The following is a 56874-nucleotide window of genomic DNA, read 5'->3' on the forward strand; positions in this document are numbered from 1 at the left end:
CTTGAGGGGGTGGGGGAGGCGGTAGAGGCGGGGGCTGCCATGTATGTGACAGTAGCTTCAGCCAGGGCCTGGAACTCGGCTGCCTCGGCTTCACCCTTGAGGATGACGGTGGTTCCGTCCACCTCACCGATATAGAAGGTGGTGACCTTGCTCTTGTCGTCAGCGTCCACGAGAGAGCGCACCTCCCAGTCCACCCCCCAAGCCTGCACTGTGGCCTCGGGCACGGCCTGCCCTACGGTCTGGGCAACCCAGGTGGGGTTGGTGTTGGTGGCCTGAATGAGCTCGATGAAGTCGTTGGAGGGGGTGACCTGGCCGGTGGACCAGTAGTTGATGCCGTCTGCCTGGCCGGTGTTCCAGCGGGCGTAGTTGTAGTGCCAACCTTCCTGCTCGGCGGCTGCAACCGGGTAGCCTGCCTGGGCGCTGGCCTCGTAGGCAATCACTGGGAGGTCAACGGTGGGTCGGTAGGGGTTTTTGTTGGGCTGCGGCATCAGCCAGATGACCGGCAGCAGCAAGAGCACCATGACGATCATCGAAATCACCATATTGTGGGCGGGCGCATTGATGCGGCGGGCCTGCTTTTCGGTAATTTGCGGGACTACCTGCTCGGTGGCGTCCGGGGCCTGGGTTTCAGGGGCGGACGCCTGGGGTAGGGGCTGGTTGCTGGGGTTAGTCGATGAAGTCACGCCTTCTATTCTGGTCTAAAGGGGGCGCCCTGTGCCACTTGCGAGCGAGAATTGCCGGCGTCATCTGTGTCAAGTAGGGGCGCACCGGCCCGTAACACGGCGGGGAAGCGAGTAGTCTAGAGGGTGGAGGCTGAGCGCCCCGCGCAGGGAGCCAGCTGGCACTGTTAGAAGCTACTCGAAGGTGAGTCATGTCAAACGTAAGTAACGAAGATCGTAACCTGGCGCTGGAACTGGTGCGCGCAACTGAGGCTGCTGCTATTGCCTCGGGCCCGCTGGTGGGTGCAGGCGATAAGAACATGGCCGATGGTGCTGCTGTCGATGCCATGCGCGCCCGCCTCAAGACCGTTCACTTTAACGGCACCGTGGTGATTGGTGAGGGCGAGAAGGACGAGGCTCCCATGCTTTTCAACGGGGAGCAGGTGGGCGACGGCTCAGGAGCTAAGTTCGATGTTGCTGTTGACCCTATCGACGGTACCCGCCTGACCGCTCTGGGTATGGATAACGCCCTCTCTGTCATTGCGGTAGCTGAAGGCGGCACCATGTTTGACCCTTCCGCTGTTTTCTACATGGAGAAGCTGGTTACCGGCCCCGAGGCGGCTGACCTGGTCGATTTGCGCCTGCCGGTCAAGCAGAACCTGCACCTGGTTGCTAAGGCTAAGGGCACCAGCATTAACCAGCTCACTGTCTGCGTACTGGATCGCCCCCGCCACGCCAAGCTCGTTGAAGAGATTCGCGCAACCGGTGCTCGTACCCGAATGATTCTTGACGGCGATGTGGCTGGTGCTATTGCTGCCTGCCGTGAGGGCACCGGCGTGGATTTGATGATGGGCACCGGCGGTACTCCCGAGGGCATTGTGGCTGCCTGCGCTATCAAGGCCACCGGCGGCATTATCCAGGGTCGCCTTGCTCCTATCGATGATGCTGAACGCCAGAAGGCCCTGGACGCTGGCCATGACCTGGACGCCGTGCTGACCACCGACGAACTGGTCACCACCGATAATTGCTTCTTTGCCGCAACCGGCATCACCGACGGTAAGCTTCTGCGCGGTGTGCGTTACGGCCGCGACACCGTCACCACCCAGTCCCTGGTCATGCGCTCGAAGTCAGGCACCGTGCGCCTGATTGAGGCCGAGCACAAGCTCTCCCGCTACTCGGCAATGATTGCCGGGACTCTGAATCGTTAGAACTCTAGAGCAGATTTAGGTTCGGATACTAGAGATTGAGCAGGTCTTCTCGAAAGCCGACTGGCTGGGGCTGGCATGAATTGGGCGAGCGCCCAGCGCGAGCCCAAGAAGGTTAGTCGGCGAAGGGAAGACTTGCTCAATCTTATTTACCGATACGCGCGCGAACCTTGCCGACGGCGTCCTTGGCCTTTGGGAGCAGGGTGCCGGTGGCGAACTTCTTGCCCTGGGCTAGGGCTTCGCGGCCTGCGCGGATGCCCTGGTAGGCCTTGTAGCCAGCGGTTGAGACGGGTAAGTCCCAGGTGCCGGGGTAGGCTACCGAGGTGCCGCCGAAGGACTTCTTGAACTTGGTGAAGCCCGCCCACTCGTGGTTGGGGTCGTCGTTGGGGGCGATGCCGAAGAGGTCCATGTAGGTTAGGCCCTTTTCTTTGGCGTCCAGGATGATGGTGGAGAGCAGGGGGTTGCCGACCTTGAGTTTGCGGTGCCCATAGGAGGTGGCGGTGTGGGCGTAGACGCGGGTGTCGTCTGAATCGTAGATGAGGGAGGCGCCGATAGGCTCGCCGTCTACCTTGGCGATGAAGAGGGTGGCGGCATCGGCGGGCATGAGGACCTGGGCGACGCGGGTGAGGTAGTCGTCCTGCTGGCGGTTGAAGCCTGCGCGACCGGCGGTTTCGTCGAGGTACTTGAGCAGAATCTTGATATCTGCGGGGTCCTGGGATTTCTCGAAGGTTACGCCCTTTTTGTGGATGTTGCGGTGCAGGTTGCGGTTGCTTGAGCCGATGTTTTTGAGTAGCTCTTCTTCGGTCAGTGTCAGGTCGATGATTTGGGTGTGGCCGGGCTGTACCTGGCGGGGTGAGAGGGTGAAGCCGCGGGCTGCGAGGAAGGCTTCGCCGCTTTGGGCGCCCCAGATTGCATCATTGATGGGCTCAACGCGGATGAACCAGCACTTGTTGTCGGCTGCTACGCGCTTCATATCTGCGATGGCTGCGTCGAAGGCGGCGGCGTTGCCGGCCTCGGGCCCGTAGGGGGCGTAGAGGTAGCGGCCGGTGGAGCCGCCTTCGAGGGTGGCCATGTATTGCCAGCCTTCACCTTTGCCGCGGAAGACCTGGTGGCCGTTGGCTTCTTGGAGCTGGGCCCAAATATCTGACTGCAGAATTGTACTCATGGGCACCAGCTTACCGCTTTGCTGCTGGCCGTGGGGTTAGGGGACGGAGCAGGTGCCGTTCTCGCTGAGTTCTGAGGTGAGTTGTGCGCGGTAGGCGGCGGTTTCGATCACGTCGAGGCCGGAGGAGACAGATGCTGCTGGGCTGGTGCTTGCGGCGGCAGTGGCGGCAGTGGGTTGGATGCCTGAGGCTGAGTCTGCAATGACCTGCTGGACTGCGGTGTGGAGCTGGTCGAAGTCGGGGTAGGTGGGGAAGAGAGTGTCGAAGTAGGGTGGGCCCGCTGCGAACTGGATTAGGTCGTAGTTTTTGGATTTGAGGGCAACATCACCGAGGGCTGCGAGGCCGCTTTGGGGGATGTTGGTTTCGATGACCTGTTCGCCGGCGGCGGTGATGTCTGCGAATTTGGTGAGCACGTTGGCGGGGTCGAGCTGCTTGAGCATGGCTGCCTGTACGCAGCGCTGGCGGGCCTGACGGTCGTAGTCTGAGGCCCCTTCGCGGGAGCGGGCGTACCAGAGGGCGTGGAAGCCGTCGAGGTGCTGTACACCGGGTTCGATGTAGCCGTCGATGGGGTTGGGTAGGCCGGTGATTTCGTCGGTGCCGCCGCCGATGGGGACGTAGCCGCCTACGTCGATGGTGATGCCGCCCAGGGCGTCGATGAGCTGTTCGAAGCCCGACATGTCGATGAGGATGTAGTTCTCGACGGTGATGCCGAGGACGCCTGAGACGGCATCCATGGTTGCTTCTGCGCCGGGGTCGTCGGAGCCGGGGTAGAGGTCAGCGTAGTCGGCGGTGACGGTGGGGTAGAGGGCGTTGAGGATGCATTCGTCCCCGCAGTTGAAGCCTTCTGGGTAGACGTCCCAGAGGGGGGAGCCGTCTTCAAAGATGGCGTTTTGTAGGTTGCGGGGTACTGAGATGGTGATGGCCTGGCCGGTGGTGGCGTCGATGGATACCACGGTCATGGAGTCGGGGCGGCGACCCACGCGGTCGGCGCCGGCGTCCCCGCCCATGAGTAGGATGTTGTAGCGGCCGTCCTGTTCTTTGATGGGGGTGCCGCCGGCGAAGATGTTGCCGAGTGCACCGCGCCCCACCCAGGTGATGTAGGCGGCGTAGCCTAGCCCGCCGCCGGTGAGGGCGATGCAGGCGACCAGGGCCAGGGTAACCAGGGGCTTGGAGCGGCCTTCGAGCAGGCCCGGCCGAATGGCGCGCAGGGTTGCTAGGAAGAGGTAGACCCAGCCGATAGCTAGGCCGAGGAGGGCAAGAACCACAAGTAGCAGCACCCAGGTGTTGGTGACTAGGGAAAGTACCAGGGTGCGGCGAATCATCCAGAGCAGTAGGAGAGCCAGTACAAGGCCCCAGACGGTAAAGGTGACCTTCAGGGCTCGACGGCCCAGGGTTTTCTGCCCGGTTAGTAGCTGGGCAGAGCCCGGGAAGAAGAGGGTGAGCAGGAGCAGGAGCCAGGCCCGGCGGGTACGGACGGAGGCCGATGCCGCTTCGGGGTGCCGCAGCGGGTCGGTGTAGGTGGGGTCTACCAGGTGCTGGCCTCGCCCCCTGATACCCGTGATCGGGGCCGCGGAGCGTGGGCGCTTGCGCTCACCGGACATGTGTTTGCCTCCCTGGCGTGGTGGGGCCTGAAAAATAACCGAGTGTGGTTGAGTAGCTTGAAATCTACTCAACCACACTACTGAAAGAAGCTGGATGCTCCCGGGGTGGTCTTCCTGAACTTGCCGAAGGGGCAGGCCGGAGTGCCCGGTATCGGGTTAGGGAGCGTAGGGGGTCTTCTGCTGGCCGTCTTGCTCGTTGTTGTGGGCCGGGGCTGGTGCCGCCTGGGTGGGGCGGGGTGCGGCGTCCTCATCGAGTTCTGCCTTGTGCTCTTCGACCTTGGCGCGCAGGGCTGCGCCCTTGTCCATGGCGGTCTGGCGCAGGGAGGTGGCAAAGTCTACGAGGTCGGCCCGTACCTGGCGGGCAAAGTCGTCGCTGCCTGAACCCAGCATACGCAGGGCTAGCAGGCCGGCGTTGCGGGCGCCGTCGATGGAGACGGTTGCGACGGGCACACCGGCAGGCATCTGCACGATGGACAGGAGGGAGTCCATGCCGTCAAGGGACTTGAGCTTGACCGGCACACCGATGACGGGCAGGGGGGTAACAGAGGCCAGCATGCCGGGTAGGTGGGCTGCGCCGCCGGCACCGGCAATGATGACGCGGATGCCGCGGTCTGCTGCTTCACGCCCGTAGGCAATCATGTCTTCGGGCATGCGGTGGGCTGAGACCACGTCTGCCTCGTAGGGGATGCCGAATTCTTCGAGGACTTCAGCGGCTGCTTCCATGACCGGCCAGTCTGAGTCTGAGCCCATCACGATGCCGACAATGGGGTTATTGGAGTCGTAGGGGGAGGTCATCTTGCTCCTTGAAGGTAGGGGTGGTGCGGACGCCCGCCCCACCTGGGTAGGGCCGGGCTGGGCCTGCGGAGTTAGGGGGTAGAAGGGCCGTCGGTGAGCAGGGAGGCTGCCGCGGTGGCCTGCTGGCGGAGGGTGGCGAGCTCGTCTGCGGGGCCGGTCATATTGATGTGCCCAATCTTGCGGCCGGGCTTGACTGCCTTGCCGTAGTAGTGGACCTTGGCGGCCGGGTAGTCTTCCATGAGCTGCGGGTAGACACCGAAGATATCGTCGTTGGTGCCACCCAAGAAATTCTTCATCAAGGCAACCTCTCCCTTGATTCCGGTGCTACCCAGAGGGTAGTTAGCAACGGCCCGCAGGTGCTGCTCAAACTGGCTGGTGACCGAGCCGTCCTGGGTCCAGTGTCCGGAGTTGTGGGGGCGCATGGCGAATTCGTTAATGAGGAAACCCGCCTCAGAGCCGGGAACTTCAAAGAGTTCAGCGGCCATCACACCGGTGACGCCCAACTCGGTTGCAACCTTAAGGGCGGCTGCCTGGGCAGCTTCTGCTACCTCAGGGGAGATACCGGGGGCAGGGGCAATGACTTCGTCGCAGACCGAATTCACCTGAGTGGACTCAGCTATGGGCCAGGCCATAATCTGCCCAGAATCACGGCGGGCTGCCAGGGCAGAGAGCTCGCGGGTAAAGGGAACCTTTTCCTCTACCAAAAGCGCTGAAAAATCGGTGCGGGCAGGCAGCTGCTCAAACCAGGGCGCTGACTTCTCGCGGGCATCCTGCTCATCATCAAGCACCATCACGCCCTTGCCGTCATAGCCACCGCGCGGTGTTTTGAGGACGACCGGCCAGCCGCCCTCATTGCCAAAGGAGAGGAGCTCATCCAGGGTGCGTACTTCGGCCCAGCGGGGGTTGGGCAGGCCCAAGCGGTCAACGGCCTTGCGCATCTCAATCTTGTCCTGGGCATAGACTAGGGCAGCGGGGCGGGGCTGAACATTGACGCCCTCATCCATCAGCCGCTGTAGAAAATCAGTGGGAACATGCTCATGATCGAAAGTGAGCACATCAACCTCGCGGGCAAAAGCTGCCAGCGTATCGTAATCGTGGTAATCACCCACCGGAGCGAAAGGCACCGCCCGGCGGGCACAGACGTCTTCACTCTCAGCCAGAATACGAAGGTCAAAGCCAAGCTCGGTAGCGGCGGGCGCCATCATACGCGCCAGCTGACCGCCACCCACAACACCAATTTTTGGTCCAGTCATAGGGTAAGTCACATTCACTAGGCTACCTGGGTGGACGGTGCTTGTAAAAGCCCCAGCTATATGCTGAACAGGCACCGCCATACCGGGCTATCTCCCAGGTAATGCTCCGCTATCTGTGAGCAAAACACTACCCCGGTAAGCGGGGTGGCAGCAGGGCCGCGCCTGTACTATGTGAACAGAATAAGACCTGCTCCCCAGTTCAGTTCGGTGCGTTGAGACGTTCCTTGCCGAACTCATATCAGTTCCCGCCGGGAGGGGCCCGCACCATACGACGAGGGAGAGAAACTATGAGCGCACTCAAACAGCGTCTAGAGACCCTGTGGCACAGTCACGGCCGGGAGATAGCCCAGTTCCTGAGCGTCGGTGGCCTGGCCTTCATCATTAACTCGGCGGTGACCTGGTCGCTCATGCACTCTATCTTTTCCGACGGGCACGCCAAGGCCAAGGTCGTAGCCGGCATTGTTGCCACCATCTTCTCCTGGGTAGCAAACCGTCTGTGGGCCTTCCGCGAAAAACGCACCGGCAACAAGGTGCGCGAGGCTATCGAATTCGGCATCGTCAACGCCATCGGCATCGGTGTTGAGGCCTCCTGCGTGCTCTTTAGCGTCTATGTACTGGGTCTAACCAGCCCGCGGGCCTCCTTCATCTCGGGCACCATCATTGGCACCATCTTGGGCACCATCGTGCGCTACTTCCTCTACAAGTTCTGGGTCTTCTCGCAGAGCAAGAGCCACAGCGACGATAAGACCGCCGAAGAAAAGCGGGCCGAGCTGATCGAAGAGGCCACCAAGATTATGACCGGCTCCCTGCCTATCGTTGAGAAGGCAGAGACCGGGCCCGTTCGTCGCCCAAAACTCGACTAAGACGGCTCTGTTCCCAGGTCACTGCCGGGTCGAGAACCAGAGCTGCCCGGCCTGAAGCCATGACCGCCAGGGCCTGCTCTAGGTAAGCGGCATCGAAGTGCTCCCCCGGAACCTGGAGGGCGGCTACCTCAGGCTCGTGTTTAGCACCCAGGGCTCTAGCCTGCTCGGTGAGCTGCTCCATCAGCTGGCCATAGCTGGTGCCCTCCCATGCCTGGTCCTCTGCTGCTGGGGCAGTCCAGCCCGTATAGACGTCGGGGTGGTACCTCACCTCAGCAGCATAATCAAGCACCTCAGATGGTAGCTGCCCCATAAACCGGGGCGCCAGCGGCTCAGCGGCGACAGCCAGCAGATACTCTGCCCCGGCCCCCTCTAGCTCTGCCGTATCAAAGGCGGCGCGGACGTCCGCCCCCGCCTGCTGTCCCCAGGCCAGGGTTGCCCCGACCCGCAGGCTAGCTGCCGCCAAAACCAGCGACCGCCAGTGCAGGCGCTGGGGGAGCGCTAGTAGGGAGCCGGGCTCAACCTCGCACTCATCCACCAAAAAATTAGCGGTCTTTGCAACCCAGTTGTCAAAAACCCGGCCCGAAAGCTCAATCCGCTCACCGGGAGTCGAATACCAGAGCAGGGCAGGGGACTGGCGCTGAGCCAAAAGAGCCATGAACTGCGGAAAAGAAGAACCGACCTGGGAAAATGAAGCTGTCATGCTCCCTACTCTAAGGCACCGCCCGCCCCGCAGCCAGAGAGCCCCCGCTGCACCAAATGCATATACCACAGAGAAACGCAAATTTTTGTGAGAGAATCTCGTGTGAAGAAGATTTTTTTAATCCCAGCTTGACGAACGGGCCGTTACACGCGTGTAATTAGGTGCAGGGAAATTTTTTATTCTGTCCTCTGTTTGGGATATGAAAGGGAAGAATATGGGCCTCCACAGCCGCCTACCTCAGGGCGCTGCAGGGCGCACGCCTGATGTGGCCCAGTACCACACTATGCACTCTGCCCAGTACTTAGAAGACCAGGCTACCGCTTTGCTCGACGCCGCAGCCCCCAAAAGCCGCGGCCGCGCAAACTCACTCGCCAGCAGCTCAGCTACCGACATGTTCTCCACAGACTCCGACGCCCTCTCCCTCTGGCAGCAGGCCGCCGGCATCTACAGCACAGACGGTGACGACGGCGAACTCTCCTGGCAGGCAGATGCCCTCTGCGCCCAGACCGACCCCGAGGCCTTCTTCCCTGAAAAGGGCGGATCAACCCGCGACGCTAAGCGAGTATGCAGCGAATGCCCCGTTCGTGAAGCCTGCCTAGAATACGCCATGGAAAACGACGAGCGCTTCGGTATCTGGGGCGGCTTATCAGAGCGTGAACGCCGCCGCCTCCGCAAGCAAGCTATCTAAGAAAGAAGGGCTTGATTCATGGCAATCACCCGCCAGTGCTCACGCCAAACCTGCCAGCGTGAGGCTATTTTCACGCTCACCTACGCCTACGCCCAGTCAACCGCTGTGATTGGCCCCCTCTCCGTGCACCGGGAGCCCCACGCCTACGACCTATGCGAATTCCACGCCGACCGACTCACCGCCCCGCAGGGGTGGGACGTCGTGCGCCTGGACGCTCCCGCCACCAGCCCCGCGGCAGAAAAGCAGACGGACGCGTCCTACCCGCCCCTGCGCTCAGTCTAAAACCTGAGCCCGCGCAACCCGTTGGCCTTCCGCCAACGGGTTTTCTTGTAGCCGCTATATCAAAAACAACCCCCATCCGATAAACTTTGACGAGCACACAACACACTCGCGCCCACAGTACGTGATATAAGGAAGATAAGTTCGTGGTCAACCCCATCAACGCAGCCAACCGAGACGCCTTTACCCGCCGGTCCTTCGTAGCCGTCGGAGCCCTGGGCACCGTGACCCTGGCAGCCTGCTCCACCTCAGAGAGCACCACCGCCAGCAGCGCGAGTGCTACCGCAAGCGCCACCCCCAGCCCCACTGCCAAGTTCTCCGGCACTGTAGAGGTTTACCCCGCCCTCGACGAGGTAGAAATCAACCCCATCGAGACCGTCACCGTCACCACCACTGACTCGACCCTCACCAAGGTCACCGTCACCACCGCAAAGGGCGAAGAGCTCGCCGGCGAACTGGCAGCAGATGGCAAGAGCTGGGCCTCCACCGACCGCATGCTCTTCCACAGCGATTACACCGTAGAGTGGGAAGCCGAAGATGCTGCAGGCACCGCGGGTACCGGTGAAAGCACCTTCTCTACCGTCTCAGCCGCCTACGAAGTAGACACCCTCATGAACTTCGACGAGGGCGCTACCTACGGCATCGGTAAAATCATCCAGTTCAACTTCTCCGAGCCAATTCTGAACAAGGCTGAGGTAGAAAAGCGTATTACCATCAAGGGCGGCGGCGACCAGGCCGGTAAGTTCCGCTGGTACAGCGACTACATGGTGCGCTACCGCCCCGAAGACAAGTGGGCCACCAACTCCACCATCTCCGTTACCGTCGATATTTTCGGCCTTGACGTGGGCAACGGCATGATTGGCAACCACACCACCACCCGCACCTTCAAGACCTGGAACAAGCGCTACGCTTTTGCAGACAACAACACCAAGACCATCAAGATGTACGTTGATGATGTCATGGTGCGCGAAGCCTACATCACCCTGGGCAACTCTGACTGGCCCTCAGTTGTTGGCCAGCTGGTCATCATGGAAAAGGCCGAGAGCTACTATTTCAACCCCGGCTCCCTCGACCTAAAAGAAAACGATACCCACTACTACGAACCCTTCTGGGCCTCCTGGACCTCCCGCCTGACCTCCGGCGGCGTATTCGTGCACCAGGCCCTGCCCTCAGCCTGGTCTTCGGTAGGCCGTGTGAACGTCTCCCACGGCTGCATCGGTATGCTGCCCGATGACGCTAAGTTCTTCTACAACACCTTCGGCGTAGGCGATGTGGTGGAGACCGTTAACACCGGCTACCCCCAGGCTGACCCCGATGACGGCTACGGTGACTGGAACATCCCCTTCGCCAACTACCACGACTCAAGCTGGAAGGGTAACTGGTAAGACCAGAGCCTGACCGGCACAGACTGAGAAATCCCCGCCCCTAGCACCGCCCTGGTGCCCGGGCGGGAGTTTTTGGTTTCTAGCGCGTAGAATACACAGGCAGACGCATCCTAGACACCCGGGAGGAAACCCGCCGTGGCCCAGCAGCCCGACCAGAACCAGGAGTGGAAGAAACTCAGCCCCGCCGTCACCCCGCCTAAGGCCGATAGCCTACTGTCGGCCCGCAGGGCTGAGCGCGGTATTCAGACTCCGGCTCCTACCGCCCATGAGGTAGGCGGCACCAGCCCGTCGGCAGAGCAGACCGGTGCGGACGCTCCCTCCGAGGCCACTCCCTGGATCGCCCCCCTGGCCGCGGTGGCAGTCCCCGAAGGTAGCGAATCCGCCCCCGAAACTACCCCGGCTGCAGAACGCGCCGAAGCCCGCGAAGTCGCGGTAGACGACACGCCCCGCCTGCTGGGGCTGCGCCGGGCCCTCATCGCCCTGGCCGTTCCTGTGCTCACCATCATGCTAGCCGTCCGTGCGGTCGCCAGCCCCGCCTTCCTCTGGCTCGAATACCACCGCACCGGCTTCCCAACAGACAGCTATGGCTTCGATACTCAAGAAAGACTGCGTCTGGGCTCCTACGGGCTGGATTATATCTTGAACTTTGCCCCCCACACCTACCTGGCCGATATCACCACTGGCAGCAAAGCTGCCTTTCTCGCCAGCGAAGTTGAGCACATGACCGACGTCAAGCGGGTCATGCTAATCAGTATGACCTTTGCCATCCTCATGCTGGTGCTGGCCCTGCTCTCAGCCCGAACCCTGCGCCTGCGGACCCCGGGCGTCCTGCGCTCCTCGCTCTTCACAGGCGCCTGGCTCACCCTAGCCCTGCTCATCGGTCTGGGCGTTGCCGGCGCTATCGGCTGGGAAACCTTCTTCACCGCCTTCCACGAGGTCTTCTTCCCCCAGGGCAACTGGCAGTTCCGCATGAGCGATACCCTCATTCGTCTCTACCCGCCCCAGTTCTGGGTGGACGCTGCCGCCACCGCAAGTGCCCTTACCCTCCTCATCACGGTTGCCGTCCTCGCCATGACCTGGCCTACCCGCTACCGCAAGCAGCTAGCCCTCAAGCGCCGGGCAGAGCGTCAGGAGCTCAAAGACCTCCTGACCAAGTAAGCCCCTAAATCCAGGCGTCAAACCACATGCGCTCGCGCCACTCGGTGTAGGGGACGGTCTGGGCTGTCCAAATAGGCCAGTAGTAGATAGAGACTAACAGCGCGAAGACCACAAAGAGCCCTACCACCAGTAGCCCTGCCCGGCGGCGGCGTACGCTGTCGCCGGGGCGTCCTAGCGCCAGCCCCAAAATACCTGCCAGCATAAGAATCAGGTAGGGCTCGAAGGAGAGAGCGTAGAAGAAGAACATGGTGCGCTCGGGGTAGGCAAACCAGGGGAAATAGCCCACCGCGAAGACCGCGAAAAGGGCCGCAAAACGCCAGTCGCGGCGCAGCAGCACAATGAGCAGGGACAGGGCCGCAACGATGATGAAGGACCACCAGATGAGCGGGTTGCCGATATTCAGCACCGCCTCAGAGCAGGAGTCAACCGCACAGCCGTTAACCCCCAGGTCAGGGGATTCATAGTAGTAGCTGGTGGGGCGACCCAAAATCAGCCACTGCCAGGCCGGGGACTCGTAGGTGTGGGGGGAATCCAACCCCGAATGGAAGGCATAGGCAGAGCGGTGGTACTCCCACAGCGAGCGCAGAGATTCTGGCAACCAGAGAAGGCCCTCGCCGGGGTGCTCTGCTGCCCAGTTACGGTCGTAGGCGGAGTCTGAGAGGAACCAGCCGGTCCAGGTCGCCAGGTAGGTGAGCAAGCCGGTGCCGATGAGGGCGAAGAAGGCAAGGACGCCGTCGCGCAGGAAGCCCGCGACATACCAGCGGCGGATGCCAGCAATGCGGCGGGCGTTAGCGTCCCAGAAGACCGTGAGCAGGCCGAAGATAGCGATGAAGAAGAGGGCGTTCCATTTGACGCCGACCGCCAGCCCCGCGCAGATACCGGCGATGAACCGCCAGTAGCGGAAGCCTAGCCAGGGGCCGTAAAGCATAAAGTCGTCGGTGGGGGCACCCTTGTGCTCGCGGGCGTGGGCTGCGATTCGGGCAGCAAGCTGGCGCCTGCCCTGGTAACGGTCAAGCAGTAGGACCACGAAGGTGGCCAGCAGCCAGAACATGAGGAAGATATCGAGCAGGGCAAAACGGGACTGCACAAAGTGCAGGCCGTCGATAGAAATCAGCAGGCCGGCAAGGGTTGCTACCGTCACTGAGCGGAAGAGCAGCCAACCAGCCAGCATGACTAGACCTACCGACAGGGTGCCGGTGAGTGCTGCGGCAAAGCGCCAGCCGAAGGGGTTATCGTCACCAAAAATGGCCATGCCGAAGGCAATCATCCACTTACCAACCGGCGGGTGAACCACATATTCGGCGGTTTCAAGGATGCCTGATGGGGCTCCGGCAACGAAAGTCTCGTTGGCTGTATCAGACCAGTTGCGCTCATACCCAAAGTGCAGCAGGGAATAGGCGTCTTTAGCGTAGTAGGTTTCGTCAAAGACGATGGCGTTAGGGTTAGCCAGGTTTACAAAACGCATGAGCCCGGCCAGTATCAGCACAAGGAGGGGCGCCACCCAGCCGTAGCGGGGCAGCGGTACCGCTGTTACAGCTAGCCGCGCCCGGAGGGCTGATTCGGTGAAAGCGTCTTTGAGGGTCAGGACGGCAGAGGTTGGGTTAGATGTCACCCTAGCTATGCTACCCGGGGCAGCAGAATCGTGCGCGGATGCGGAGCACCGAACCCCACAGGGCGTAAAAGTAGTAGGGTTTAACCCTATGGAATCCTCCTCTCATACCACGCCCGCTGCGCCGGCCGAAGGCGGCGCCCTCATCCTTGGCGGAACCCCCATTGGCAACCTAGCCGATGCCTCCCCGCGCCTGCGCGAGGCGCTCGCGTCCGCCGACGTCCTCGCTGTTGAAGACAGCCGCACCCTGCGTAAACTAGCCGCCGGGCTAGGCGTCACCACCCGGGGGCGGGTGCTGGTCAACCACGACCACAACGAGGCTGACCGTGCCGGGCAGATTGTTGAGGCTGTGGCAGCCGGGCAGACTGTGCTGCTCATGTCGGACGCCGGTATGCCCGCTGTCTCCGACCCCGGCTATGTCGCAGCCGCTGCCGTAGCCAACGCTGGCCTGATTGTCACCGCCCTGCCGGGGCCCTCAGCCGTCGTCACCGCGATTGCTGTTTCCGGCCTGCCCTCGGGGCGTTTCACTTTTGAGGGCTTCCTCGCCCGTAAGGGCTCCGACCGTACCCGGCGCCTGGCCGCGCTCGCTAGCGAAGAGCGCACTATGGTCTTCCACGAGTCCCCCCACCGGCTGCCTGCGACCCTGCACGATTTTGCCGAAGCCTTCGGGGCAGAGCGTCGCGCCGCTGTCTGCCGGGAACTGACCAAGCTGCATGAAGAGGTTGCCCGCGGCAGCCTGCAAGAGCTCATTACCTGGGCCGAATCTAAGCAGATCAGGGGCGAAATCGCCATCGTGGTGGAGGGCGCCGCCGAACCCGAGGCTGAAGAGGCAGAGAACCTGACCGACCTCGTTCTGGAGCTTGTGGCCGGTGGCATCCGTCTGAAAGCCGCCTGCGCCCAGGTCGCCGAAGCTCACGGGGTGTCTAAGCGCGACCTCTACCAGGCAACCCTGGCCGTCAAAGATTCAGAAAGCTAAACCTATGTGTACCGACCACACCCTGACCAACGCCGAACTCCGAGAACTTGCCGAGCGCTTTGCCTCCTACCTGCCCAGTGAGGCCGAGCAGACCGCCACCATCTTTGAGACCCCAGAGCCGATTCTGGAGGGCGAAGTACCCCCGGCCTACCAGGCTGACCGCTATAGCACCGCGGGCGAGCCCAGCGGGGAGGGAACCCGCCGCCGCGGCGAGAAGGGGGAGGACGGACGCCGCCGCAACCTGGTCTTCCCGCCTGCTCCCGCGCCCCTGCCCTACGCCATCGTCGATAACCACACCCACATGGACCTGCTCGACGGTGAGGTCGCCGTCACCGCCCGCGACGCCCTCGATACCGGCGAAGCTCTGGGCATCGGTGCGATTGTGCAGGTGGGGTGTGATGTTCCCAGCTCTCTCTATGCTGTGCGCGCTGCCCAGGCTGATTCCCGCGTCCTGGCCGCTGTGGCTCTGCACCCTAACGAAGCTCCCAAGCTGGCAGAAGCTGGCCAGCTAGAGGCAGCCCTGGCCGCTATCGATGCGCTGGCAGCTGACCCGCGCGTCCGTGCCGTGGGCGAGACCGGCCTGGACTACTTCCGCACCGGTGAGGAGGGGAAGGAAGCCCAGGAGGAGTCCTTCCGCGCCCATATCCGTATGGCGAAGAAGCACGGTAAGGCCGTGCAGATTCACGACCGCGACGCGCACGAGGACGTCGTCCGCATTCTGCTCGATGAGGGCGCGCCCGAGACCGTGATTTTCCACTGCTACTCCGGCGGGCCTGACCTGGCTGAAATCTGTAACGAGCAGGGCTGGTACATGAGCTTTGCTGGCACCGTGACCTTCAAGAACTCGCACGGTATTCAGGAGTCCCTGAGGCTAGCCCGCCGGGAGTTGATTCTGGCTGAGACCGACGCGCCCTTCCTGACCCCCCACCCCTTCCGGGGGCGTCCTAATGCCAGCTACATGACCAACTACACCGTCCGCTTTATGGCCGGCCATCTGGGTGCCGACCTTGAAGAGCTTTGCCGGGATATCCGAGCTAACTCCCTGGCAGCTTACGGGAGCTGGGGGATTGAGGGCTTCTAGCCCCTAGAGCCAGGTAGGCGACCGCCCAGGCAACCGGCAGGGCATGTAAGAGAGCAAGGTGCTCGGGCCACTCGTTGCCGCCCCAGTCGTGCCCGCCAAACCAGACCGCAAAGGGCATGGCAAAGATGAGCACACCGGTGGCGGCCAGGTAGAGGTAGCCGGTGTGCGCGGTGCGCCAGCCGTAGAGGGCCGCGAAGACCAAGAAGGTGACGAACCAGACCCAATGGTGGGTCCAGGAGATGGGGGAGAGCAGCAGCCCCAGCGCCGCAACGCAGGAGGCTGCCCCCAGGTAGGCGCCGCGGACGTCCTGCCCGGCGAGCCTGCGCACGGCCAGGTAGGTGAGCACCGCCGACCCCAGGGCGGTGATGGCAAAAAGGACGCCGGTGAGCCAGGAGGGGAAGAGCATAGCCCAGGTGCCGAGCAGGTTATAGTTCAGCGCCCCGGTAATTGACCCCACGCGGGAGGATTCAAAGATTTTCTCGGTGAAGTATTCGCGGGCTACCTCGAAATCCACGGCGAAGCTCAGCAGGATAGATGCGAGGCCGGTGCCCACGAACCGGGCCAGGGACTTCCAATCGCGGGTGGCGATGAAGAGCAGCCCGAAGATAGCCGGGGTGAGCTTGATGCAGGCGGTGAGGGCAATCAGCACCCCGTGCCAGCGGGTGTTCTTGAGGTAGATGACGTCGGTGAGAATCAGCAGTACCAAAAAGAGGTTGATCTGCCCCAGTTCCATGTTGAAGCTGATAGGGAAGAACTTGAGTAGTAGGGGAGTGAGCCAGAGCCCGGCAGCTAGGGCGGGGCGCTTGCCTACCCCCATACCCCGGCAGGAGAGGTAGACCAGGGCCACCAGCGCGGCAATGTTGAGCAGCAGGAATATAGGCCCTGCGGTATCTGCACTGGTGAGCAGCACAAAGGGGGTGAAAACTAGGGCAGCAAAGGGCGGGTAGGTGAACCCGTAGATTTCTTCGGGCGGCAGAGCCCAATTGTAGAGCTGGCCGGTTTCTAGCCAGTGGGCAACCCCGCCGTAGTAGACCTGTAAGTCGAAGAATTCCCGAGCCACCATTTTTTCGTCCCAGAGGAAGGGGTAGGCGCTGATGAGGGTCAGCGCCAGGGCAGTGACTAGGGCGGGTGTGCTGGTGAGCGCTCGGGTAAGGGCGGCAATGGGCGGACGCTGGTGGGCGGCAGGTGCTACAGGCATGGGGTTCCCGGGGTTGGGTGGCTTGGTACGAGCAGTAATTCTACCGGGGGTGTTCTGGGAGTAAGGAAACCTATGTGCATATACAGACCCGGTAGACTAGAGACCGTGACTGAACAGCAATCTCCCGCGCCCGATGCCCTGTTGGGCCCCCAAGAAATTCGTGACCTGGCAGCTCAGCTCGGCATCCGTCCCACTAAGACCCTGGGGCAGAACTTCGTGATTGATCCCAATACGATTCGTCGTATTATCGCTGCCGCCGATATTAGCCCCGATGAGACGGTGGTTGAGGTCGGCCCGGGCCTGGGATCCCTTACCCTGGGTATTTTGGACGCTGCCCGCGACATGATTGCTGTTGAGATTGACCCGCCCCTGGCTGAGCAGTTGCCCGCTACTATCGCCAAGTTCCGCCCCGGCTCAGAAGACCGTATCGACGTGGTGCTCTCCGATGCTATGAAGGTCACTGAGCTGCCGCGCACCCCGTCCGCCCTGGTCGCCAATCTGCCCTACAACGTGGCGGTGCCGGTGCTCCTGCATATGTTCGCGACCTTCCCCTCGATTGAGCACGCTCTGGTCATGGTTCAGGACGAGGTCGCCGACCGCCTCTCGGCTAAGCCCGGTTCAAAGATTTACGGGGTACCCTCGGTCAAGGCCAACTGGTTTGCCGAAGTGTCTAAGGCCGGTGTTATCGGCACCAATGTTTTCTGGCCTGCCCCCAAAATCAAGTCGGGTCTAGTGGCTTTTAAACGTCGCCCCGAGCTACTGTCTGACCTGCCTCGTGAAGAGGTCTTTGCCATTGTCGATGCCGCCTTTGCCCAGCGCCGTAAGACCCTGCGGGCCGCCCTCGCCGGCTGGGCTGGTTCTGCTGCCCGCGCCGGTGAGATTCTTGAGGCTGCCGGTATTGACCCGCGGCTGCGCGGTGAGAAGCTCGATATTTTTGATTTCATCAAGATTGCCGAATCCGCCCGGCAGGTACCTGCCCCTGCCGACCAGAGCGGGGAGGGTGCGTCCGCATGACTCTGAGTGTTTCTGCTACCGCCCCCGGCAAGGTCAATCTGTATTTTGCGGTGGGGCCCCTGCGGGAGGACGGCTACCACGAGGTTGCCTCACTCTACGCCGCTACCGATGTGCTGGAGCTCGTGACGATTTCTTCGGCTCAAGAGCCGGGTATCGCTCAGTCTATGAGCGTTGCTGAGGGCTCTCCTGTGGCGGAGCAGGTTGTTGCCGGGGCTTTTGACCCGGCTGTGGTTCCGCTCGACGAATCTAACCTGGCCTATCGCGGCGCAGCAGCGGTGCTGGGGGAGTGCGGCCTGGAGCCCACGAACGTCGCTGTCCAGCTTCACATTGATAAGGCTGTGCCGGTTGCCGGTGGTATGGGCGGTGGTTCAGCCGACGCTGCTGCTGCCATGAAGGCGATGAATGACTACCTGGTACAGGCCGGTCTTGCTGCTGCGCCTCTTGGGCTTGAGCGCCTGTTGGGGTTGGCCGCTCCGCTGGGCGCAGATGTGCCTTTCGCCCTGTTGGGCGGCTTGGCTGTGGGTACCGGGGTGGGGGATAAGCTCACTCCGATTGAGGTACCTGAGGGTGTGGAGCCGCTGAGGTTCGGGTTTGTGCCCTCAACAGCTGGGTTATCGACCCCTGCGGTGTTTAGGGAGCTGGATGCCGGCCGGGCTGAGGGGCGCTACCCTGCTCCGGACGCCACCCTGCAGGTTTCGCAGGAGCTGTTAGACCTGCTGACCTCGGCCGAGCCGCTGCAGAGGCGCCTGTCGGCTATCGCCGGGCTTCTGCGCAACGACTTGGCTGCGCCTGCTGTTGCCTTGTTGCCTGAACTGGCAGAAACACTGAAACAGGCCGAAGCCCATCCCGAAACCGCCGCAAGTTTCGTATCGGGGTCGGGGCCTACCGTAGTGCGTATTTACAACACATAAGCGGTACAAAGACGGGGCAGATTATAGTTTCTATCTACCCCGTCTTTTTACGCAATTACTTCGCTGAGTTCTATCCAGCGCATTTCTAGTTCATCGATCTCATCCTGAATGCCCTGTTGCTCAGCAGAGAGAGCCGCCAAACCTTCATAGTCTGAAGGGTCGTGGCTGGCCATCTTCTCATCCAGCTTGGATTTTTGATCTGTCAGCTTAGCCAGCTTGCGGTCAATCTGGTTGATTTCCTTCTGGGCTGCCCGTACCTCAGATCCGCTAGCTTTAGCCGCCGAGCTGCTACCGGCGTCCTGCTTACCTAGAGGCGAAGAATCAACGGCCTTCGTCGACGGAGCGGCAGCTGCAGACGTCGAAAGCTGCAGATACTCGTCAACGCCACCCGGCAGATGCCTAAAAGTACCGTCAATCAATGCGTACTGCTGGTCGGTGACACGTTCCATTAGATAGCGGTCATGTGAAACCACCAGGAGCGTGCCGGGCCAGGTATCGAGAAGGTCCTCCATGGCCGCCAGCATGTCGGTGTCGAGATCGTTGGAAGGTTCGTCAAGAATAAGGACGTTGGGTTCATCCAACAGAATCAGCAGGAGCTGAAGACGGCGCTTCTGACCGCCTGACAGGTCTTTAACCGGGGTTGATAGCTGGGCTGACGTAAACCCTAGACGTTCTAGAAGCTGCCCCGGAGTCATCTCCTTACCGCCAGCTACATAAGAGGTGCGCTTGCGCCCAATGACATCTGATGCCCGGTCATTCTCGACCTCGCGTAGCTCATCGAGTTGCTGGGTCAGCGTAGCGACCTTTACAGTTTTCCCGTGCTTAACCCGCCCGCGGGTGGGCTGTACAGAGCCAGTCACAAGGCCTAGCAGTGTTGATTTACCTGCGCCGTTGACGCCCATGATGCCGGTACGCTCACCCGGGGCGATGCGCCAGGTAACCTTCTTCAGCACGTCCTTGGTCACGCCTGGCGTGCTGGCATCGGGGTAGCTGACATCGACGTCCTTAATATCCACGACGTCCTTACCCAGGCGAGACACAGCCATCTGCGACAGCTCCACCTTGTTGCGTACCGGCGGTACGTCGGCAATCAGAGCATTAGCAGCGTCAATGCGGAACTTGGGCTTGGACGTGCGTGCGGGGGCCCCGCGGCGCAGCCAGGCAAGTTCCTTACGCATGAGGTTCTGGCGTTTTGCCTCGGTGGCAGCAGCCTGGCGGTCGCGCTCAACGCGCTGCAGAATGTAGGCAGCGTATCCGCCTTCAAAGGGTTCTACGATGCCGTCGTGAACTTCCCAGGTGTCGGTACAAATTTCGTCGAGGAACCAGCGGTCGTGGGTGACGGTTAATAGGCCACCCGCGTTCTTGGACCAGCGGGTTTTGAGATGGTTAGCAAGCCAGGTAATAGCCTCAACATCGAGATGGTTGGTGGGCTCGTCGAGCATGAGGACGTCCCAGTCACCTGCCAGCAGAGTGGCAAGGGCAACGCGGCGGCGCTGGCCGCCAGAGAGAGAAGAGACGGACGCATTCCAGTCGAGGTCCGACACCAGCCCCGAAATGACGTCGCGAATCTTAGAATCTGAAGCCCACTCGTATTCAGGTGTGTCACCGACAATAGCCTGGCCTACAGTGAGCGAATCATCGAGCATATCAGCCTGGTCAAGGAAGCCAATCCGGGTGCCGGATCGCACCGTGACCTTGCCTGAATCGGGGGTAAGCCGCCCGCCGAGAAGAGAGAGAAGGGTCGACTTACCGTCACCGTTACGGCCCACGATGCCGATGCGATCGCCTTCGTTCAGGCCAACCGTGATGCCCTCAAAAATGGTACGGGTAGGGAATTCAATATACAGGTCTTCGCCGCCAAGTAGATGTGCCACCCTTCTAGGCTACAAGGTAGGGGAGTTCTCTGTCAGCTATAGTGAATCTACTTTGCTACAACAAATGTAAATGTCTGTTAGGTTTAGTAGTTAGACAATTATCAGACAAGTAGAATGGGGAATTTCTGCAGTTCGCCTGGCTGACTTTTCTCAACTTTGTCACGGAGGTAGATATGGCGCTTTTTAACGTCGGAGCACTGCTTAAAAACAGGAATCCTGCTGCGCCTACAGAATCCGAAAGTCAGAAGCCTGGAAAGAAAATCCTATTTGTCTGTACAGGTAACATCGCACGCAGCGCTTCCGCTCAGTATCTATCTGAACATCTTCTACCATCTAGTTCTGAATGGGTTTTTGATAGCGCTGGAACCGGGGCAGTGGTCGGTTCTGGGGTAGCGCCCTTCATTGACGAGGAACTAAAAAGGCGAGGTGTCGAGTTCCAGAGTCACCAGGCAAAACAAATTACAGAATCCTTGCTTGCTGAGTCTGCTCTTGTTCTCGTAATGGAAAAAGAACATCGTGACTGGATTGTGCGTGAATGGCCTCAGTACCACTCTAGAGTTCACCTATTGAAGCAGATGGCCAGAGTTAAAGAAACTGCTGGACGTAGAGCAGACCCCATTGCTTTTATGCTTCACCATGACGATCCTCCGCAGGCCCGTGACCGGATCGCAGACCCCTACCGCAAGGGGCCGGACGCGGCCCGGCAAGCAGTTGCTGAAATTGAAGATGCTCTCACCAAGATCATTCCTTGGCTTGGTGCTTAGCTGGTGAAGGTAGCGAAACACTCATAGGCCATCATTTCGTTCTAGGCATGAGACTTGGTAATATCTAGATTCGTCCGTACTGCTTCGCTGAAGTAGACAGGACGATAATCCGCCATGGTGTAATTGGCAACACAGCGGCCTTTGGAGCCGTTATTCAAGGTTCGAGTCCTTGTGGCGGAGCTCAACACCCCCATCATTTCGCAATTAGTATTGGGGGACTCACTCGCCCAAGGAGTACCAACTAGTGACTGCTACTGCTTCAGTTCCGTCCGCTGTTATTGTTCTAGCCGCCGGAGCTGGAACCCGTATGAAGTCTTCTACCCCCAAGGTCATGCACCCCATCGGCGGGCGCTCCATGGTAGAGCACGCAGTAGCTGTGGCTCGTGAACTTACCCCCAAGAACCTGGCCGTTGTTGTGCGTCACCAGCGCGATAAGGTAGCTGCTCACGTCACCGCTTTTGACGCTGACGTCACTATTGTTGACCAGGACGAGGTTCCCGGTACCGGCCGTGCCGTTGAAGTTGGCCTGCTGGGGCTGGATGCTGAATCTGGAGAAGTCGAAGGTACCGTTGTGGTGACCTACGGTGACGTTCCTCTGCTGAAGACCGAGACTCTGCGCAAACTCATTGCCTTCCACGAAGAGGGCAAGAATGCTGTTACTGTTCTGACAACCCACATCGATGAGCCCGGGTCCTACGGCCGTATCGTCCGCAACGAAGCTGGCGAAGTAACCGCTATCGTGGAAGCCAAGGACGCTACCCCTGAGCAGCTTGCCATCACCGAGATTAACTCCGGTATTTATGCTTTTGACGCAAAGGTTCTGCGCGACTCGCTGACCCGTGTCACCACTAACAACGCCCAGGGCGAAAAGTACATCACCGACGTCCTTTCCATCGCCCGTGAGGACGGCTACCGCACCAGCGCTCTCGATATTGAGGACCGCTGGGAAGTTGAGGGTGCTAACGACCGTGTCCAGCTAGCCCAGCTGGGACGCAAGCTCAACGACCGTCTAACCCACGCGCACATGGTCGCAGGCGTCACTATTGTTGATCCTGAATCCACCTGGATTGACGTCACTGTAACTATCGAAAACGATGTAACCATTCTGCCCGGTACCCACCTGCGCGGCACCACCCACATCGCAACTGGCTCCGTCATCGGCCCCGATACCACTCTGACCAACGTCAAGGTAGGGGAGAACGTGACTATCTCCCGCACCGAGGGTTCTGACTCAGAAATCGCTGACGGCGCTACCGTTGGCCCCTTCGCTTACCTGCGCCCCGGTACCGAGCTTGGCCCCAAAGGCAAGATTGGCACCTTCGTTGAAACCAAGAACGCCAAAATTGGCGCCGGTTCAAAGCTGCCCCACCTCTCCTATGCAGGGGACGTAACCATCGGCGAAAATTCTAATATCGGTGCAGCATCAATCTTTGTGAACTACGACGGCGTGAATAAGCATCGCTCCACCGTAGGGAACAATGTCCGAATGGGGTCTGACAACATGTATGTCGCACCCGTACATATCGGAGATGGCGCGTATTCTGGAGCTGGAACCGTCATCCGCAAGGACGTCCCTGCAGGCGCCCTAGCAATTAACGAAGCCCCTCAGCGCAACATTGAACGCTGGGTCATTGAAAAGCGAGCCGGTACTGAAGCCGCAGAAGCAGCCCAAGCTGCACTGGATGCGGAATCAGCCAGCTCAGTTAAGGAAAGCGAATAGCAGTAATGACTGAGATTACGAATCCAGGCGAAAAGAAGATGGCGCTGGTCTCAGGCCGCGCCCACCCCGAACTCGCTGAACAGATTGCAGCGGAACTGGGGAACGAAGTTCTTCCTTCATCCGCCTACACCTTCGCGAACGGGGAAACCTACGTCCGTTTCGAGGATTCAGTGCGAGGGAAGGACGCTTTCGTAATCCAGTCCCACCCGGCACCGATTAACGACGCCATCATGGAACAGCTGATCATGATTGACTCCCTCAAACGTGCCTCAGCCCGTTCCATCACCGTGGTCTCCCCCTTCTACCCCTACGCCCGTCAGGATAAGAAGCACAAGGGCCGCGAACCCATCTCAGCCCGCCTGATTTCAGACCTCTACAAGACCGCCGGGGCCCACCGCCTCATGAGCGTTGACCTGCATACCGCTCAGATTCAGGGTTTCTTCGACGGCCCCGTTGACCACCTGATGGCTATCCCCCTGCTCGCTGAGTACGTAGCAAGCAAGGTCGATACCGATAACGTCACCGTGGTTTCACCCGACACCGGCCGTGTACGCGTTGCTGAACAGTGGGCTGAACTTCTTGGCGGCGCTCCGCTGGCTTTCGTCCACAAGACTCGCGATGTCAACGTGCCTAATCAGGCTGTTTCTAAGACCGTTGTGGGTGATATCGAGGGCCGCACCTGCGTGCTCATTGACGACATGATTGATACCGGTGGCACTATCGCCGGCGCCGTACGTGTACTCAAGGAGCACGGTGCTAAGGACGTCATCATCGCAGCTACCCATGCTGTTTTCTCGGACCCTGCTGCTGAACGTCTTGCTAACTGCGGGGCTAACGAAGTCGTTGTTACCAACACTCTGCCCCTCAAGCCCGAGCAGACTTTCGATAATCTGACTGTACTGTCAATTGCTCCCTTGCTAGCTCGTGCTATCAAGGAAGTCTTTGATGAAGGATCTGTCACTAGTTTATTTGATGGTAGAGCAAACTAGCATTCAGAAATACAAAGCTGACGCTGGGGTCATGCACTTAGTGCATGACCCCTCACTGTATCTATAGGAGGAGGGGGAGAATGGCTGAAAGAACTTTAGCTCAGAGAGGTGCACGTGGAGGGGCTAACGCTGTTGGCGGTCAGCTGGCGAAAATTGTCATTAATCTTGTTTCACTCGCAATTTTGGCAAGACTTATCAGTCCTGGAGAGTATGGGCTAGTTGCTATGGTTATGGCTGTAATGGCAATAGCTGATGTATTTAGAGATTTCGGTCTAACATCAGCTACCATCCAAGCAAAAACGATTTCGCCTCAGGAACGAAGTAATTTATGGTGGCTAAATACCACAATGGGAGCAGTAGTTGCTGTTGCTATAGCACTTCTTGCCCCTGTTGTTGCAGCAATATATAGCGATGATAGGCTGATTTTAATAACTCTTGTAATGTCACTAAATTTTGTTATTTCTGGGATGTCAACTCAGTATTTTGCAAACCTTCAGCGAGAGATCCAGTTTGGCAAGATTGCAGTGAATAATATTATTTCTAATATAATTGGATTGATTGCTGCAGTGATCATGGCTTTGAATGGATTTGGGGTCTGGTCTCTAGTATTTCAAGGATTAGTAATAGCTATCGCCAGCTTATTGATCTTTATTATTCAGACTAGGTGGATTCCCGGAGGCTACAATAGGTCAGTATCTATGCGTAGATTCTTGAATTTTGGGATGCCTCTCATGTTTTCTAATCTGCTAAACTATTTCTCAGGTTTAGTTGATGTTTATATGATTGGTCATGTTGCGGGGCCTGAGGTGCTTGGGTATTTCAACAGATCTTCTCAGGCTGTTCGCACGCCACTGAATAGTTTGAGGTCACCACTAAATAATGTTGCCTTTTCTACTTTGTCGAAAAAACAATCATCCAATGCAGAAATCGTTACTTCAATAGAAAAAGGTCAGATTCTTCTGGCCTACCCTCTAACCTTAATTGCAGGCGGCTTGGCAGCGGCATCCTCGTCACTGGTTGTCTTTTTTCTGGGTGAAAGTTGGCAAGCAGCTGCGCCATTTTTTGCTTGGATTGCGATTACCGAGGGGCTTAATTGCCTTGCGATGACAGCGGGATGGATTTTTCTTATTCGAGGCAAGTCTAAAGGACTTATGAATCTAACGATTTTCAGCTCGATTAATAGAACTATTTTTGTTATTGCAGGTGCTTTGGTGATGGGTCCGCTAGGAGCCGTGGTGGGGCAAGCAGTGGCTGTGATGATTCAATGGCCCTTGTCTTTGCTGTGGGTTCAGAGAGTAACGGGGGTATCCACTAAAGGTCTACTGGTTAACTCATATCGAATATTTGCTGTTGTATTATTCTCCACTGCATTAAATTATTATGTTCTTCAGGGGATGTCGGTGAATACAGTTGCCTCCATTGTTCTTGGCGTTGTGCTGCAATTGGTTCTTGCCGTAGCCTGTGCTGTCATTCCATCAGTGAGAAAGGATTATATATATATTATCAAATTTACAAAATCTTTGAAAAAATAGTAGATTCTCTGCCGGCAGAAATCAGTATAAATTATTTTTCGTTTCAAGATTTACGAGCCGTTGGATATTTTGGCGTAATTTTTGCTTTCGGCGGAGTGTATGATTTTTTGAAAAGATTCTACAAATTTTACATTTATTGTAATTTTTAGATGTGCTGGCAGTGCGTAATTCTATATTTGTTTATGGGGTTAGATTTCATTTTTAAGATTGGAAAAATATTGAAATTCTGATAGAATGGTATTGAAATTTTCAATTTTTCTATAGTGTGTCAATTCTGAGGGGGGATGACTTCGATGGATAATAATATGGTGGATCTGTCAATCGTCATACCTTTTTATGGAGATCCGGCAGATACTTTAAACCTTGTGGATCAGATTCAGGCGCAGGAGTCTGTGGCTTCGGTGCAGATTATTGTTTCTGATGATGCCTCTCCGCAACCTTTTCCCGAACTCAGCGGTGTAACTACTGTTCGTCGCGAATTCAATGGTGGGTTCGGCGTCAACGTCAATACGGGTGTTGCTGTTGCTGAAGGTAAATGGGTGCTTATCCTTAACAGTGATTTAACCCTGCCTGACGGTTTTATTGATGATATCTGTAAAGCAGCAGAGGAAGAACAAGCTTTTTATGGGGGAAGGGGGGTTATGGTTGCTCCTCACATCGTGGGGCATGACAACGAGTCACAGTGGGTTGGCCGATTCTTCCCCAAAACGCGTCACCACGCCTGGGAATGGTTCACCCCAGTAGCTCGCTTCCGGCCCACCAGGGTTTGGCATGCAATGGCTGGTCACGATTTAGCATGTACCACTGGCAAACGGGCAGAACCTGATTGGCTCATGGGTGCCTGTATGATGATTCGCCGAGAAGACTTCAATACAGTCGGAGGGATGGACGAACGATTCTTCATGAACAGCGAAGAAGTTGACTTGCAGCGCAGGCTCGCCACCCATGGTATCAGACGTATCTTTCGAGGCGATATAGTAATAGAACACGTAGGTGGCGGCTCATCTGGAGCTTCTGTCCAGCGTCGTCAATGGGTTCTCGACTCTCGCTTTATTTACAACTCAAAGTGGATTGAAGGTAAGCATCTGGCTACTGCCTTGAGGATTGTATCTATTGGCAATTTCCTCTTTAATTCCATCCGTGCGGTCCGCAACCGGACTGTTACTCCTTACATGACTCTCCACGAAGAACTAACCTACATCAAGAAAGCAGAAAGCAGAAAGCAAACGATAAATGGCAGAGAAACTTCTCATCATTAGCCCTGCTTTCCATGGCTATTGCTACTCCATCGCAGAGGGCTTCACTCAACTAGGATACGATGTAACGGTACACCGCTACGACGCCTTCGACACCGTCAAGGACAAGCTGCGCAATAAAGCCCTCTACGAGCTCCCTTCAAAGGTTGGCTTCGACGGGCAAAAAGCTGCTGAAAAAGCGGCTACTGCTAAAGCCCTGCAAGTTCTCCGTAACCTTAGTCCCGACAAGCTTATTGTTATAAAAGGTGACGCCTTAGGGGATAGCTTTTGGCAGGCTGTTGCAGACCGCAAAATTCCCTACATCCTTTGGCTATACGATGATCTCAAGCGCTGTCGCTACACCAAGAAATTCTTACAGGAGTTACCTCTGGTAGTTAGTTATGCCCGTACGGAAGCTGAGGAACTCGCTTCAGATGGAATAAACGCGCATTTTGTCGCCAACGGCTATGATCCGGCTCTAGCTGGTTTTCCACAAAAACGAAACAACGAGATTGTATTCGTAGGGTCACGGTATAAAAACCGGGAAGAAATGATAGTCAAACTATCAAATTCTGGGGTTCCGGTACGAGCCTACGGCCGTGCATGGTCCCATCACCCCTTCGACCGTTTGCGTACCTGGGAAATAAAACGTCCAAACATTCCTTCTGAGCGAGATATCACCTTGGCGCAGGCTTATGAAGTTCAGGCGTCTGCTGCTGCTGCACTTAACATTCACGGTCTACAGGCTGGTCTAGCTATGCGTACCTTTGAGGTGCCTGGTATGAATGGCCTTCAGCTGATTGACAGGCCAGATGTTGAAGAGTTCTATGATGTTGGCTCTGAAGTGCTCGTCTACCAGAGCACAGAAGACCTTATTGAACTGTGCCAGCGTATTATCAGTGACCCCACCTGGAGCGACTCTATTCGAGCGGCTGGTCTCAAACGTAGCCAGGCTGAACACACTTTCTTCCATCGTGCACAGAAAATGGATACCCTGTGGGTCTAGTTTATCCTGAAGATCTCGAAGGTTGGAGTAAGTGGCAAGCTAACGCTCATCCTATCCGTAGAGCTAAAGTTGCGATAAAGGAAGTGCCAGCCGGAGTACGCAATCACAGAGAGCTTTCTAACTTATCTACCTCTGTATCGGGTTATCTACATACAGTAGGTAAAACCCCTCAGACTCTTATTGCGCTTGACTCCACATCGCCCACCTCTTTAGGCTCGTTGGTACGACCAGCTCATTTCCTTTCAGCTGAATCGTATGCGGTGTGGGCTCCCGAGGACGTTACTGCCCACCTCTCTGAGGGTGAGTGGGCTGTTACCCGCTTAGATGAGGTCGAACTCTATAATAAACTAGTTTCTCTCCGCCAGGTTCTTGCATTAGGGCACTACATGGCATGGGGCGGCGCGGCTTACCGGCTGGCCCAGCGTATGGGCGCTCGTTTCATTACCGTCCAGCACGGTTTGCATACCCCCTATGCCCCGCCGTTGGCTCCTGGTACCCACCTTCTTGCTTTTAGCCAAGCTGATGCTGAGTTTTGGATATCAGGACGAGGCGACGTTACTTATGACGTAGTTGGGTCGCAACTTTTATGGGAATCTGCTCAGACCCCTCGTATAGATGATTCCGAAATAGCGGATTTACCTATATTCCTGGGGCAGATGCATGGAGCCGAGCTTTCTCGACTTTCATATGCTCAAGCAGGATACAGATTCTGTAAGGAGACCGGGGCCCGTTACCGACCTCACCCTAACGAAAAGGACAAACTGTCTGTACTTACCCATGCTTTATGGGACAAAGTGGGTATAGAGATTGACCGAGGTCGCGAGCCCCTAAACACGCTGACTAACCCTGTAGTATCAATTTTTTCTACAGGGGTACTTGAAGCGGCAATTAGGGGATTCCCGGCTTGGGTTTATCATCCCAATCCGCCTGCGTGGGTTAGAGAGTTTTGGGATAGGTACGGTCTTAGTCGGTGGGGAGAGGCTCCCACGCCAGCACCGGCTGTGCCTTCAAGGCCTCCAGCACAGACTATTGCACAATATTTAGAGGAGAAACTTAAATAGATGCGCGTTCTATGCGTGATACCCGTTCGCGGCGGGTCTAAGGGAATTCCGCGCAAGAATCTCAAACCTATTGCGGGTAAACCCCTCGTTGCCTGGACCATCGAACAGGCCCTTGCTGCAAAGGCTGAGCTAGATGGCGAGCACCTGGTTGACGTGGTGGTATCAACGGATGACGCTGAGCTAGCTGGTATTGCACGCCAGCACGGGGCAGAAGTACCCTTCATGCGCCCGGCTCACCTGGCGGAAGACACCACCGCCACCGAACCGGTGATTGAGCACGCTATCGAGTTCTATACAGCGGAGGGCAAGCGTCCGGACGCCGTCATGCTCCTGCAGGCGACCTCACCCGTCCGCCTACCCGGCACCCTGGCCCGTGCTATCCGCCAGTTCGCTGCCTCTGCATCAGATTCCATGGTGGGTGTCATCCCTATCGGCCCCTTCATCTGGGCTGCCACCGAGCCTCCCATTGCCCAGTACGAGGTCATGGCCCGCCCCCGCCGTCAGGAACTCACCCGTGAGACCTTCCGGTACCGCGAAAACGGCTCCATGTACATCACCAAGACCGAACTCTACGAAACCCTGCACAACCGACTGGGCGGCAACATCGAGCTCTTCATGCTTGATGAAGTTGAAGGCGTAGATATTGACGCCCCCATCGACTTCTCCGTCGCAGAACACCAGCTGCTCATCACACTCGCATCAGAAGAAAACGAAGGCTAAAAACCATGATTATCGAACGTAATATCACCGCCTACATCGTTTTCTCTGAGGACCCGGTACTCACCGCCCTGCAGAAGATTTCTGCTAACGGGCAGCGCATTATCTTCCTGGTCAACGAATCGGGTGTGCTTAAGGGATCCCTGTCAGACGGCGACTTCCGCCGCTGGCTCATCGCTAACCCCACCGCGTCCCTCGAAACTAGTGCCCTCGAGGTAGCTAACCAGGGCGTTAAGACCGCCCCTATTGGTTCAGAGCCCGCAGACCTCCAGGGCGAGTTTGCCAAGGGTATTAGCCACCTTCCCCTGGTAGATGAACGCGGCCACCTGGTTGCTATCGCCATGGACGAGCAGAACGTGCTGCGTATCGGCCGCACCGAAATCACCGAAGACTCACCCACCTTCATTATTGCCGAAATCGGCAACAACCACCAGGGTGACGTTGACCTGGCAAAGCGTCTGGTTGACCTGGCTGTTGATACCGGTGCAGACGCCGTTAAGTTCCAGCTACGTGACATGGACGCCCTCTACCGCCAGAAGGGCTCAAAGTCAGCCGGCGAAGACCTGGGCGTGCAGTACACCCTTGATCTGCTCTCTCGTTTCTCTCTGACCGTAGACCAGATGTACGAGGTCTTTGATCACGTCAAGCAGCATGATATGGACATCATGTGTACCCCCTGGGACGGCCCCTCGGTCCAGGCCCTGGTTGACTACGGTATCCAGGGTCTCAAGGTCGCTTCTGCTGACCTAACCAACCACGAACTGTTGCGCGATATGGCATCCCGCGGTCTGCCCATGCTGGTCTCCACCGGTATGAGCCGCGAAGAAGAGATCCGCGAATCGGTGAACCTGCTGCGCTCCCTGGGCGCTTCTTACGCCCTGTTGCAGTGCCAATCCACCTACCCTGCGCCTTTCAAGGACGTCAACCTGGCCTACATGAACCGCCTGGCTGGAATCGGTCAGTGCCTGGTGGGCTACTCAGGCCACGAACGTGGCTACCATGTGCCCATCGCGGCTGTTGCCCGCGGTGCAAAGATTATTGAAAAGCACTTCACTGTCGATAAGACCCTCGAAGGTAACGACCACACCGTCTCCCTGCTACCTGACGAGTTCAAGGCTATGGTGCAGCAGATTCGTGAAGTAGAGGAATCTATCGGTACTTCAGCCCCCCGCGAGGTTTCCACCGGCGAGCTGATGAACCGCGTCAACCTTGCTAAGTCGCTGGTTGCTACCCGCACCATTGCTAAAGGCGAGGTCGTGACCGAGGCGGACGTCGAGGTCAAGTCACCCGGCCGCGGCCTGCAGCCCAACTACCTGCCCCAGCTTCTGGGCCGCACCATGCAGCGTAAGGTCGAAGCCGGCACCTTCTTCTTCGAGGGCGACCTGAAGGACGACCTCGTGACCCGCCGCGACTTCAAGTTTGACCGCCCCTGGGGCCTGCCCGTTCGTTACCACGACTACAAGCCCCTGATTGAGGACGCCGAGCCTGACTTCCTGGAGTTCCACTTCTCCTATAAGGACCTTGAAGTCAACATCGATGAGGTCTTCGACCGTAAGCTCGACATGTCCTTCACCACCCACCTGCCCGATCTCTTCGCCGGTGACTTTTTGGTAGACCTGGCCTCTCGCGACCAGGAAACCTGGGAACGCTCCATCGCAGAGGTCCAGCGCACCATAGACATCACCCGTGACCTGACCCGCTACTTCACCGTGGATGACGACCCGGTTATGGTCGTTACCATGGGTGGCTTCACCAAGGACGGCCACATCGCACCGTCCGCTCGTGCCGACAAGTATGAGCGCATCGGCGAGGCCCTGGCCAAGCTCGACACTTCAGGCGTGCGCATCGCGGCCCAAACCCTGCCCCCCTATCCCTGGCTCATGGGCGGACAGCAGTACCACAACCTCTTCCTTGACCCCAAGGACACCGCTGACTTCTCCGACACCTACAACACCGCCCTCTGCCTAGACATCTCCCACACCATGCTGGCGGCCAACTTCCTCAAGATTCCTCTCTCTGAGGCCGTTGAACTGCTCGCCCCTCGCTCCATCCACCTGCACCTGGTAGACGGTATCGGTGTGGACGGCGAAGGCGTTCAGGTCGGTGAAGGCGACGTGGACTGGGCCGCGCTCGGTAAGCAGCTGCGCGAACTGACCCCCAAGTCCTCCTTCATTCCCGAAATCTGGCAGGGCCACGTCAACAACGGCGAAGGCTTCTTCACCGCACTCGATAGGCTCGAAAAGTGGCTGTAAATTCCAGCCTGCCGGTAGCGCTGCACTGTGTTCCGGTACCCGAATTTGGCGGTGTAGCCCGGCATATCAGCGACCTCGCTGAGGCCGGGCTACCCGGCTATCACCTGATTATTCTTTGCCCAGCAGGTGCTCTTTCAACGCGACTCAAGGAGCTGGGGGCGGACGTGCGCGAAGCTGACTTTGGTACGGACGCCGGGTTTGCGGCGTCCTTGCGTACGTTAGATATCCTCATTGATGACCTTAAACCGGCCATCGTCCACTCACACTTGGCCTATGCGGATGTAGTAGTAGCAGCTGTCGTCAACCTCCGGAAGGCCCGCAAACTTGTTCGCCGTGGAACCTATGTACCAACGCTGTTCACCACAGAGCACGGTATCGCAGGGGACGATGCGGTCTATCACGGCGCCTCTTGGCGCTCACGTCTGATGGAAACCGTGCACCGGGTACGTCTGTGGGGCACTGACGGGAAAATTGCTGTCTCGCGCTCAACCGCTGACCAGATGAGGCGGAAGTGGGGCGCTCGCGGTGTTGACACGGTGTATAACGGGATTGATGTTGTTGAAACCTTCGATGCTGTTGCCGCGCACCGTGTAGAGGCGGGGGAAGGGGCACTACGTGTGCTGTCCCTATCGCGCCTGGCACCTGAGAAGGGGCTTGATATCTTGGTTGAGGCTTTTGCTCGGGTTCACGAGCAGGTACCGGGCGCAGCCTTGGAGATTGCCGGTGCTGGTGAACTAAAGGACGCTCTTACGCGACAGGTGGCAGAGCTTGGGCTTGAGAAAGCCGTAACCTTCCCCGGCTTCGTTGACCCCATCGAGGCTATGGGCAGGGCGGACGTTCTGGTACAGCTTTCTGTCTGGGAAAACTGCTCTTATACCCTGCTGGACGCTAAGGCAGCAGGCCTGAATGTTGTTGCGACCGCTGTGGGCGGTAACCCGGAGATTCTTGACGGCTCTGAGCTGGTGCCCTCAATGAACCAAATGAATCGGAAGGCTGCTGTTGCAGCTGTTGCCCAGAAGATTCTGGAGGCTAAGGAGTCTTCTAACGAACCCTTGAACTGGGTGAGCACAACAGATATGGGGCAGCAAATAGCTGACTTGTATAGGAAGGCGGACTGACATGGCATTTGTTGGTGTAAGCGAGCAAGGCAAGCTTACCGTGGGTGAGAAAACCATGGGAGAGCTGGCCCGTGAAGCAAGCGAGCGAGCCAAAACGGAGGCTTCACAGATACGACTGCCTGAGTTCTTAATGTTTGCATCACTAATTTATGGCCGGCATGTTCCAGGCATAGGGTTACCATTCAACCAACTTATGGTGTTTGTGATTGTTGGTTATGCTGTCACCCGTAAGCCCGTCTTTGAGCTGAGCAAGTGGTCAAGACTTTTTGTGGTGCTCGGACTGTTACTGGCCTATGTTGCAGTCGTATCTGTCTTTGCTGACCCTAGTGAATACGCGTCTGATTGGACAAGACGATTACTGCGTCTAGTTGCTATGACTGCGCTCATATATGTTATTGCGGTTGGGCAAGTTCATTTACGATCAGCAATTCTTGGCTACTCAACAGCACTGCTTATTAATGCTGTGCTCTTTTTTGCTGGTTTGGCTCCAGACACCTACGGAGGGTATCTCACAGGCTACCTAGGCGATAAGAACTATGCAGGGCTAGTCCATGCACTGTTTGCGTTGCTCATTATGACAGCCCTGATAAAACGCTGGCAGCAGATAACCGTACTTATCGTTTCGTCATTCTTGCTCTGGGAAACTGGATCGCGTACATCACTGGCCGCTCTTTTGTTTGCTTATTTATGGATTTTGCTTGCTCCACGATTGGTTCCGCTTGCAAAGGTGGCCTTGCTCGGTGTTTTTTGGTGGGCGATTGGCCTTATAACGGAGGACTTTGCGGATGCCGCGGTTTTTGGGGACCGAACAGGTACGGATATACTGCGTGCTCGGATTGATGAAATGTCCTGGGAAAAAGTTCAACAAACAGGTTTCTTTGGCCAGGGATTAGGTGAAGCCTACGTGTATGACTTTAAGGGAGAACGCACTTGGTTTTTCCATAACTCCTATTGGTCGGCTTTTGTAGAAGGCGGATGGATCTGGGCTATAGCTATAGCATTAGTTACTCTCCTGATAGCGGTGCGCCCCTTAAACAAAAATGAGGGACAAAATTTTTACCAGTTTATTGGGCAAGGCCTTGGGGTTGCTCTATTAATTTGTGCTTTGCGGCTGGGGGAGGTCTTCTATACTTTGCCCTGGGCTATCTGCATGGGATATGTTCTTCGCACGCTGGTGATGGCTGCCCAAGAAAACCGACATTTACGTCTTTTTGGATACGATCAAGAGATTGCTAATCGGAAAATATAAACTATGGAAATTTATATAGCCTCTAATAATGGAGAAATTGGTGGGGGGGAAGTTATGCTTCTCCATCTTGCGCGGGCCGCTCGGTCTCTTGGTCATAAACCTGTAATTGTAGGTCCTAAGCAGCCAGCAGAACTTATCGAAGCTGCTCAGGATGAGGGCTTTCCTACTATCACAATACCTGCTGCTAACCGCAAAGCTTATATCGCGGGCTTACGAGCATGGCGTGTACGCAATAAACAAAAACTGCTGTGGTGCAATGGTTTAGTCCCCTCATTCGCAACAGCGGGTTTGGGGCAGCGTATAGTCCATCTGCATCAGATGCCTTCTGGGCTTCAACAACTTGCCATGAAAGTAGCAATAAAAGGTGCGCAGGCGGTACTTGTTCCGAGCTCATTCATGGCTGATAGCATTCGCAATGCTCAAATATTTGAAAACTGGGTATCAGAAGTGCAGCCGGATACGCGCCACATGCCGACCCGCGGAAAGGTGCGCGTTGGATTCTTGGGTCGGGTATCTGAGATAAAAGGAACTGATCTTCTGGCTGAGGCTATTTTTCAGCTTAACCAGAATAAAGATTTATCATACGAATTAGTTCTGGGGGGTGAAAATAGATTTGTAAAAGAAGAAAGTAAAAGTAGGGTAGATTCTGCTCTTGAAAAAATTAATGATCATGTAAGTTATCTGGGATGGGTGGAGCCAGAAGACTTTTTTAAAAAAGTAGATTGTGTCGTCATGCCTTCACAATGGGAGGAACCTTTTGGCTTAGTTGCTGTGGAAGCTATGAGCGCTCGTATTCCTTTGCTGGTTACTCGTTCCGGAGCGCTACCTTCTATCGTAGGAGAAGACTACCCTTGGATCCTTGAACGGGGGAGTAGTAAAGCTCTTGCAGAGGGAATCGGTAGTTTTACTGAGACTCTAATGGGCGAACAAGAAAAGTTAGATACAATTCTCGGCAAAAGTTATTGGCGGTGGTATGAAAATTATTCACCCCAAGCAGGAAAAGAAAGACTCCGTATTCTGTTAGAAACATTCGAAAGAAGCTAATCGAAATATGAGCACTTACTCAGCTGCTGTTATTATACCTACGAGGGGTGGAGCTGCTAAGCTGCATTACCCTCTCACTGCCCTAGAACAGCAGACAGAAAAAGACTTCCAGGTCATTGTAGTCATCGACGGCGATATTGATCAATCAGCTGATGTTGTCCAAAGCTATATCAATCGTGGGTTCCTTAACCTTTCTATGATTGTCTTTGAAGAAAATCATGGGCGGGTAGCTGCGCTCAATGCAGGTCATCGGGCTGCTGATGCAGATGTTCTTATCAGATGCGACGATGATATTGAGATGAAACCTAACTACGTTGCCACGCATCTTTCATACCATAAGGAAAAGCCTAACCGAGCTGTGATGGGACTGGTGCATAACCTCTACCCAGATACACCACACGCGCGAGCCTATGGTTATTTCCGAGATCAGAAATTTCGCGAAGATGCGTATTTAACCCCTCAAAGTAATCACTGGAAGTTCTGGGCTGCCAATTGCTCTATGCCAGCAAATCTATACAGTCAGGTAGGAGGGTACGACCCTCGCTATCGTCTCTACGGCTTCGAAGATGTCGATATGGGGAAGATGCTTAAAGACGTAGGGGCAGAATTCGTTCTCGCTTACGATTTAGAGGTTAAGCATCATATTGCTGCTACTACAACAGCTGGAAAAGCTCGACGTGCGCTATTCTCCGGCGCAGCACGTAATATTTTTCTAGAAAAGCATGGCTTTGACTCTCTTCCGGCTGTAGAATCTAACGGCTTATGGGGGGGTGCGGTTAAAGCACTTGCCAAGATATCTACAGAGACTAGCGTAAAATATATGGGTAATGCTGTAGATTCAGTAGCTGAAAAAATACCTGCCGCCATCGCAGAAAAACTTATTTCTCTCGTTGTAGAATCAGCAAGCTACGCAGGTGCTACATACCCATACCGTGCACAGAAAACCTTCTAATCGAAAGAGCTGCCCGATGCGTCTTAACAGTGAATCCCCGGCTAATGAGCGGTACCCCATCGCTATAGCCCACGATTACCTCACTCAACGTGGCGGCGCAGAACGGGTGGTGCTTGCTCTCCATAAGGCATTTCCTGAGGCTCCTATCTATACGACCTTCTACGATCCCGAGAATACCTATCCTGAATTTAAAAATTCAACTATCATTGTTTCGCCCCTAAACAAGATAAGTATTTTTCGAAAAGATCACCGCCTAGCGCTTCCTCTCCTTCCCTATTTTTCAGGGAAAATAAAAGTTCAGGCGGAAAAAGTAATCGTATCTACAACGGGATGGGCCCATGGGTTTGACCTCCCCGATGCTAGTTTCATTTACTGCCACTCACCAGCTCGATGGATTTACTTGACGGATCAGTATATGGGGAGTCGCATCAATAAAAGCATCGCAAGGGTGTTTAAGGCTATGAGGCCATTCTTGCGCCAGTGGGACAGGAAAGCAGCGAGAAGGCACAAAAATTATGTAGCGAACTCGTCTACGATTCAACAGCGTATTTTTGATGTATACGGTAGGCGAGTAGATATTATCTTCCCTCCCTACTCAATTGGAGAGCATGGGCGACAAGAACCTATTCCTGGGCTAGAGACTTTCATGGAAGACGGGTATTTCATGATTGTCTCTAGGCTTCTTCCCTATAAAAATGTGCAGCATGCAGTAGAAGCATTTGCTGGGATGAACGAAAAGCTGCTTGTTGTAGGAGCTGGTCCCATGGCAGATGAACTAAAAGCAATGAGTACTGACAATATTGCTTTTGCTCACAATATCTCGGATGAACAAATGCAGTATGCCTATGCAAATGCAAAAGCTTTACTAGCTGTATCGCATGAAGACTTTGGTATAACTCCCCTAGAAGGTGGAGCCTTTGGAAAACCTACGATTGCTCTTCGTGCCGGAGGGTTTCTCGACACTATCGTAGAGGGCCTGAATGGCACCTTTATCAAAACTCCTAGTGCCTGCGATATTAAGGAAGCCGTCGAGAAATTTAATTCTCAAGAGTTTTCAGCGGACAAAATTAAAAAACACGTTGAAAAATTTAGCGAAGAGCGATTCATTCGCGAGATTAAAGAGAAAATAGATAATTTATAGAAGTCTGAAGACAATAGGTATATCAGAGGTGAATAGCTTTTTAGACTCCTTCTTCTAATATAATAGCTTCTGAAACTTTTACTAGTCCCTGTGCTTTTAGATCATAAAGAAAATCTAGTACGCTCGCTGCAACAGTTTCTTTCGAGACCCCGTAGATTTCAGTTATCTCTAAAATTAGGTCTTCCGAAGTCGTTGGGTTTTCTAAAATTTCCCATATCATGGCGCTAGAACCGTTGAGCACCGCAATATTTGAGGTCAGAAGATTAGCTACATATGAGGCATCATCTGTAGCGTCTTCGCTCTCAAAACCCATGACAAAAGCAGTATGAGGGCATCTACTGTATACAGCACCCACTATTTTCTCCCTAGACTCTGGGCAAGGCCCTTAAACCTACTAAAAAATTTCTCACGAATTTCTTGCTGACTTGGAGCATGGCCAAGCTCCATAGCTAGATGGTCTTTGTTAACAAGGAAGATACTTGCGATGATCTTTGCTTTGTTCTGGAGACCCTTTGCATGGGTAATACGAGCTTTCCACTGTACGTATTCTGGGGTGTCTTCTGAAACAGATTTCCAGAGTAGGTAATCCGGGTGATTCCGGTACTGATCTAAAGTGCCTAGTGCCGCCGCGTATGCAAGATTAGCTTGGAGCTGAGGCACCCTAAGATCCATCTCTCCCCATTCTTCTGGAGTCAGAGTCTCACGTAAGTGCTCTATGTCTGGATTTTTCTCATGAGTGGAACGAGCTCCGTGAACAACCACTAGAATGCGGGAATCTACAACTGAAGGTAGGGAGCAAGGGTAGTTGGCAATATCTTTGCTACGGCGCTGCTTCCATAGAGTTTCAAAGGCGGAACCTTCTGCATCGCCAACACCAGGAAAATAGCGGTGGATATCTACTAACCCCCAAGAACCATGGTAAAGAGTCATAGCATGTTCAAAAATTGAACCTGTCTCAAAATGAGTAAGAATCTCCCACCCATCTGCTAGCACAAGTTCAATAAAACGTTCTAGATGTGATGGTCTGACGAGCAAATCGACATCTGTACTTTTGCGGCCGGGGCGATAAACCTCTTGGGCAAAGGCATAGCCTTTTATGTGCAGCAAATCAATTCCGTTGCTATTAGCGAGATGCTGAAAATATGCATGGGATAGCTGAATACGAATAGCTAAGGGAACATCAAGATGCTGGGCATCGGGAGTACTCATAGGACCAACTCAATACAATAGTAGAAGATAAGTCTTATGCCAGCCTAACGTCAAGCAGGCTGGCATAAAACCAATATATGATGAAGCAAACAGCTTAGGCAGAAGCCTGGTTTTTCTTCTTTCTCTTTTTTGAGGTCTTCTTGCCCTTCTCCTCAGAACCGTAGTAACTGGTGTATGCACCAGTGGAGCTATAGGCAAAACCGTAGTAGGAATTGCCTAATCCGGTGCGAGGTGCTCGGTTAATGACGACACCGAGAATACTGGCGCTTACTTTACGCAGATTACTGGTTGCTTCTGCAAGGTTTTCTTTACGAGTCTTTCCAACAGTTGCTACCAGTACCACGCCGTCAACAGCTGTGGAGAGAAGCGCAGCATCGGTTACGGGCAGCACCGGAGGCACATCCACTACAACTGTAAACTCACCTGACAGCTCAGAGATAAGCTGATGCATTTTATCTGATCCGAGAAGTTCAGATGGGTTCGGAGGAATACGGCCTGCGGGCAGAATGAAGAGCTGGGTGTCTTCAAACTGACGGACTGCATCAGCTAACTCAACCTGCCCAGCAAGGACTTGAGTCAAACCAACTTTCGAATCAATCTTGAATTTCTTCGCAATGGTAGGACGGCGTAGGTCAGCATCGATGATGATGACAGGTGCCCCAGCGTCAGCAAGCGCCCTGGCAATAGAGGTTGAAACTGTTGACTTACCTTCACCAGGCTCTGCGGAAGTAACGATGAGTGATTTCGGCGGGTTATCAACATTAACGAACCGGAGATTGGTGCGCATCTGACGAATAGATTCCTGTGCGGTATGATCACTGCCAGTTCGAAGAATATTTTCTTCTGTGAGCTCTTCAGATATGGGGAGTACACCTAGTACACCTGAATCGGTTGCCTTGGTTGCATCATCGCGTGTACGGAGCTTCGTATCAACAGTGCGACGCAACAGAACAGCGGCTAAGACGAGTGCTAACCCGCCACCGGCTCCCATCAAAACAAGCTTTTTGGTATCTGGGCTTACGGGAGACTGGTTCAATGTAGCATCTTCGAGAGGGATGACCCGAACAGCGCTGGAGCCGTCAAGATCATTTGCGACCTTTGCTACAGCCTCGAGAGAGCTATTCGCCAAAGCCTGGGAAGCTTCAGGAGATGAGGCGGTTGCAGAAACATTAATCAGTGCAGAATTCGAATCAACTGTTGCTGACAGACTGCCCTGAATTTGTCCGCGAGTGAGATTGAGTTCTGGGTTGGCCGCGATAATCTCATCGGCAACAGCTCCACTGTTAACCAGCGCAAGATAAGCGGCTGCTTTTTCCTTGGCGGCAGTTGACCCTGAAATAACATCTCCGATGCCGGCTCCGTCCCCTACGGTTACGTAACCGGTGGAAGAAGAAGCATAAACTCGTGGCTGGAACAAGGAATAGCCAAAACCAAGTAGAGCGCCTAAAACAAGACCTATCAGCAGAAGCTTTAGGTTAGCGCGTAGCATTCTCACGAAATCAAGTATGGTCATGGGAGCCTTAAAGACATAGTGGTGTAGTGTACTTAGGGTTCGGGCAAGAACCCCAGAAATAATTCTAACAGCGTATAGACCCTACAAAAACGGAAATGGATATACAAGAGACTCATGACTAGCCCGTAGCTATCTGTCTGGCTCTTTATTTTATAAGGCGCATCAGGTACTTGCCGTACCCGCTTTTGAGGAGAGGCTGAGCAAGCTGCTCAAGACGCGCGTCGTCAATCCAACCCATACGCCAGCTAATTTCCTCTGGGGAACCGATAGACAGTCCCTGACGAGCTTGCACGGTACGGATAAAGCTGGTGGCATCTGCTAAGGAATCAAAAGTTCCGGTATCTAGCCAGGCGGTTCCGCGAGGAAGAACTTCTACTCGGAGCTTTCCTTGCTCAAGATAGACACGGTTAAGGTCAGTAATTTCAAGCTCTCCACGCGCTGAAGGCTTAATACTCTTCGCATATTCGACTACGTTGTTATCGTAGAAATAAAGACCGGGGATTGCGTAATCACTCTTAGGGACTGCAGGCTTTTCTTCGATGGAGAGAGCTTTGAAATTATCATCGAACTCTACTACGCCGTAGGACGTGGAATCGGCAACTCGGTAGCCAAAAACTGCGGCTCCATCTACGTCATTATATTTACGGAGCTGGTTTCCGAGGCCCGGGCCATAAAAAATGTTATCGCCCAATACTAGAGCTGCGGAGTCGTTCCCAATATGCTCTTCACCCAAAATGAAAGCTTGCGCTAACCCGTCAGGGGAGGGCTGCACCTGATAGCTGAAGTTAACTCCGAACTGAGAGCCGTCGCCTAAAAGGCGCTGGAACTGCTTCTGGTCCTGGGGCGTGGTAATTATCAGAATATCCTGAATCCCCGAGAGCATAAGAGTTGAGATGGGGTAATAAATCATCGGTTTGTCGTAAACCGGGGTCAGTTGTTTGCTGATGCCGAGCGTGATGGGGTGGAGGCGTGAGCCAGTACCACCTGCGAGTAAAATTCCCTTCATGCTCCCATTCTGGCATGAACACCACATTGTTAGGAGCTACCAGAAACCCAAAACCAGGGTGATTTGACACTACTGTTAAAGTTATGGGAAATATTCTTGTTACCGGCGGCGCCGGCTTCATCGGTTCTAATTTCGTTCACTACCTGGTGGATAACACCGACAACAAGGTCGTAGTGCTCGATAAGATGACTTACGCTGCCAACGAAATGTCACTCGCTGGCTTACCTTCTGACCGCTTTGAACTAGTCAAGGGCGATATCGCTGACATGAACGTCGTTGACTCCCTAGTCGCAGAGGCGGACGCTGTGGTCCACTATGCGGCCGAATCTCACAACGATAACTCGCTGAATGACCCTAGCCCCTTTATCCGCACCAATCTTATTGGTACCTTTACTCTGCTTGAGGCTGTTCGCAAGCACAAGATCCGCTACCACCACATCTCAACCGATGAGGTCTTTGGGGATCTTGAACTAGACGACTCCGCTAAGTTCACCGAAAGTACCCCTTATAACCCGTCCTCCCCCTATTCATCTACCAAGGCAGGCTCTGACCTGCTAGTCCGTGCCTGGGTACGGTCTTTCGGTATTGAAGCAACTATTTCGAATTGCTCCAACAACTACGGGCCTTACCAGCACATTGAGAAGTTTATTCCCCGTCAGATCACCAATATTCTGGCCGGTATCAAACCCAAGCTTTACGGCGAGGGGCTGAACGTACGCGACTGGATTCACGCATCTGACCACTCTTCAGCCGTCCATACCATCCTTGAAAAAGGCAAGATCGGTGAAACCTACCTCATCGGCGCTAACGGTGAAGAAAACAACATCACCGTTTTGCGTACCATTCTGCGCCTCATGGGCCAGCCCGAGGACGCCTTTGAGCACGTTATTGACCGCCCGGGCCACGACCTGCGCTACGCCATCGACGGCACCCGCCTACGTGAAGAGCTTGGTTGGGAGCCCCAGTTCACCAACTTTGAAGCGGGCCTAGCAGACACCATTGCCTGGTACACCGATAACCGCGCCTGGTGGGAGCCCCTCAAGGCTGAGGTCGAAGCTAAGTACGCTAAGGCAGGTCAGTAATGCCTAAAGAGTTAGCCGTCCGTACAACGGAGATTCCGGGTCTGCTCGTTATCGATATTCCTCAGCACGGTGATAACCGCGGCTGGTTTAAGGAAAACTGGCAGCGCGAGAAAATGATTGCTGCGGGGCTGCCGGATTTCGGCCCCGTGCAGAACAACATTTCCTTTAACGCAACAGCAGGTACTACCCGCGGCATCCATGCGGAACCTTGGGACAAGTACGTCTCGGTAGCTACCGGTCGTATTTTTGGTGCCTGGGTCGATCTGCGTGCCGGTAAGTCCTTTGGCAAGACCGTCACTGTAGAGCTTGGCCCTGATACCGCTGTTTTTGTTCCCCGAGGGGTAGGCAACTCTTTCCAGACCCTGGAGGACAACACCGCCTACACCTATCTGGTGAATGACCACTGGTCAGCAGACGCCCAGGGGGAGTATTCCTTCCTTAACCTTGCAGATGAGACAGTAGCAATTGAATGGCCGATTTCTCTGGACCAGGCAGAGCTCTCTGAGAAGGACAAGAACCACCCCCGGCTTTCTGAGGTAGAGCCCCTTGCTCCTGCCTCCCTGCTGGTGGTTGGCGCTAACGGGCAGTTGGGGCGTGAGCTGGTCAAGCAGCTTGAAGCGTCTGGTACCCCCTATATTGCTGCGACTCGCGCGGAACTTGACCTGGCGCGTCCTGAGAGCTGGGCTTCTGCCTATCGCTGGCGTTCGCTACGCGGCATCATCAACGCGGCAGCCTACACCGCGGTTGATCAGGCTGAGACTCCCGAAGGGCGCACGGACGCCTGGGCCGCCAATGCGAGTGGCGTTGCGGCTTTGGCCAGGGCGGCGGACGAAGCCAGTATCCCTCTGGTACACGTTTCTACCGATTACGTTTTTGATGGCTCTTTGCCCTTAGGCGAAGAGTATGCAGAGGACGCCCCGCTGGCACCTCTCGGGGTGTACGGCCAGTCAAAGGCTGCCGGTGAGATAGCCGTGCGTTCAGTGCGACGCCACTATATTGTGCGTACTTCCTGGGTTATGGGCGACGGTAAGAACTTTATTGAAATTATGAAGTCGCTGGCTGAACGCGGAGTGAACCCCACAGTGGTGAACGACCAGTACGGTCGCCCCACTTTCACCGAGGACCTTGCTGGAGCGATGCTGCACCTCGTAGAGAACAGCTGTGAGTTTGGTACTTACCATGTTTCCAACTCGGGCGAAGTCGTGACTTGGGCTGACCTTGCCAAAGCGGTATTTGAGGCTACAGGGCATTCCGCAGACCGGGTAACTCCTGTGACGACAGCTGAATATTTTGCGAGTGCTGAATATTTTGCGATGCGTCCAAATAATTCCTCGTTGAAACTCAATAAAATAATTGATTCAGGATTTACACCCAGAAATCATGTAGATGCACTAAATTCCTATATTAGGCGGTAACCTTATAAAAAACATTTCTTTCTAGAAAGGTATTTAAGTGCATATTGTTGTTGTGGACCCTTCGCCTATCTACTAAGATGGTGGGCAATACTTTCTCCCAGAGAGAAGCTATCTGGGATATTTTGCATATAAAAAATATCTGCATATAATTTTCTGGAAAGTCTTGAAGAAACTGCAGTAGTGCTATCTCTCTTGAAGCCTGATTCATACGTGCTTGCTGAGCTGTCCCATAGGCTTGTATATCTTATTGAGTTTACGCCCTCAATTCGCCGTGATATTCAGTTTGCCGCCCCTGGCTTAAGTTTCCTTGATCGGATAAGAGTTAACCTGGAGCTGGTGCGTCAGTATATTGAAGAAGTGAAAATTATTAAGAAGTCTGCTGGCGTTCAATTTAATGGGCCAGCGGCGGCTTCTAGATATTCAAAATTTACTAAAAATTCAATTACTTTCTTTGATCATAGAGTTTCTGAGCTCCCAGAAAGAAATGCTATATTTAAGAGGGATTGAGATGGGTTTTCAGTTGCTTTCTCGGGGCGCTTAAGCGTGATGAAGGGGGGCGGATTATATTGCTGATATCTCTAGTAAATTATATGATATAAACCCAAAACTATCTTGCGGCTCAGGGGTTGGGGTGGACGGTTTCAAGAGGGGACACTCAGAAGCTAGTGAGCGAAATTGTTAGACTTGCAGGTCACCCTGGGGAAATTGTGGATAGATCGAAATCGGCTATCGACTTCATGTCGAGCATTTTGTATGACCAGACGGTTGCTCGCCGTATGAATCATCTGATTGCTATTGCTCAAGAATCAAAAATCTAGCGCTAGCCATGTTTTCTGTCTGTACTTTTGCTGTATAATTTGTAGAAGGCTCTATTTGTGGAGCCAAAAGCCAAGGCAGTGGAATGCTGGTGGGAAACCCCGGTAGGTCCGGAACTGACGGTGGCTGGTTAGAAAGCGATTTCTGGCGCCAGTTCACTACACCACTTGGCGCATCGACAACTAACCATAGAAAGGATGGCCCTCATGTCAGAGACCATCAAGATTTCCGCAACCGTTCGCACCGACTTCGGTAAGGGCTACGCCCGCCGCATCCGTATGGCCGGCGACATTCCCGCCGTCATCTACGGCCACGGCGAAGAGCCCAAGCACGTCGTACTGCCCGGTCACGCAACCACCCTGGCAGCCCGCGTCCCCAACGCAATCCTCGACCTCGACATCGAAGGTGACTCACACCTGGCCATGATCAAGGACATCCAGCGCCACCCCATCCGCCCCGAACTGCAGCATATCGACCTGCTGACCGTTAAGCGTGGCGAGCGCGTTGAAATCGAGGTTCCTGTACACGTTGAAGGCGAGCCCGCCGTTGGCGCCGTTGCAAACCAGGAAGAAACCGTACTGCTCGTTGAGGCAGACGCCCTGAAGGCCCCCGAAGTTCTGGTTGTTAACATCGAAGGCCGCGAAGCAGGTGCCCACGTTCACGCTTCCGACGTTGAACTGCCCGCCGACGTAACCCTCGTAGCAGACGCAGAACTGCTGGTTGTCAACATCTCCGAGCCCGCTGAACTCGACGTACCCGAGGTTGGCGAAGAAGGCGAAAACGCTCCTGAGGGCGCAGAAGCTGACGCCCAGGTAGACGAAGCTAAGTAAGCTCTATAGCTAGCTCACCTTTTTGTAAGGCCCGTACCGTAGTTAACGACGGTGCGGGCCTTCTCTTAACTCGATACACTCTTTGTATGCTTACCGCATTCTTGCGTCCTAGGAGAAGCGAAAATATGTCAGATGCATGGCTGATTGTAGGTCTAGGCAACCCCGGCCCCGAGTACGCAGCAACCCGTCACAACATCGGGCAGATGGTGCTCGATGAGCTCGCAAACACTGTGGGCGGTAATTTCAAGAAGCACAGTAAGACACGAGCCCAGGTGCTCGAAGGACGCCTCGGCGTAGGGGGTGCGAAAGTTGTGCTAGCTAAGCCCCTGACCTATATGAACGTATCGGGTGGCCCGGTGTCTGCGCTGGCTCAGTTCTACGGTATTGACCCTGAAAAGATCATCGTGGTGCACGATGAGCTCGACATCCCCTTTGATTCCATCAAACTAAAAATCGGTGGGGGAGAGGGCGGCCACAATGGCCTGCGCGATATTACTAAGGCTCTGGGCACCAAGAACTATTACCGGGTTCGTACCGGTATTGGCCGCCCTCCTGGCCAGATGCAGACCGCAGATTTTGTGCTGAAGCCTTTTACCACCGCGGAGAAGAAGGACTTGCCCTTCCTCATTTCTAATGCAGCTGACGCTACGGAGACGCTGATTAAAGAGGGCCTGCTGGCTGCCCAGCAGCGCTACCACGCAGCTTCCTAAGAGTGGCCAAGGCTGCTGACTGGGAGGAAAGCCGTATAGCGTAGCCTAACTACCAATTCCGCCCGGCAGGGAATAGGCTAGAAAAACATGCCGTTATACCAGGCGTACCCAACGGAAAGGCAAAGACAGTGGCCAGCAGCTACCGCACTCCCGCCGGAGTAGAGCTCACCAACGAACTCGTCACCGACCTGCGCAAGGACTACTCCATCCTCAGCCGCGAGGTCAACGGCCACCCCCTGGCCTACCTCGACACCGGAGCCACCAGCCAAAACCCCCTGCAGGTACTTGACGCCGAACGTAACTACTACCTCGGCGCGAACTCAGCCGTCCACCGCGGCGCCCACACCCTCGCCGTCGACGCCACCGACGCCTTCGAAGACGCCCGCCGCACCGTCGCCTCCTTCATCGGCGCCGCCGAGAACGAACTGGTCTGGACCTCCAACGCCACCGAAGCCCTCAACCTGCTCACCTACTCCTTCGGCAATGCGTCCGCTGGAATCGGTGAGGACGCCGCCGCCCGCTTTGCGCTGGGGGAGGGTGACGAAATCGTCACCACCGAGCAGGAACACCACGCCAACGTCATTCCCTGGCAGATTCTGGCAGCCCGCACAGGCGCTACCCTGCGCTACATCCCCGTCACCGATGAGGGCCTGATCGACTACGAGGCCGCCGAAAAAATCGTCACCGACCGCACCCGCGTCCTAGCCTTTACCCACGTCTCAAATGTGGCAGGCTCTATCACTGACGTCGACTTCATGGTCTCACTCGCCAAAAAGGTTGGGGCCCTCACCGTGCTGGACGCCTGCCAGTCAGTGCCCCACATGCCCGTTGACGTTAAAAAACTCGGCGTGGACTTCGCAGCTTTCTCTGCCCACAAGATGCTCGCTCCCACCGGTATCGGAGCCCTCTACGGCCGAAACGAGTTGCTTGACGCTATGCCCCCCTTCCTCACCGGCGGCTCCATGATCACCAAGGTCACCATGACCGAAGCCGAATGGATGCCCGCCCCCATCAAATTTGAGGCAGGAACCCAGCGGGTCTCCCAGGCCGTAGCCTGGGCCGAAGCCGTGCGCTACCTACAGCACCTGGGCATGGAACAGGTCCATGCCTGGGAATCCAAGCTCGGCCAGCTCCTTGCCGAAGGCGTGAGCTCAATCCCCGGCGTCCGCCTCATTGGCCCGGCAGCCGGCCAGCCCCGAGCTGGGCTCACCTCGGTACACGTCGAAGGCGTACACCCCCACGACGTCGGCCAGCTCCTCGACGAAAAAGGTATCGCCGTGCGCGTAGGCCACCACTGCGCCCAGCCCTTGCATCGGGCTCTTGGCATCACCGCCTCAACCCGTGCCAGCGCCTACATCTACAACACCACTGACGATGTAGAACGCTTCATCGAAGAACTCGCTAAGGTGCGCCGCTACTTCGGCTACACCGACTAAAGACAAGCGCAACTAGCCACCACACCGTGAAAGAAGGACACCGACTATGAGCGGCCTTGAACAGCTCTACCAACAGATTATTCTGGAACACTCCAAGCAGCGCTCCGGCGAGGGCCTCATCGACCCCGCAGACGGAACCCGCGTCGCAACCAACCACCAGTACAACCCCACCTGCGGCGACGAAATCAACCTGCGCGTCATCCTCAACGACGACGGGAACACCATCGACTCCATCTCCTGGGAAGGCGACGGCTGCTCCATCTCTATGGCCGCAGCCTCCGTACTCTCAGAAATGGCCCCCGGCATGAGCACCCAGGAATTCCAGCAGCTCGTCGATGACTTCCGCGAAATGCTCCGCTCCCGCGGCCAAATTGAGTCCGACGAAGAAGTCCTCGGCGACGCCGCAGCCTTCGCCGGTGTCTCCAAGTTCGTAGCCCGCGTGAAATGCGCCATGCTTTCATGGGTAGCGGCCGAAGAAGCCACCAAAGAAGCAGCTGTCTAACCCGGCATAAAATCCCAGCTCAGCGCACAGAACCCACCTCAAGCGTCCGCCCTACCGGGCGCAAGGGGGTGGGTTTCCTGTTACCCCAACCATGCTCTGACCTGGGGTGTCCCCCAAAGTGGCCCCGGCTGCGTCCTTACCCTGCTCCGAACCATAACGTAGGGTTAAAAGACAAACACACCCGTACTAGCGCGCTCGCACCGCGCCCACACGCACACCTGGGGGACCCATGAACATCGGCTATGCCGCCGGCGCCTTCGACCTTTTCCACGTAGGCCACCTCAACATCCTGCGCCAAGCTAAAAAGAACTGCGACTACCTGATCGCCGGAGTGGTCTCCGACGAGATGCTAGAACTCACCAAGGGCCGTAAGCCCATCGTGCCCCTGGCCGAACGCATGGAAATCGTCTCCCACATCGACTTTGTAGACGAAGTCCGGGCTGAAACCGTGGTCGACAAGCTCGAAACCTGGGAGCAGGTGCGCTTCAATACCTTCTTCAAGGGCGACGACTGGAAGGGCACCCAGCGCGGCATTGACCTAGAAAACCGCTTCGCTGAGGTCAGCGTGCAGGTAGTCTACTTCCCCTACACCGCCCACACCTCCAGCACCAAGCTGCGGGCAGCCCTCGAAGCCCTCAACACTCCGGTAGCAGCTGCCGCCTAGGCCTTTCTCAGACCTAGCAAAAAGCCCAGACATAACGAAGGACGCCCTGCCCTCCTTCCCCTTGAAAGGGGAGTGGAGGGCGGGGCGTCCTTGGTATCTAGAGACTCTTAGTAGTTAGCCTTGATGTACTCTTCGGCGCTGGTGCCCAGGGCTGAGAAGACGCGGCCAATCTGGGGCTCAGCTGCAGCGGCAATCTTCTTACCAACTAGGGGAATGGAGCACTTGACCTCACCGTCGACTTTAACCTCGGTGGTCTCACCGGCAGGGGTCAGGGTCTGGGTTGCGTTACCGGTAACGGGGATACCCTTGACAGTGACCTCAGAAACTACGGTGCGGGAGCCGTCTGCTGCGGGAGCTGAGACACGGTCAACCTGAGAAACAGTTACACCGTTGGATACGCCGGGGAGCTTCTTGGCCATATCGGGAATGCGGTCTGCGGGGATAGCGCGCACGGTGGTGGCGGTGAAGGCACCGGCGGGGTCGCCATCAACAGAGAAGGACTCGAAGGAGATACGCACCTTTTCGCTGGCGAAGCGAGCGAAGTTCTCATCGGCAAAGGCGCGAATAACGTTGTCGATAGAAGCGTTGATAGTGGTTGAACTCTGAACAGCCATGGGCTCTCTCTTTCAGGGGCGGTGATAAAGGTGTCGTGCCCTATTCTACGGGGTGTGCTTGAGGGCGCGAAAGCGCGGAGCAACCTTGCTTACTGAGAGCGGAATCCGGCAATAATCTGGGCGGTCCGGCGGATGAAACCGCTGTTATAGGCTGTGTCCAGGGCCTCTAGCTCGGCTGAGAGGTTATCTGAAGCCTGGTCGCTACCGGGCACCCGGTAGGTGCCCCGGAGTGAACCGGGGGCGGCAAAGGCCGCGTCCAGCTTGTTTCTCAGGTCTTCGGGGCTGGTAACAACGATAGCCTCACCGTGGGTCTCCATAACCCGGGAGAACTCGACCTGGTGGTTATCAACGACCTCGTCGAGCTCAGCCACACGCGGTACGGCAAGAGGGATAGCCCCGACCTCGCGGGCATCGAGAATTGAGCCCGGGCCGCCCTGAACCAGTACCACCTTGGTAGCCCGGTAAAGGTCGAGCAGGTCGGCCCGGGGCATGCGCTCGACGGCGTCCGCATGCTGGGGAGGAGCAGTGAAGCCGTGCTGTACCAGGGCAGTAACCTCTGGCCGGTCTGAAAGGTAAGCATCAACCCACTGGATGAGCCGGTCAAAATGATGGTGATCGGTGCCTAGCGAGACAACCAGGTCGTAGGCCTTAGCCTGGGCGACGTCGGGGCGCGGGGTTTCTGTCACGGCAGCCTCCTAAAGGATATGGCCGATATTGACGGCTTCGGGGAAGATCTTTTTCTGCTCATCCCACTGCACCACAAAGAGATCGCTCATGGGGTAGCACATGCGGCCGGTGAGGGTAGGCATGATAATGCGGTCGTAGGCCTCGATAAAAACGGTCTTGATGCCCAGCAGCTTAGCAATGATAAAGAAGGGCACAGCGACCGCGGCTCCGGTGGAGACAACCGCATCGGGACGCTCCTTGCGGAGCACCCGCCAGGCTACCCCGATATTGCGAATAGCGTTGGGAATGTTGCGGGTGGTGGGGAAGTACACCCAGTAGGTGCGCTCGCCCTCTAGAGCAGCTTTGACTTCGGGCAACTCGAAGGTAGCCCAGGCACGGTCGTGTTCTTTCCAGAATTTATCGAGGGCAATGAGCTGGGCCAGGTGGCCGCCAGCACTTGCGGTGAGGAGTACTTTCATGGCTGCTTATTTCTGGGTGAGTGCGTCGAAGTAGACGGGGATGACCTGGGTGGAGCTGGCCGGGGTGAGCTCGTCGAAGAGTCGCTGGGCGCTCTTGACGGTGCTCTTTGAGGTAAAGGGCAACAGCAGCACACGGGTATGGTCGGCGGCAAGCAGGACCTTTGAGGTCGAGGCAGACGCGGGGGCATCGATGATGACGGGGGAGTTCTGCTTGATGTGGTCCTTGAGGTTCTCCAGGCCCAGGGCGTTGAAAGTAGCGGCGTCGGCGATGCTGTAGTTGCTGTCGGTGAGGACGCCGGTGAGCAGGGAGGTCAGCGAGGCTGCTGCGCGGGGGGTGGGGGAGAAGATGGTGATGCCGTGCAGGTCGGCGTTTTTGAGGCGGCCGTCTGCCACGCCGATACGGCGTAACAGCTGGGTTGCTGATTCGGTTTCGGCGCTGCGGGCAATGATGGAGACGGGAGCCCCTGAGATTTCTGAGAGGCGCTCTGAGTAGCCCAGGGTGCGGTTGGTGCGGTCTACAATGTAGGCTGTGAAGATGCCGATGAGTAGACCCATAGCTCCACCGATGAAGATGGTCTGGGCCAGGCTAAAGTTTGAGGGGGCGTCGGGCACCTGGGCCTCTGAAATGATGGTGCCGCTGTCGGTAGAAGTCGCTTCTAGGGTCAGAATTGCCTGGTCAACGAGGGCCTTATCCATACCGTTAGAGACAGCGTCGATGTTCTCTCGGGTCTCTTCTCGGCTGGCACGCAGGGTATCTGACCGATGGGCCAGATAAGCGCGGGCAACGGTGTTGGCGATATCTGCTGCCTCGTTGGGGTCCTTGGCATTGACGATGATATCGAGGATAGTGCTATTCGAGTGCCCCGCTGTGGTGACCTGGTCTTTAAGGTCGGCTACGTCCATACCCAGCTCGTCAGCTGCAGCCTGCAGAACTACCCAGGAGGACGCGATGGCTTCTTCGGTGTCCATATCGATGGAGTTGAGGGCGGCACGCAGGCCACTGGCACCGGCGCTGGGCTGGGTGACGTTAATGACGGCCTTGGACTCATAAGAGTGGGGCAGGGCTAGGCCGGCGACTGCGCCCAGGGTAGCGAAGATGAGGGCGCTGATGAGCACAACAATCTTATGGCGCAGGATGCGGCGGACTGCGGCTCCCAGCGAAATGGGGGTAGCCTGCTGGTCGTTGGCTCTGGCTCGTGAGGAGCTTTCCATGTGTGTTCCTTCCCTAGGAGTGTATGGGCCTAGCGGCGAAGTTTGCGAGTGATTGATGCGACGAGAGATTCAAGACCGATTGCTCGGCGGAAACGGTATATCAAGGCTAGATAGAGGGGGATAAGAAGTAGCGCATAGGCAGCTAAGGCTAGTAGATTTTGCCCCCATACGAGGATGGTCAGCGCTGCCCCCAAGCCCGGCGTCAAGGCTGCTAGAGCCATGACCGGCAAAATTTCGCCAAGGCGCGGGCGGACGCCCAGCTTGCCGTAGACCTGGGCCGTAGCCAGGCCGCAGTCGGTGAGGACGGCTGCCGCCCAGGCTGTTGCTGCCCCGGCAAGCCCCCAGAGGGGGATGAGGGCCAGATTCAGCACAAGCGCCACCAGCAAAGCCGAAAGCTTGTTGTAGAGCTGCCAGCGGGCGCGTCCGCTCATCAGCAGAACCGACTGCACACCGCCTGCCGCCATCTGCACCAGCATCGCCGCCCCAATGATAATGAAGAGCGGGGCGCCTTCCGTAAAGCCCTCACCGAAGAAACCCAAGAGAACCGGCCCAAAGGCGGCGAGAGTGATGAAGAAGGGCCAGCCGACAGCAACCAGAATACGGGTAGCAGAGACAAAAATCTGGCGGGCCCGGGGCTGGTCGCCGGTAGCGATAGCCGCTGAGATATCGGGGCCGGTAACCACCCGGGCGGTGTGCTCAACCATAGCACCAACCCGCACACAGCGATTGACAGCACCGTAGATACCGCTAGCAGCGGGCCCCAAAAAGAGACCGATGAGCAGCACATCAACCCACTCCAGCACCGCTTCGACCATAGCCGATACGCCGCGAGCCGAGCTAAAAGCCCAGAACGAACGGGCCGACTCGGGAGCCGCCACAGCGGTAGGAGGCACCTGCTCAACCGCAAGATGGCGAGCCGGGTAACTGGGCACGTCCTCCTGCTGGGGCATATATTTCCGTACCCAGAGCGCCGCAACCACACAAACCACCAGAAGGGGCACAGCCCAGGCAAGCGCCAGGTAAGCGATAGCTCCAGAGAAGGCCACCGCCAGTAATACCGCACCGATACGCAAGGTCGGCAGCAGGGCTGACTGCAAGAAAGTGAACTCAACCGTGTGCCCCAGCCCGCGCAGGGCACCAAAACACAGGGTCATCCAGGCCGCCACCACCACAAAGGGAGCTGACACGAGAACTGCGGCGCGGACGTCCGCCCCCAGAGTCGGGGTCACAGCCGGTAGCGCACAGAACAGGGCGGCTACAGACAGCACCAGGGCAATGACGGTGGCCGGCCCGAAAGCAAAACGCATCAGCTGGGGCAGGCTAGAGTAGCGCCCCACAGTGCGCTGGGCACTCATGGTACGCACCAGGCCGGTGTCGGCACCGAATACGCAAAGAGATGTGGCAATCGCGAAGAAAGCCATGACCTGGAAGAAGGCACCGGCACCGGCCTCGCCCACCCCGTTAGAAACAATCAGGGTAGCCACGAAAGCCGCAGCAGAACCGTACATCACATAGAGGGAGGAGAAAGCCCCGCTCCGAGCAAGAGAACGAGCCATCACAAACCCTCCCCGTACATACGAGAGCGCATCATCAGAGCCACCGAGAGCATCAGCACGGTTAGCTGGATCACGTCAAAAGAGTAGAAGAAGACAACGGCCAGGGCAGAAACAATGACCGAATGCACCCACATACCGGTAATCGAGGCGATATTCCAAGTATTAACCAGTACCGAAACCACATAGAGCAGGAAAAGACCCAATCCCACAAAGCCAAAGCAGAACATCAACGCCCAGACCTGGCCCTGGGTACCCATCGACACACCCACACTATCGGACATCTTCGAGGTACCGTAGCCCACCAGGGGAGAGCGCAGGGCGTATGCAAAGGTCAGCTCATAGAGCGAGGCACGGCCGCCGGTGGAATCAGAATACTCCTGCCGGCCCAAAATATCGCCCACAGCACCAGAAACCAGCAGATAGGTCACCACGCCAACGCCCAGCACTGCACCGATACCCAGCGCCCGCCAGTCACCCTTGAGCAAGAGCCGGAAGAGCACATAGGCAAAAGCTGACCCCAGACCAATGAACATACCCCGGTTAGAGGTAGCCACAGCAGGCACCAGCGACAGGGCCACAGCAAACCCCAGCCCCAGCTGAATCTTCTTCGAGTGCACACCGGTCATCACCGCAAACACCACCGGGGTCAGCAGTGCATAGGCCAGACCCCAAGAGTTAGCGTAGGGGAAAGGCGCGGATGGACGGATATAAGCCACCTCAGCCCCCCAGGGCCACTGCACCTCAGCCATAGGCGGAATCACATAGTCCTTAACCAGCTCGTTATTAAGCAGGGCCCCCGGCAGAATGAAACTCATCGGGGTCGGCAGACGGAAATCGGGGAAGGCCAAGGCCAGGTACCCCAAAATGACGACCGTGAACCAAATCGTCAGCAGCCCACCCAGCATGATGTGGTTGGGAATGCGCTCGCGGGCGTTGAAGAAGTAGAGGGTGTAAATGCCCACGTTAAAGATATTCATGTAGCGCTGGAACCAGCCCAGGAACTCTGAAACGGTATCGACCGAGACAATACAGATGAGCCCCCAGAACATGAGGGCAAACCAAATCCACATGGTGGAGTGCACCAGCATATGACGGCGCATGACCATCAAGACAATCATGGCAGCAGCCAGCAGGGTGGGAGCAAACTGCATCATGCCCATAGCCCACACCAGGGGGAAGCCATAGAGCAGAACCAGAACAGGCCAGGCCGGGAGAGGCGCCCCGGCGGTGGATGCAACCGCGGTTAAAAACCGGTTGTGGCGGTGAGTGGGGGTAAGAAGGGTCATTTGGTTAGAGGCCTCGACCGGTCTTATTCACAGCTGCCAGTAGAGCAGAAGGGCTCACCAGCCCCAGGGCAACAGGTAGCGCCGCCCAGGCACGTAGCTGGGCCGGGTCACGGCGCAGTGTCGCACGTACGTAGGCCAAGGCCAGCTTCTTATTTCCCAAAGCGGCGTGAATAAAAGCAATCTGCCCTGAGATACGGGCTAGACCCTTGGGGTCGCTTTCAAACTCGGGGAACTTGCGCAGAAGATAGATGAGGCCAGCAGCCATGTTTTCCCACTTGCCGGCAAAGAAAGACGGACGATCCCAGAGAATCAGGACCAGCGGCTTTTCGACCGAGTAGATATCCCCGAACTTAGTGGCGCGCAGGAGCAGGTCGTAGTCCTCACCGTAGGCAGCCGGAAGGTCCTCGTCAACGAGCCCCACGCGTCCTAGCAAATCTGAGCGACGGTAGAGCATTGCCGAAGGGTGAATCTCGGTAATGCGGGAGCGGAGAAAATCTGTGAACGTAGCTCGGGCTGGGGCCAGACGGTCGATGTCTTTACCGCCGGAACGTACCTTGATACCCGATGAAATTGCAATTGCCTGCGGGGCACGCTGCCAGAGCTCTAGCTGGTCGGCCAGCTTGGTCGGCAGCCAATAGTCGTCGTCATCGCAGAACCCCAGTATCTCACCCGCAGCGGCCTCAATACCGGTGTTGCGGCCACCGGCGAGACCCTGGGAGTGGGCATTCGGGATGGTGCGCAGGGAGCGATTTTCTGGGACAGGGACGTCGGTGAGCGGGTCAATCTCAACGTGGTCAAAGACCACCAGTACCTCAACCGGGCCGGTGTAGGTCTGCTCGAAAATTGCAGTTAGTGCGGTACGCAGCAGCTCGGGGCGCTTACTGTTGGTCGCGATAACGACGGATACACTCTGCATTAGGCACCTGCCAGCTGAGCGAGAGTAAGGAACTTACGACGCATAGAGAGCAAGACGGTGGCCGCATTGGCTGCAAAGAGCAGGCCGTAGACCAACACAAAGCCAAGCCCGGTACCCCAGAAGACGAAAATCCAGCAGAAGGTACCGGCGTCCATATGCAGGTTGACGAAAGAACGGAGGGTACCCCCGGTAGCCGGGGCAGCAGTACCCCGATTGTTGCGCAGCTGTTCAGCCAGAATCTGGCTCATAAAATGCCCGGTGACCAGCACAGTAAAGGCAAGAGGGAGCCACCAGAGCTGCCAGGCGGTGAACGGGAAGGCGTCCGAGTACTTGATAAATCCCACCAGGATTGTCAGGTGCATGGCAGGGGTACGCATAGCATCAACCACATGGTCGAGCCACTCACCGGCAGGGGAGGAGGCTCCCGTCACGCGGGCGACCTGGCCGTCCGCCGAATCCAAGGCATAGCCCAAGGCAAAGAGCAGAGCCACACCCAAGCCCAGCAAGGGCGTAGGCGGGAAGAAAATCATCAAGAGCATACCCAGCACAGAAACACTGGCACCCAGCGCTGTAACCCCGTTAGGGCCAAGGCCAACCTTGACCGCAGCCGCAGCGAAAATGCGGGCAACACGGCGGTTAATCCAGCGGGTATAGGCAGGCACCCCAGCCCCAGACTTCTGAGCAGAGTTCAGCTGTGTCAGTGTTTCCCTAAACCCGCGAGGGGCCAAAGTGCGCGTGCTCGTCATAACCCTAGTTAATCCTTGAAATACGTGTGTGCAACCGGCAAAGTCCCGGCAGGGTAAGCGCTACCTCAACGTGCGATGAAAGAGGTAGCCTCAGTGGGGCAGTAAGTCCGGGCATTTAATTTTAGGTGAACGGGTGAGCTAGTTACAGGTGAAAACCAGCCCACAAAACTATGACCTTCAAGATGTTCCTGCCCCCAATCGGCCTACCGGAACAGGGCCAGCTGGGCCCGGCATCCGCCCTACTGCCCCAATAAATACCTGTGGCCCGTGCGTAAGAGGCACGGGCCACAGGCTATTTATTGGCAGCTAGCAGTCTTACTTGGTGCGCAGAACTGCTTCCATATCGAAGGTTGCGCTTTCAGAGCGGCGGTAAGAGTGAACCTCAACGGCAATCACGTTCTTACCCCGGTTCAGCTGGCTTGCCGGGACAATCACGGTAATCGGAGTTGCCTTAGCCAGTGAGTAGGGAACAGCCTTCTGCGCCGGGGTATTGGGGGCCGCATTTGCCATCAGGTTGGTGCGGTTAACCTCGCGACCGTTGACGTAGATAGCCATACCGTCATCTGCGTAGGTGGTCAGAACCAGCTCCTGGTTAGCCTGCGGAGTCAGCTGCAGTTCCTTACGCAGGAACATCGACATGGGCTGATTGTAGTAGGCGAACTGAACGCGGGTTGCTAGGGAGAACTCGCCCCAACCGAGTGAGGTCGGTGCAACGTACCACTGGCGGGCGGTGTTGTAGGCGTAGTTGGTGCTGCGCCAGGTCTTGTCGTACTCATTGGTGAGGTAGAAAGCAACGTCCCAGTTATCGCCCGAGGCAACAACCTTCTGGTCAGCAGGCTTGACCGGCTCGACCGGGGCCACCGGCTCAGCAGGCGCGGGGTTCTCCTCAACTACCGGAGGCGCGGGCTCTTCAGTAATTTCCTCAATAGGCTTGACGCTTGCGGTAGGTTCAGCGGACGGAGCAGCGGTAGTGGGCTCAGCGGTCGGCTCAACCGGAGCCTCGGTAGTGGGATCTACCGTGGGC

Annotated in this window: 54 protein-coding genes and 1 tRNA gene (1 of these 55 only partly in view); 33 read left to right on the forward strand and 22 right to left on the reverse strand. The window is 56.5% G+C overall.

Annotated elements, in window-relative coordinates; all coding sequences use genetic code 11:
* A partial coding sequence (locus E4U03_RS00005; protein ID WP_135010952.1) for a DUF4245 domain-containing protein occupies positions 1 to 683 on the reverse strand: 683 nt, incomplete at its 3' end.
* Positions 684 to 871: 188 nt separating this feature from the next.
* Between E4U03_RS00005 and glpX the strand changes: the two genes are divergently transcribed.
* Positions 872 to 1867, forward strand: coding sequence for a class II fructose-bisphosphatase (glpX, locus tag E4U03_RS00010; RefSeq protein ID WP_135010953.1), 996 nt, complete (start codon positions 872 to 874; stop codon positions 1865 to 1867).
* A 142-nt stretch (positions 1868 to 2009) separates the two neighbouring features.
* Here the strand turns inward: glpX and E4U03_RS00015 are convergent, their stop codons facing one another.
* The 4 genes from E4U03_RS00015 to E4U03_RS00030 all read right to left on the reverse strand — a co-directional run bounded on the left by E4U03_RS00015 (position 2010) and on the right by E4U03_RS00030 (position 6676).
* Complete coding sequence (locus tag E4U03_RS00015) at positions 2010 to 3029, reverse strand: lipid II:glycine glycyltransferase FemX (RefSeq protein ID WP_135010954.1); 1020 nt, start codon at positions 3027 to 3029, stop codon at positions 2010 to 2012.
* Positions 3030 to 3065: 36 nt separating this feature from the next.
* Positions 3066 to 4628 (reverse strand): LCP family protein, encoded by a 1563-nt coding sequence (locus E4U03_RS00020; RefSeq protein WP_135010955.1) that lies wholly within the window; start codon positions 4626 to 4628, stop codon positions 3066 to 3068.
* A gap of 156 nt (positions 4629 to 4784) precedes the next feature.
* Positions 4785 to 5423: a 5-(carboxyamino)imidazole ribonucleotide mutase gene (gene purE, locus E4U03_RS00025; RefSeq protein WP_135010956.1), complete on the reverse strand. Its 639-nt coding sequence runs from the start codon at positions 5421 to 5423 to the stop codon at positions 4785 to 4787.
* Positions 5424 to 5494: 71 nt separating this feature from the next.
* Positions 5495 to 6676: a 5-(carboxyamino)imidazole ribonucleotide synthase gene (locus tag E4U03_RS00030; protein ID WP_194210363.1), complete on the reverse strand. Its 1182-nt coding sequence runs from the start codon at positions 6674 to 6676 to the stop codon at positions 5495 to 5497.
* Between the two features lie 287 nt (positions 6677 to 6963).
* Between E4U03_RS00030 and E4U03_RS00035 the strand changes: the two genes are divergently transcribed.
* Complete coding sequence (locus E4U03_RS00035) at positions 6964 to 7539, forward strand: GtrA family protein (protein WP_135010958.1); 576 nt, start codon at positions 6964 to 6966, stop codon at positions 7537 to 7539.
* Here E4U03_RS00035 and E4U03_RS00040 read toward each other — a convergent pair.
* On the reverse strand, positions 7487 to 8239 hold the full coding sequence (locus tag E4U03_RS00040; protein WP_135010959.1) for a TIGR03089 family protein: 753 nt from the start codon (positions 8237 to 8239) through the stop codon (positions 7487 to 7489). The two genes, E4U03_RS00035 and E4U03_RS00040, sit on opposite strands and share 53 nt — an antisense overlap.
* Before the next feature lie 214 nt (positions 8240 to 8453).
* On the opposite strand from E4U03_RS00040, the gene E4U03_RS13505 reads away from it, so the two are divergent.
* From E4U03_RS13505 to E4U03_RS13280, 4 genes are all read left to right on the forward strand, one after another.
* Positions 8454 to 8927 (forward strand): WhiB family transcriptional regulator, encoded by a 474-nt coding sequence (locus E4U03_RS13505; protein WP_228065644.1) that lies wholly within the window; start codon positions 8454 to 8456, stop codon positions 8925 to 8927.
* Between the two features lie 18 nt (positions 8928 to 8945).
* Complete coding sequence (locus tag E4U03_RS00050) at positions 8946 to 9209, forward strand: DUF3499 domain-containing protein (RefSeq protein WP_135010960.1); 264 nt, start codon at positions 8946 to 8948, stop codon at positions 9207 to 9209.
* A gap of 143 nt (positions 9210 to 9352) precedes the next feature.
* Positions 9353 to 10591 carry a L,D-transpeptidase gene (locus E4U03_RS00055; protein ID WP_135010961.1) on the forward strand — a complete coding sequence of 413 codons (1239 nt, stop codon included), beginning with the start codon at positions 9353 to 9355 and terminating at the stop codon, positions 10589 to 10591.
* 135 nt (positions 10592 to 10726) lie between these two features.
* Positions 10727 to 11749 (forward strand): TIGR01906 family membrane protein, encoded by a 1023-nt coding sequence (locus tag E4U03_RS13280; RefSeq protein WP_245207622.1) that lies wholly within the window; start codon positions 10727 to 10729, stop codon positions 11747 to 11749.
* A gap of 4 nt (positions 11750 to 11753) precedes the next feature.
* Here the strand turns inward: E4U03_RS13280 and E4U03_RS00065 are convergent, their stop codons facing one another.
* Positions 11754 to 13361 (reverse strand): dolichyl-phosphate-mannose--protein mannosyltransferase, encoded by a 1608-nt coding sequence (locus E4U03_RS00065; RefSeq protein WP_135010962.1) that lies wholly within the window; start codon positions 13359 to 13361, stop codon positions 11754 to 11756.
* Positions 13362 to 13449: 88 nt separating this feature from the next.
* On the opposite strand from E4U03_RS00065, the gene rsmI reads away from it, so the two are divergent.
* Together rsmI and E4U03_RS00075 are read left to right on the forward strand one after the other, a co-directional pair.
* On the forward strand, positions 13450 to 14334 hold the full coding sequence (gene rsmI, locus E4U03_RS00070) for a 16S rRNA (cytidine(1402)-2'-O)-methyltransferase (RefSeq protein ID WP_135010963.1): 885 nt from the start codon (positions 13450 to 13452) through the stop codon (positions 14332 to 14334).
* 4 nt (positions 14335 to 14338) lie between these two features.
* Positions 14339 to 15415: a TatD family hydrolase gene (locus E4U03_RS00075; RefSeq protein ID WP_135010964.1), complete on the forward strand. Its 1077-nt coding sequence runs from the start codon at positions 14339 to 14341 to the stop codon at positions 15413 to 15415.
* Here the strand turns inward: E4U03_RS00075 and E4U03_RS00080 are convergent.
* Complete coding sequence (locus E4U03_RS00080) at positions 15369 to 16613, reverse strand: glycosyltransferase 87 family protein (protein WP_135010965.1); 1245 nt, start codon at positions 16611 to 16613, stop codon at positions 15369 to 15371. The genes E4U03_RS00075 and E4U03_RS00080 overlap by 47 nt on opposite strands.
* 105 nt (positions 16614 to 16718) lie before the next feature.
* Between E4U03_RS00080 and rsmA the strand changes: the two genes are divergently transcribed.
* Both rsmA and E4U03_RS00090 read left to right on the forward strand, forming a co-directional pair.
* Positions 16719 to 17627, forward strand: a complete 909-nt coding sequence (gene rsmA, locus E4U03_RS00085; RefSeq protein WP_245207623.1) for a 16S rRNA (adenine(1518)-N(6)/adenine(1519)-N(6))-dimethyltransferase RsmA — start codon at positions 16719 to 16721, stop codon at positions 17625 to 17627.
* Positions 17624 to 18538, forward strand: coding sequence for a 4-diphosphocytidyl-2C-methyl-D-erythritol kinase (locus E4U03_RS00090; RefSeq protein WP_135010967.1), 915 nt, complete (start codon positions 17624 to 17626; stop codon positions 18536 to 18538). The genes rsmA and E4U03_RS00090 overlap by 4 nt, the downstream gene beginning before the upstream one ends.
* Positions 18539 to 18585: 47 nt before the next feature.
* On the opposite strand, the gene E4U03_RS00095 is transcribed toward E4U03_RS00090, so the two are convergent.
* Entirely contained in the window at positions 18586 to 20412 is a 1827-nt protein-coding gene (locus E4U03_RS00095; RefSeq protein WP_135010968.1) for an ABC-F family ATP-binding cassette domain-containing protein, read from the reverse strand.
* Between the two features lie 173 nt (positions 20413 to 20585).
* On the opposite strand from E4U03_RS00095, the gene E4U03_RS00100 reads away from it, so the two are divergent.
* The 14 genes from E4U03_RS00100 (at position 20586) to E4U03_RS00170 (ending at position 37192) form a co-directional block, all read left to right on the forward strand.
* Positions 20586 to 21176: a hypothetical protein gene (locus tag E4U03_RS00100; protein ID WP_135010969.1), complete on the forward strand. Its 591-nt coding sequence runs from the start codon at positions 20586 to 20588 to the stop codon at positions 21174 to 21176.
* Between the two features lie 108 nt (positions 21177 to 21284).
* Positions 21285 to 21356: transfer RNA gene (locus E4U03_RS00105), tRNA-Gln, on the forward strand.
* Positions 21357 to 21420: 64 nt separating this feature from the next.
* Complete coding sequence (gene glmU, locus E4U03_RS00110) at positions 21421 to 22896, forward strand: bifunctional UDP-N-acetylglucosamine diphosphorylase/glucosamine-1-phosphate N-acetyltransferase GlmU (protein WP_135010970.1); 1476 nt, start codon at positions 21421 to 21423, stop codon at positions 22894 to 22896.
* Between the two features lie 5 nt (positions 22897 to 22901).
* Positions 22902 to 23885: a ribose-phosphate diphosphokinase gene (locus tag E4U03_RS00115; protein WP_135010971.1), complete on the forward strand. Its 984-nt coding sequence runs from the start codon at positions 22902 to 22904 to the stop codon at positions 23883 to 23885.
* Positions 23886 to 23965: 80 nt separating this feature from the next.
* Entirely contained in the window at positions 23966 to 25417 is a 1452-nt protein-coding gene (locus E4U03_RS00120) for a lipopolysaccharide biosynthesis protein (protein WP_167752204.1), read from the forward strand.
* A 293-nt stretch (positions 25418 to 25710) separates the two neighbouring features.
* Positions 25711 to 26676: a glycosyltransferase family 2 protein gene (locus E4U03_RS00125; RefSeq protein ID WP_135010973.1), complete on the forward strand. Its 966-nt coding sequence runs from the start codon at positions 25711 to 25713 to the stop codon at positions 26674 to 26676.
* Entirely contained in the window at positions 26651 to 27658 is a 1008-nt protein-coding gene (locus tag E4U03_RS00130) for a CgeB family protein (RefSeq protein ID WP_135010974.1), read from the forward strand. Before E4U03_RS00125 ends, E4U03_RS00130 begins: the two co-directional genes overlap by 26 nt.
* Positions 27659 to 28719: 1061 nt before the next feature.
* Entirely contained in the window at positions 28720 to 29439 is a 720-nt protein-coding gene (locus E4U03_RS00140; RefSeq protein ID WP_135010976.1) for a cytidylyltransferase domain-containing protein, read from the forward strand.
* 5 nt (positions 29440 to 29444) lie between these two features.
* Positions 29445 to 31688, forward strand: a complete 2244-nt coding sequence (locus tag E4U03_RS00145) for an N-acetylneuraminate synthase family protein (protein ID WP_135010977.1) — start codon at positions 29445 to 29447, stop codon at positions 31686 to 31688.
* Complete coding sequence (locus tag E4U03_RS00150; RefSeq protein ID WP_135010978.1) at positions 31679 to 32806, forward strand: glycosyltransferase; 1128 nt, start codon at positions 31679 to 31681, stop codon at positions 32804 to 32806. The genes E4U03_RS00145 and E4U03_RS00150 overlap by 10 nt, the downstream gene beginning before the upstream one ends.
* Position 32807: 1 nt before the next feature.
* Entirely contained in the window at positions 32808 to 34055 is a 1248-nt protein-coding gene (locus tag E4U03_RS00155) for a hypothetical protein (protein WP_135010979.1), read from the forward strand.
* 3 nt (positions 34056 to 34058) lie between these two features.
* Positions 34059 to 35099, forward strand: coding sequence for a glycosyltransferase family 4 protein (locus E4U03_RS00160; RefSeq protein ID WP_135010980.1), 1041 nt, complete (start codon positions 34059 to 34061; stop codon positions 35097 to 35099).
* A 7-nt stretch (positions 35100 to 35106) separates the two neighbouring features.
* The gene (locus E4U03_RS00165; RefSeq protein ID WP_135010981.1) at positions 35107 to 36051 is read left to right on the forward strand and encodes a glycosyltransferase family 2 protein; all 945 of its coding nucleotides are present in this window, start codon (positions 35107 to 35109) and stop codon (positions 36049 to 36051) included.
* A gap of 16 nt (positions 36052 to 36067) precedes the next feature.
* Positions 36068 to 37192 (forward strand): glycosyltransferase, encoded by a 1125-nt coding sequence (locus E4U03_RS00170; protein WP_135010982.1) that lies wholly within the window; start codon positions 36068 to 36070, stop codon positions 37190 to 37192.
* A gap of 40 nt (positions 37193 to 37232) precedes the next feature.
* Here the strand turns inward: E4U03_RS00170 and E4U03_RS00175 are convergent, their stop codons facing one another.
* The 4 genes from E4U03_RS00175 to rfbA form a co-directional block, all read right to left on the reverse strand.
* Positions 37233 to 37547: a PqqD family protein gene (locus E4U03_RS00175; protein WP_135010983.1), complete on the reverse strand. Its 315-nt coding sequence runs from the start codon at positions 37545 to 37547 to the stop codon at positions 37233 to 37235.
* The gene (locus E4U03_RS00180) at positions 37547 to 38401 is read right to left on the reverse strand and encodes a nucleotidyltransferase family protein (protein ID WP_135010984.1); all 855 of its coding nucleotides are present in this window, start codon (positions 38399 to 38401) and stop codon (positions 37547 to 37549) included. Before E4U03_RS00180 ends, E4U03_RS00175 begins: the two co-directional genes overlap by 1 nt.
* Positions 38402 to 38495: 94 nt before the next feature.
* Positions 38496 to 39914: a polysaccharide biosynthesis tyrosine autokinase gene (locus E4U03_RS00185; protein WP_135010985.1), complete on the reverse strand. Its 1419-nt coding sequence runs from the start codon at positions 39912 to 39914 to the stop codon at positions 38496 to 38498.
* 145 nt (positions 39915 to 40059) lie between these two features.
* Positions 40060 to 40920 carry a glucose-1-phosphate thymidylyltransferase RfbA gene (gene rfbA / locus E4U03_RS00190; protein WP_135010986.1) on the reverse strand — a complete coding sequence of 287 codons (861 nt, stop codon included), beginning with the start codon at positions 40918 to 40920 and terminating at the stop codon, positions 40060 to 40062.
* An 83-nt stretch (positions 40921 to 41003) separates the two neighbouring features.
* Here rfbA and rfbB point away from each other — a divergent pair, with 83 nt between their 5' ends.
* From rfbB to E4U03_RS00230, 9 genes are all read left to right on the forward strand, one after another.
* Complete coding sequence (gene rfbB, locus E4U03_RS00195) at positions 41004 to 42002, forward strand: dTDP-glucose 4,6-dehydratase (RefSeq protein ID WP_135010987.1); 999 nt, start codon at positions 41004 to 41006, stop codon at positions 42000 to 42002.
* Positions 42002 to 43417, forward strand: coding sequence for a dTDP-4-dehydrorhamnose reductase (rfbD, locus tag E4U03_RS00200; protein WP_135010988.1), 1416 nt, complete (start codon positions 42002 to 42004; stop codon positions 43415 to 43417). Before rfbB ends, rfbD begins: the two co-directional genes overlap by 1 nt.
* A 180-nt stretch (positions 43418 to 43597) precedes the next feature.
* On the forward strand, positions 43598 to 43924 hold the full coding sequence (locus tag E4U03_RS00205; RefSeq protein ID WP_135010989.1) for a hypothetical protein: 327 nt from the start codon (positions 43598 to 43600) through the stop codon (positions 43922 to 43924).
* Positions 43925 to 44082: 158 nt separating this feature from the next.
* Positions 44083 to 44235, forward strand: a complete 153-nt coding sequence (locus tag E4U03_RS12695) for a hypothetical protein (RefSeq protein ID WP_167752206.1) — start codon at positions 44083 to 44085, stop codon at positions 44233 to 44235.
* 204 nt (positions 44236 to 44439) lie between these two features.
* Positions 44440 to 45063, forward strand: a complete 624-nt coding sequence (locus tag E4U03_RS00210; RefSeq protein WP_135010990.1) for a 50S ribosomal protein L25/general stress protein Ctc — start codon at positions 44440 to 44442, stop codon at positions 45061 to 45063.
* 125 nt (positions 45064 to 45188) lie between these two features.
* Positions 45189 to 45773, forward strand: coding sequence for an aminoacyl-tRNA hydrolase (pth, locus tag E4U03_RS00215; RefSeq protein ID WP_135010991.1), 585 nt, complete (start codon positions 45189 to 45191; stop codon positions 45771 to 45773).
* Between the two features lie 128 nt (positions 45774 to 45901).
* Positions 45902 to 47209 (forward strand): SufS family cysteine desulfurase, encoded by a 1308-nt coding sequence (locus E4U03_RS00220; RefSeq protein WP_135010992.1) that lies wholly within the window; start codon positions 45902 to 45904, stop codon positions 47207 to 47209.
* Positions 47210 to 47255: 46 nt separating this feature from the next.
* Positions 47256 to 47711, forward strand: coding sequence for a Fe-S cluster assembly sulfur transfer protein SufU (gene sufU / locus E4U03_RS00225; protein WP_135010993.1), 456 nt, complete (start codon positions 47256 to 47258; stop codon positions 47709 to 47711).
* A 229-nt stretch (positions 47712 to 47940) separates the two neighbouring features.
* A complete protein-coding gene (locus E4U03_RS00230; RefSeq protein WP_135010994.1) occupies positions 47941 to 48375 on the forward strand; it encodes an adenylyltransferase/cytidyltransferase family protein in 435 nt (144 codons plus the stop codon).
* A 107-nt stretch (positions 48376 to 48482) separates the two neighbouring features.
* On the opposite strand, the gene E4U03_RS00235 is transcribed toward E4U03_RS00230, so the two are convergent.
* The 9 genes from E4U03_RS00235 to E4U03_RS00275 form a co-directional block, all read right to left on the reverse strand.
* Positions 48483 to 48989 (reverse strand): DUF2505 domain-containing protein, encoded by a 507-nt coding sequence (locus E4U03_RS00235; RefSeq protein WP_135010995.1) that lies wholly within the window; start codon positions 48987 to 48989, stop codon positions 48483 to 48485.
* An 89-nt stretch (positions 48990 to 49078) separates the two neighbouring features.
* Positions 49079 to 49675 (reverse strand): glycosyl transferase, encoded by a 597-nt coding sequence (locus E4U03_RS00240; protein ID WP_135010996.1) that lies wholly within the window; start codon positions 49673 to 49675, stop codon positions 49079 to 49081.
* 9 nt (positions 49676 to 49684) lie between these two features.
* On the reverse strand, positions 49685 to 50134 hold the full coding sequence (gene pssD, locus E4U03_RS00245; RefSeq protein ID WP_135010997.1) for a PssD/Cps14F family polysaccharide biosynthesis glycosyltransferase: 450 nt from the start codon (positions 50132 to 50134) through the stop codon (positions 49685 to 49687).
* Positions 50135 to 50140: 6 nt separating this feature from the next.
* Positions 50141 to 51346: a YveK family protein gene (locus E4U03_RS00250; protein ID WP_135010998.1), complete on the reverse strand. Its 1206-nt coding sequence runs from the start codon at positions 51344 to 51346 to the stop codon at positions 50141 to 50143.
* Between the two features lie 29 nt (positions 51347 to 51375).
* The gene (locus E4U03_RS00255) at positions 51376 to 52902 is read right to left on the reverse strand and encodes a lipopolysaccharide biosynthesis protein (RefSeq protein WP_135010999.1); all 1527 of its coding nucleotides are present in this window, start codon (positions 52900 to 52902) and stop codon (positions 51376 to 51378) included.
* Entirely contained in the window at positions 52902 to 54188 is a 1287-nt protein-coding gene (locus E4U03_RS00260; RefSeq protein ID WP_194210364.1) for an O-antigen ligase domain-containing protein, read from the reverse strand. The genes E4U03_RS00255 and E4U03_RS00260 overlap by 1 nt, the downstream gene beginning before the upstream one ends.
* A 4-nt stretch (positions 54189 to 54192) precedes the next feature.
* Positions 54193 to 55104 carry a glycosyltransferase family 2 protein gene (locus E4U03_RS00265; RefSeq protein WP_135011000.1) on the reverse strand — a complete coding sequence of 304 codons (912 nt, stop codon included), beginning with the start codon at positions 55102 to 55104 and terminating at the stop codon, positions 54193 to 54195.
* A complete protein-coding gene (locus E4U03_RS00270; protein WP_245207624.1) occupies positions 55104 to 55766 on the reverse strand; it encodes a CDP-alcohol phosphatidyltransferase family protein in 663 nt (220 codons plus the stop codon). Before E4U03_RS00270 ends, E4U03_RS00265 begins: the two co-directional genes overlap by 1 nt.
* A 399-nt stretch (positions 55767 to 56165) precedes the next feature.
* Positions 56166 to 56874 carry the final stretch of a fibrinogen-like YCDxxxxGGGW domain-containing protein gene (locus E4U03_RS00275; protein ID WP_135011002.1) on the reverse strand. The gene runs 2351 nt beyond the window's last position, so only the last 709 of its 3060 coding nucleotides appear in the window; the start codon falls outside the window, past its right edge — the gene reads right to left on this strand; it ends in the stop codon at positions 56166 to 56168.

The organism is Rothia nasimurium (assembly GCF_004569295.1).
Taxonomy (GTDB): Bacteria; Actinomycetota; Actinomycetes; order Actinomycetales; family Micrococcaceae; genus Rothia; species Rothia nasimurium_B.

Excerpts from the sequence above, each read along its gene's own strand:
- glpX (WP_135010953.1), top strand. The coding sequence starts at position 872 with ATGTCAAACGTAAGTAACGAAGATCGTAACCTGGCGCTGGAACTGGTG.
- E4U03_RS00015 (WP_135010954.1), bottom strand. The coding sequence starts at position 3,029 with ATGAGTACAATTCTGCAGTCAGATATTTGGGCCCAGCTCCAAGAAGCC.
- E4U03_RS00020 (WP_135010955.1), bottom strand. The coding sequence starts at position 4,628 with ATGTCCGGTGAGCGCAAGCGCCCACGCTCCGCGGCCCCGATCACGGGT.
- purE (WP_135010956.1), bottom strand. The coding sequence starts at position 5,423 with ATGACCTCCCCCTACGACTCCAATAACCCCATTGTCGGCATCGTGATG.
- E4U03_RS00030 (WP_194210363.1), bottom strand. The coding sequence starts at position 6,676 with ATGACTGGACCAAAAATTGGTGTTGTGGGTGGCGGTCAGCTGGCGCGT.
- E4U03_RS00035 (WP_135010958.1), top strand. The coding sequence starts at position 6,964 with ATGAGCGCACTCAAACAGCGTCTAGAGACCCTGTGGCACAGTCACGGC.
- E4U03_RS00040 (WP_135010959.1), bottom strand. The coding sequence starts at position 8,239 with ATGACAGCTTCATTTTCCCAGGTCGGTTCTTCTTTTCCGCAGTTCATG.
- E4U03_RS13505 (WP_228065644.1), top strand. The coding sequence starts at position 8,454 with ATGGGCCTCCACAGCCGCCTACCTCAGGGCGCTGCAGGGCGCACGCCT.
- E4U03_RS00050 (WP_135010960.1), top strand. The coding sequence starts at position 8,946 with ATGGCAATCACCCGCCAGTGCTCACGCCAAACCTGCCAGCGTGAGGCT.
- rsmI (WP_135010963.1), top strand. The coding sequence starts at position 13,450 with ATGGAATCCTCCTCTCATACCACGCCCGCTGCGCCGGCCGAAGGCGGC.
- E4U03_RS00075 (WP_135010964.1), top strand. The coding sequence starts at position 14,339 with ATGTGTACCGACCACACCCTGACCAACGCCGAACTCCGAGAACTTGCC.
- E4U03_RS00080 (WP_135010965.1), bottom strand. The coding sequence starts at position 16,613 with ATGCCTGTAGCACCTGCCGCCCACCAGCGTCCGCCCATTGCCGCCCTT.
- E4U03_RS00090 (WP_135010967.1), top strand. The coding sequence starts at position 17,624 with ATGACTCTGAGTGTTTCTGCTACCGCCCCCGGCAAGGTCAATCTGTAT.
- E4U03_RS00100 (WP_135010969.1), top strand. The coding sequence starts at position 20,586 with ATGGCGCTTTTTAACGTCGGAGCACTGCTTAAAAACAGGAATCCTGCT.
- E4U03_RS00115 (WP_135010971.1), top strand. The coding sequence starts at position 22,902 with ATGACTGAGATTACGAATCCAGGCGAAAAGAAGATGGCGCTGGTCTCA.
- E4U03_RS00120 (WP_167752204.1), top strand. The coding sequence starts at position 23,966 with ATGGCTGAAAGAACTTTAGCTCAGAGAGGTGCACGTGGAGGGGCTAAC.
- E4U03_RS00125 (WP_135010973.1), top strand. The coding sequence starts at position 25,711 with ATGGATAATAATATGGTGGATCTGTCAATCGTCATACCTTTTTATGGA.
- E4U03_RS00130 (WP_135010974.1), top strand. The coding sequence starts at position 26,651 with ATGGCAGAGAAACTTCTCATCATTAGCCCTGCTTTCCATGGCTATTGC.
- E4U03_RS00140 (WP_135010976.1), top strand. The coding sequence starts at position 28,720 with ATGCGCGTTCTATGCGTGATACCCGTTCGCGGCGGGTCTAAGGGAATT.
- E4U03_RS00145 (WP_135010977.1), top strand. The coding sequence starts at position 29,445 with ATGATTATCGAACGTAATATCACCGCCTACATCGTTTTCTCTGAGGAC.
- E4U03_RS00155 (WP_135010979.1), top strand. The coding sequence starts at position 32,808 with ATGGCATTTGTTGGTGTAAGCGAGCAAGGCAAGCTTACCGTGGGTGAG.
- E4U03_RS00160 (WP_135010980.1), top strand. The coding sequence starts at position 34,059 with ATGGAAATTTATATAGCCTCTAATAATGGAGAAATTGGTGGGGGGGAA.
- E4U03_RS00165 (WP_135010981.1), top strand. The coding sequence starts at position 35,107 with ATGAGCACTTACTCAGCTGCTGTTATTATACCTACGAGGGGTGGAGCT.
- E4U03_RS00170 (WP_135010982.1), top strand. The coding sequence starts at position 36,068 with ATGCGTCTTAACAGTGAATCCCCGGCTAATGAGCGGTACCCCATCGCT.
- E4U03_RS00180 (WP_135010984.1), bottom strand. The coding sequence starts at position 38,401 with ATGAGTACTCCCGATGCCCAGCATCTTGATGTTCCCTTAGCTATTCGT.
- E4U03_RS00185 (WP_135010985.1), bottom strand. The coding sequence starts at position 39,914 with ATGACCATACTTGATTTCGTGAGAATGCTACGCGCTAACCTAAAGCTT.
- rfbA (WP_135010986.1), bottom strand. The coding sequence starts at position 40,920 with ATGAAGGGAATTTTACTCGCAGGTGGTACTGGCTCACGCCTCCACCCC.
- rfbB (WP_135010987.1), top strand. The coding sequence starts at position 41,004 with ATGGGAAATATTCTTGTTACCGGCGGCGCCGGCTTCATCGGTTCTAAT.
- rfbD (WP_135010988.1), top strand. The coding sequence starts at position 42,002 with ATGCCTAAAGAGTTAGCCGTCCGTACAACGGAGATTCCGGGTCTGCTC.
- E4U03_RS00210 (WP_135010990.1), top strand. The coding sequence starts at position 44,440 with ATGTCAGAGACCATCAAGATTTCCGCAACCGTTCGCACCGACTTCGGT.
- pth (WP_135010991.1), top strand. The coding sequence starts at position 45,189 with ATGTCAGATGCATGGCTGATTGTAGGTCTAGGCAACCCCGGCCCCGAG.
- sufU (WP_135010993.1), top strand. The coding sequence starts at position 47,256 with ATGAGCGGCCTTGAACAGCTCTACCAACAGATTATTCTGGAACACTCC.
- E4U03_RS00230 (WP_135010994.1), top strand. The coding sequence starts at position 47,941 with ATGAACATCGGCTATGCCGCCGGCGCCTTCGACCTTTTCCACGTAGGC.
- E4U03_RS00235 (WP_135010995.1), bottom strand. The coding sequence starts at position 48,989 with ATGGCTGTTCAGAGTTCAACCACTATCAACGCTTCTATCGACAACGTT.
- pssD (WP_135010997.1), bottom strand. The coding sequence starts at position 50,134 with ATGAAAGTACTCCTCACCGCAAGTGCTGGCGGCCACCTGGCCCAGCTC.
- E4U03_RS00250 (WP_135010998.1), bottom strand. The coding sequence starts at position 51,346 with ATGGAAAGCTCCTCACGAGCCAGAGCCAACGACCAGCAGGCTACCCCC.
- E4U03_RS00255 (WP_135010999.1), bottom strand. The coding sequence starts at position 52,902 with ATGGCTCGTTCTCTTGCTCGGAGCGGGGCTTTCTCCTCCCTCTATGTG.
- E4U03_RS00260 (WP_194210364.1), bottom strand. The coding sequence starts at position 54,188 with ATGACCCTTCTTACCCCCACTCACCGCCACAACCGGTTTTTAACCGCG.
- E4U03_RS00265 (WP_135011000.1), bottom strand. The coding sequence starts at position 55,104 with ATGCAGAGTGTATCCGTCGTTATCGCGACCAACAGTAAGCGCCCCGAG.